Below are 57671 nucleotides of genomic sequence, written 5' to 3'. Positions count from 1 at the left end.
AAAAGCATCGCTCACGATATCGATCAGATGCAAAATCAACAGGAGATTATAGATTATCTTTTTCGCCAGGATTCTCTTACACTCAACCAGTTGAAGCACTATTATTCTGAACCTTACCTTCCGCTTCAATTTCTGGTGAAATTGGCGGTTTTATGTATGTTTATAGCTATGACATTAGCCTCTTTCTTTTTCGTCCAAGCAAAACAAGTTTTCACCAATCCTATTCTATCTGATATTTCACCAGCAGCATTTTCTATTTTTACAGTCATTTGTATCTTTATGGCTTATACTAAAGTCATAAAAAGAGAAAATAATAGCAAAGGGGAAACATCGCTAATTCAACAATCTGAATTTTATGAGAAAAACAAGTTAATTAATACAATACTTTATAAAAAATATAAAATTGATCAACAAAATATACAGTCCAATAAACCAAGTGCCTCTGATAATGAAGATTCAAATTAATACTTTTCATGCTGTATTGAATCATGTTCTTACAATTAGTAAAAATGATAAAGAGCTTTTGGACTACTTATATACAAAAGATAATGCTATGCTATACCAATTAAAAGCATATTTTTCTTCTCGTCCATTTGCTCTTTCACATTATGTGAGTTTGATGTTTTGCGGAAGTATAATTGTCATCTATGCAACTACTTTATTTTCAGGACAAATCAATTACATTGATATACCAAACACTTTTATCTTTCTTTTATTAATTATTTTCTTAAAAATCCTTATTGATTTGATAAAGCTTTTAAATATATCTAGAAAAGGACAATTACATACTGTTCTACACTTTGCACAGAGAGCCGAATATCTGCGAATGAAAGGAATTATAGATTTTATTCTAACTGAAAGATATAACAAAAAAATCATGTAGTTTTGTTTTACCCTGACTAAGAAAAGAAATACGAAATTGTTATACTTAGGAGATGTATGTATTGAATATAGACCTACAAACATATAAAGAAACTGAAACAGCCGTGAAGTTCATTTTAGAAGGTAAAAAAGATGATAAAGAAATCCTGGCTTTTCTAAACAAACAGGATTCTATCATGCTGAATCAGCTAAAAGTATTCTTTAGCGAGCCCCAGCTTACATTCAAACACACCGTCAAAATCGTTTGTTTCGTGACATTCGTAACTTTATATATTTATTTTTTCAGCACTCGTTTTAATGAATTAATAGAACTATCTGTACAAATGTTTTTTGCCTTGATCGGCCTTTTTTGGGTGTCTATTGTTTTTCCATTTTCAAGAAAAGTTCAAATTTCTGAGCGCTTCAAACAAAAATCCGAAAACACCCGCATTGTCGGTATGATCGACTTCGTATTAGAACAAAAATACAAAAAAAGCATCTCTGAATAATCCTCTCCAGAGATGCTTTTTCTCACTTACACCTTCTCCGTCACAGCCGCATTGTCACGATTCATCGCCGCAGGCTCCCTCAGCATCACGTTCATCACGCTCGCAAGCACAAGCATTCCAATCGATACATAAAAAGCCAGCGTATACTCACCTGTTACGGTATAAATGACGCCGGGCACATATGCTCCGAGGGCAGAGCCGATTTGATGGGCAAGCGACAGCCAGCCAATCATGAGGCCGATCGAGTAATTTTGAAAGTACTGGGTGGCAAGCATTTGCGTCGGCGCTACCGTTGCAAAGTCCACTAATCCAAACAGAACCGCAAAGCCTAAAAGCAGGTAGGGTTCGTGGCTATAAATCAGAATTACAATCGACAGCGCGCGCACCGCATATAAAAAACACAGGATTTTCCGGCTGCTCCACCGATCCGCTACGATTCCGGACAGTAAGATACCAGCGATATTAAAACCGGCCAGCAGGCTGACAGCGGCGCTCGTAACAGTCGTAGAAAAACCGTGATCATGAGAAAAGGGAATCAAATGGGTATCCATCAGCCCGACGGTCGTAAAGCCGCAGATTAAAAACGGAAGGATCAACAGCCAAAACTGCCTCATACGAAACATCGCAGTTACTGAGCCTGCTTTGGTTTTTGATCCTGTTTCTACCTCCTCCTCAGCAGCCCCGCCGATCGGCTCTTCATTTTTCTCTGAAGGATGATTTCGCAGCAATAAAAGGGCTGCCGGAAGGACAATGACCATTAACAGCAACCCCAATGCCACAACCGTGAGCTTCCAGCTAAACCAATGGATCAGCATAAGCGAGCCGGGAACCAGCAGCATTTGACCCGCTCCAAAGCCCGCCTCCATGATTCCAAAGGCAAGGCCGCGCTTTTTGCTGAACCAATTCACCACCAGCACACTTGTTGCTACATTCGACGCTCCGCCAACTCCGAGTGACACCCCCAACCCGTAAAGCAGAAAAAGCTGCCACGGTGAAGTGATAAAACATGTCGAGAAAATGCTGATCCCGGTCAGTAACGTGCTCCATGATAAAACCGCCCGCGCGCCCCATCTGTCCACAAGCCGCCCGATCACAGGCTGGGATATCCCGTAAACGACAAAGCTCAGCGTTGAAATCAGCGAGATGGTGCCCCTATCCAGCGAAAACTCCCGCTCCCAAGGCTCGACAAACGCACCAAACGACAGGCGCACACCTTGTACGGCCAGTAAAATCAAAAAGGTGATAAAAACAATGATCCAAGCATAGTGGAGTCTTTTCATGACAGTTCTAAATCCCACCGCTCTTCTGTCAGATGCTGTCCCCATAATGACGTTTCTTCTTTCACTTCACTCAGTCTGAATCCAAATTTCTCGTAAAGCGGACGGGCTTCAGCCATACTGCTCACTGTCCAAAGATAAATCCGTTCAAACTTCATCTCTCTGCTATATGTAACGAGATGCTCAAGCAGTTGTGTGCCCAGCCCTCTGCCTCGAAACGCGGCATCAACCAAGAACCATCTCAGCTGCACCGTCTTTTTATCTTGTTTGACCAATCCCACACAGCCTGCAAATTTTCCGCCGCTTTCCGCGATCCATATCTTCTCAATTTCCGCATCAAATGTCTCATGGAGATAAGCTAAAAATGTATCATCCCAGCCATGAGTCTCTGCATAAAATTGCCTTTGCTTTTCAATGAGAAGGTGAATATCATCCGAAAGATAATAATCTCTGATTGAAATGCCTGATGACCTGGATGAGAGCGACTGAGACAATATGGCTTCAATCTCCTCCATAGCCGTCGCAAGCTTGTGCTGCTCTTCATCATCGATTTCCTTCAGCATCAGCTCAACCTGTTCATTCGCTTTCTTCTCAAGCTTTTTATAAATGGCTTCCCCCGTTTCCGTCACATATATATAATGATGGCGGGCATCAGCTTTGCTCTTCTCTTTATAAATCAAATCTTCTTTTTCAAACTGTTTCAGTATTCTGCTGACATATCCCCGGTCAAGCCCCAGCTTATCCTGAAGATCTTTCGCCGTACAATTTGGCGTATTGTAAATCTCAAACAAAATCCGTGTCTCCGTTAAGGAAAACGGGCTGTCATAAATGTGTTCGTTAAGGAAGCCAAGAACATTCGTGTAAAAACGATTGAACTTTCTGAATTTTAATCCCACAGCTGATTCATTGATTTTCAAACTCATCCCCACTTTCTATATCGTTGATTAAAGCAATTATAATCACTTATAGTTGCCATAGTCAACGATATATCAAAAAGCGGGGCGAAATTTCATTTTCTAGATGTCTTCCTCTTCCTCACCACCATCAATGTAATATACGATAAAATCAGCGAAAACAAACTATAGACAACTACCCATCCCAAAAATGATTGATTGAAAATCGTAAACGTAAGCACGAGAGAAATGATCAGACTAATCAACGGCATCATATACACGTTTTTACAAACATAAGTCCCGGCGACCGATAACACAATAACCGCTAACGGTAAAATGCCGAATGCGATATCTAATTCATCCACCTGGCAACAGCCTCCTCCCAGATTTTTATGCTACTTGTAAAAAAACATAACCCCAATGACTAAAAGGATAATATTTGCTTTTTTCACTCCATTTAAAATTACCCGTTTACATTCACTCCAGACTATGATAATTTAAGAAAGCGCTATCATGATAAGTTAATAGCTTGGATGGAGATGAGGAGAGCCAGGAATCCCACCCCTTTTGACAAGGGGTGTTTTCTGGCTCTTTTTGTTTGTCAGAAAGGAGGCACGTCACACATCCAACACAAACAGCAAAGGGGATGATTTGATGTTTCACCTATTTAAACCGGCTCCTCACATTGAGAGACTGGATGATTCAAAGACGGATGCGGCTTATAAACGTCTAAGGCTGCAAGTATTCATAGGTATTTTTATCGGCTACGCAGGTTATTACCTGCTGCGGAAAAACTTTGCTTTTGCCATTCCTTATCTGCAGGAACAAGGTTTTTCAAAAACCGAGCTTGGATTGGTGCTGGCCGCCGTATCCATTGCGTACGGCTTTAGTAAATTTATTATGGGCATGGTGTCCGACCGTTGCAACCCGAGGTATTTTCTCGCGACAGGCTTATTTTTATCTGCAATTGTTAATATTCTTTTTGTTTCTATGCCCTGGGTAACTTCGAGCGTCACCATCATGTTCATTTTTATGTTTATCAATGGATGGTTCCAAGGAATGGGCTGGCCTCCATGCGGCAGAACGATGGCCCATTGGTTTTCTATTAGTGAACGCGGCACGAAGATGTCGATTTGGAATGTCGCTCACAACATTGGCGGCGGGATTCTGGCTCCGCTTGTCACTCTTGGGATTGCTATGTTTGTCACTTGGAAAAGTGTATTTTTCTTCCCTGCCATTATTGCGATTCTGATTTCATTTTTAATTGTCCTTTTGGTGCGGGATACCCCTCAATCTTGCGGGCTTCCGCCAATTGAAGAGTACCGGAACGACTATCCAAAACACGCTTTCAAAGATCAAGAAAAAGAATTAACGACAAAAGAAATCCTTTTTCAATATGTACTTAATAATAAGTTTCTTTGGTACATCGCATTTGCAAACGTATTTGTTTACTTTGTGCGGTATGGCGTTGTGGACTGGGCGCCTACTTACTTAACAGAAGCCAAAGGGTTCTCCCCTGAAGACTCCCGGTGGTCGTATTTCCTTTACGAATACGCCGGCATACCGGGAACGATCCTGTGCGGCTGGATCAGCGATCGCTTCTTTAAGAGCCGCCGCGCACCGGCAGGCGTTCTGTTTATGGCAGGTGTTTTCATTGCCGTATTGGTGTACTGGCTGAATCCGGCCGGCCATCCGCTGGTAGACAACATCGCTCTGATCAGCATCGGCTTCTTAATCTATGGACCTGTGATGCTCATCGGTCTGCAAGCCATTGATCTTGCTCCGAAAAAAGCAGCCGGAACTGCAGCTGGTTTGACCGGGTTTTTCGGATACATCGGCGGGTCTGCTTTCGCAAACGCGATTATGGGATTTGTCGTTGACCGATTTGATTGGAACGGCGGCTTCATCATGCTGATCTCATCTTGTATACTGGCCATCGTGTTCTTGGCTTTGACATGGAATACGGGAAAACGGGCGGAGCATGTTTAAGAAAAGATTATAAAAGATTAATATTTTTCCAACATGCCATTTACATCCGTTTTCTAACATAAAAGCTGTTACTGCTTGTTCATAAGGAGGAAGAAAAGATGAGAAAAAATAGATTACTAGCTTTGGTTCTGCTATCTTTTGGTTTGCTGTCGTTTATGGTTACACCAGTTTCAGCATCTTCAAAAGGAAACCTGCTGTCTCCTGACCGGATCCTGACAGTCGCGCACAGAGGGGCTTCCGGATATGTGCCTGAGCACACGATCCTATCTTACGAAACCGCTCAGAAAATGAAAGCCGATTATATTGAGTTGGATTTACAGATGACAAAAGACGGGCAACTCATTGTTATGCACGATGAAAAACTGGACCGCACCACAAACGGCACGGGCTGGGTGAAGGATCATACGCTCGCGGAGATTAAGAAACTTGATGCCGGCTCTTGGTTTAATGAAGCTTATCCGGCAAAAGCAAAGCCGCAGTACGCCGGTCTTAAAGTTCCTACATTAGAAGAGGTATTAAATCGTTTTGGCAAACATGCTAACTATTACATCGAAACAAAATCGCCTGACACCTATCCAGGCATGGAGGAAAAACTGATCGCTTCCTTACAGAAGCATAAACTGTTAAGCAAGCAGTCAAAGCGCGGCCAAGTCATCATCCAATCGTTCAGCAAAGAAAGCCTGTTAAAAATTCATCAATTACAGCCTAACCTGCCGACTGTTCAATTGTTGGAAGCAAAACAAATGGCTTCCATGACAGATGCTGATCTGGAGGAAATCAAAACCTACGCTGTCGGCGCGGGTCCGGATTATAAAGCATTGAATGCAGAAAATGTCCGCATGATTCGCAGCCACGGTCTGCTTTTGCATCCTTACACAGTCAATACAGAAGCAGATATGCGCCGCCTGCTCAACTGGGGAGTTACCGGCGTGTTTACCAACTATCCGGATGTATTTCATCATGTGAAAAAAGACTACAAAAAAAGCTTTGAATCCTAGGATTCAAAGCTTTTTCTCATCATTTTCCCTCAAGTACAGCCTGCGCAATATTCACCGCATGATCGCCGATACGCTCCAGGTTACTGATCATATCAACAAATACGATACCCGCTTGCCCTGTACACAGTCCTTCATTTAGACGGATAATATGCTTTTTGCGAAGCTTTCGTTCCATCTTGTCAATTTCATCTTCTTTTTCAATGACATGAGCAGCAGTTTGTTCATCATTGTGGTGCAGAGCCTCCATTGATGCCTTCACAGTGGAAATTGTTAAATCCATCATGTCCGTTAAATCCGTCATGGCTGATTCGGTAATAACGACACGGTGTGCCTGCTGATACTCAATCAATTCAATTACATTTTCAAAATGATCGCCGATTCTTTCAATATCTCTGACAGTATCCATCAGCATATGATGCTCCTCAGATTCATGATCTGAGAGGGAGCTCGATGAAAGCTCAATCAAATAATCGGTAATTTTCCGGTCGAGATTGTTGACCGCATCCTCTAACTGATAAGCATTTGCCGCGTATTTTGTCTGTTTTGTCACTAAGAATTGTTTTGTGACTTCCAGCCCCTGAACCGCAAAGTTCCCCATTTGCAGCACTTCTTCCTTCGCTTGTCCGAGAGCAATAGATGGAGACTGCTCAATAAAAATCGGATCAAGATGCGACTTGTATTCCATCATTGAATCCTTGCCCGGAATCAATTTTGTCACAATCAAAGCCAATAGCCCGACAAAAGGTAGCTGTATGATCGTATTTGACGTATTAAAGATTCCGTGAGCAAATGCAATCGTCATTTTAGGATCAAGTCCCATTGAAGCCTGGAGCCATAAGATCAAAGCTGTAAACGGCTTGAGCAAAATCAAGAAAATCGTTGTCCCGATTAGGTTGAACAGTACATGAGTAGCCGCAGCACGTCTCGCTGCAACAGAAGCTCCAAGAGACGCAAGCACCGCGGTGATCGTCGTCCCGATATTGTCCCCGAATAACACTGGCAGCGCGCCGTTAATATCAATCAGACCATCTGCGAATAAACCTTGCAGAATACCGATAGTGGCACTGGAGCTTTGCACGAGAACCGTAAACAAAGTGCCGATGACGACACCGAGAACCGGATTTGAACTCATATTGACTGTTAAATCATGAAAGGCCTCGAGGGAGCGAAGCGGTTTCATGCCGCCGCTCATTAACTCCAATCCATAAAACAAGGCCCCAAACCCAAACACAATCTGACCCACATTTTGCACATTTTTATGCTTAAAGAAAAACAATAAAAATCCGCCGACAGCAATAATCGGCAACGCATAGGCTCCTATATCGATTCCGATAATAAAAGCGGTAACCGTTGTACCAATATTGGCGCCCATAATGACCCCAATCGCCTGCCGCAGTGTCATAAAACCTGCGCTCACAAGTCCAACGGTAATAACCGTCGTTCCAGAGCTGCTTTGTATCAAAACCGTCACAATCAAACCCGCTAACACGCCCATTAGCGGATTGCTTGTAAAACGGTCTAAAATATTTCTTAGTCTATCTCCAACCGATTTCTGAAGTCCGTCTCCCATGAACTTGATCCCAATCAGGAAAATACCGAGGCCTCCCAGAAATTCGAACAGTAATGTTTGTACATCAATACCCAACGCTTTCACCCCTGTTTACGACATCTTTCAGCAAACTCTCTACGATTATGTTTCAAGTTCATATGATTGTAAATGAGTCACCTGTCAAATTTACAATAACTTAACAATGAGCAGAATAGACCTTGATCACATTTACATGGGTGTAATATTTCGCGTTCACCATAACAAGTTGACTATAAAAAACCTTGTGCTCTCAGCACAAGGTTTTTCTCCATTTATTCTTTTCCCGCAGCAGCTTCTGACTGTGCGCTTACCAGCTGGCTATTAATCTCCTTCGCATCTTTCAAATACTCTGTCTTGAATCCGCTCTTCAGCGCCCACACATAGAAACCGAGTGATACAAAGGCAATCAAGGCAATATCCCAGCCATACGTAATGACGTTTTGACCGCCGAATTTGTCACTTCCCAAATAGGAAATCATCATCATGACAAGCAGGTAAAACACCATCCATATGCCAGCTTTAACGTTTTGGCCAAATCCTTTCCATTTCGCCTTAGCCTGATAATAGAAATAAATCGGAAGTCCGATCAAAATAATAAACAGAACCTGCCCTGTTAACGGCCAGCGCGCCCAATACAGCACAAGCGACGCAAAGATAAATCCAAGCGGCGCAATTACGCTTAAGCCTTTTAAACGAAGAGGCCTGTACAAATCCTTCCCTGTCCGTCTCAATGTCATCACTGTAACCGGGCCTGTAATATAAGAAATTAACGTGGCTACAGAAATAATTTCCGCTAAAACACCCCACCCTCTGAACAAGAACAAAAAGATAAACGAAACAATCAAGTTAAAAAACATCGCTTGGCGCGGAACGCCGTAAATCGGATGAAGCTTGCCAAACACGCTCGGCATGTATTTGTTCTTCTCCATTCCGTAAATCATGCGGGAAGTCGTCGCCGTATACGTAATACCAGTTCCGGAAGGTGACACAAAAGCATCCGCATATAATACGATGACAAGCCAGTTAATATTTAATGCAATCGCCAAATCAGCAAAAGGAGAATTAAAATTAAGATGGCTCCAGCCGTGAGCGATATCAGACGGATTCACCGCTCCGATGAAAGCGATCTGCAACAGCACATAAATGACTGTCGCAACTAACAGAGAACCGACAACTGCAATTGGAATCGATTTCCCGGGATTTTTGGCTTCTCCCGCCATATTGATCGGGCTTTGAAATCCGTTAAACGCAAACACGATACCGGAAGTCGCAACCGCAGTCAGAACACTTGCCCAGCCATTCGGTGCAATGCTCTGGCCCGCTGTAAAGTTTTCTCCATGAAAACCGACAAACAGCAAAGCGCCAATTGTCAGGCCTGGAATAATGATTTTAAAAATTGTAATTAATGAATTCGCTTTCGAAAACAAATTGACTGTCCAGTAGTTCAGCAGAAAATAAATCAGAAGCAAAACAGAAGCAAACACCAATCCTTCTCCTGTCAGCGTTCCGTTTTTCACCAAACCGCTTGTCCATTTCGCCCATTCCCATGGCCATGAACTCATATATTGAACGGAGGCCACAGCTTCAACAGGAATAACGGATACAATCGCAATCCAGTTGGCCCAGCCTGCAATAAATCCGATAAACGAACCGTGTGAATATTGCGTATATTTTACCATTCCCCCTGCCTCAGGGAACATAGAACCTAATTCACTATAAGAAAGAGCAATAAATAAAATAACGATCATGCCGATAACCCATGAAATAATGGCAGCCGGCCCCGCAATTTGGGCAGCGCGCCACGCCCCAAATAACCAGCCTGACCCGATCATCGACCCGAGCCCGACCATCATAAGGGCAAACGTCCCCATTCTTCGATGTAACTGATTCATATCGTAAACACCTTTCATGTATGATGACATTCTGTTGCTAAGTTATATTATTATTCTGATTACTTCACTTTGTCAATATTTATCGAATTTTAACTAAAATAATATAAAATCAATGTATAGTGCCTTCCAATATAGGAATGAAGTAACTAGCTTCACCTAAAATAAAATGTACTGTTGATAACATACACAGAGGTTTAGCCTTAAGCAAAACGGGAATGATACAGGAAACATTACTTTTAAAATAGAAAGGAGTTATTACCATGAAACAAAAGCTGTTATTTTCCGGTCTCGCTGTTTCAACTGTCGGCATCACTTCTTATCTATTAAAAGACCCGTCAAACCGCCAAAAGGCAAGAGAATTCATTCACAGCATGAAAATGAAGTTAACAAAACAACCAGACATGGAAACGTTCCCAGTCGATAAGGCCGGTCACCCGCACCCGCATGACATTGAGGACAACAAAATGGTATCCGAAGGCTCCATGTACCCTGTTCAATACTACGATGAAAAAAAGAAGTAATCAAAAAAGCTCTCTTCCAAAAGGAAGAGAGCTTTTATATTTACCTTTTCCGTCTAATGCCGCTCATCACAAATCCGCTTTCAGGCAATGACGGCATTCTGGCAAGACTGTAATGCAGCGATTGTTTTGGCACGTCATATTCAACCTGATTCACGAGAAAATCCAGGCTCGCTTTCATCACTTCAATGGTAATCCCTTCCCCCGGACAGCGATGGCCCTTCTCCGCGTTGCCCCCGCCTTGAGGGATGAAATCAAACGGATTTTCCTCCCGCTCTTTAAAACGCTCAGGCCGGAATTCATCAGGATTGTCCCACATACGGGGATCATGATTCGTTCCATACACATCAAGCAGCACTGATGCCCCCTTCTTAAACTCACAGTCATTCCATGTAAAATCCTTTTTGACAACGGCTCCTAAAAACGGCCCAAAGGGATAAAATCTGCGCACCTCTTGCACAAACATTTCTCTTTCCTGACTGCCTCCAGAACGAAGCCATTCCTTATACTTCGGGTGTTCATGCAGCGCCAACGCTGAAAACGAGATAAAGTAAGCAATCGCTATAATCGGACGCAGCACATTAATGAGCTCGATGGCTGCCATGCGGGCATCAAGCCGGCTCCCATTCTCTTGCGTATAAAAAGCCATTTCATGCAGCGCTGATCCATGTTCTGTTTTCAGCCTGCCGCCGCGGACATCTTCTATCAATTTTTCAATCCACTCTTCCGTCCAAGGTCTTGCCCTTCTTCCCTTCCAATGCCGCGGCCCCACTGCACCAAACGCGTCTACCATATCAATGAAATCGTCCGCTCTCTCTTTCACTTCCGTTTCCTTCAGCGGAACACCCGCCCAATAGCAGGCCACCCGGCATAGGATTTCTTTTGCTTCATCAAACAACACCACCTGATCCGCCATTTCCCACCTTGTTACAGCCGCTTCCCACTGCTCTGTCATCAGATCAGCCAGCCGTTTTTGATGCGGAGGTGTCATCAATGACAGAAAAAGCAGCTTTCGATGGATATGAGTGTCGCCATCCATTGTCTGGATCGCATTGACGCCAAACAGCGATTTCTGCACTCGTTTCGGGAGAGCACCCTGCCGCTGAAACCGTTCAGTATCATAAAATACCTTCGCAGCCTCCGCCCCGCTCATACAAATAAATGTTTTTCCAAGCAAGCGTGCCTGAAACAAATCCGAATGGTAATGTTCTTTTCTATTCTTGATAAACAAATATCCTTCCCGCATCAAAGCCACACTGTTATCGAGGCTTTTGTCATGTGGAATCTGCTCATTCATCCCGCAACCCTGCCTTCCTTTTTTACTTCTGTTTTCACTTTATCTCACGAAGATAAACCCAATGACAGTATTTGCTTCCAAGCAATTTTTCATTACTTTTAAAGGTAGAAACACAGAAATGGAGAAAAGATAGATGATCAAAACAAAGGGGAGATCAAAATGAAGAAATGGATATATGCTTTTCTTGTGCTGGTCATTGCCGGTTCAGGAGGTTTGTCCCTCCATGCAAAAGCGCCCGCCAATGAAACAAAAAAGCACCTGAATGTCAGCCGAATGAATGTGGATAAAGAGTTCAAGGATACTGACGGAACCTTCATCCTTCATGATTTAGAAAAGGATCAGACATTTGTCTACAACAAAAAACGGGCCAACAAAAGACAAACTCCGCAATCTACCTTTAAAGTGACCAACGCCTTAATCGGCTTGCAAGTGAAAGCTGTCCGGGATGAATATGATGTCAAACGCTGGGATGGCGTCAAACGCGAATTCGAATCATGGAACCGCGACCATACGCTTGGCTCAGCCATGCGGGAATCTGCCATCTGGTATTACCAGGCATTAGCGAGGGACATCGGCGAGGAAAGAATGAAAACCTGGCTTCATACCCTGTCATACGGAAACGAAGATATCAGCGGCGGAATCGACCAGTTTTGGCTGCAAAGCTCTCTGACAATTTCTCCGTTGGAACAAGAAGCCTTTATGGAGAAGCTTTACAAAGAGAAGCTCCCGTTTGACAAAACAGTCATGAAAACCGTCAAACGCATGATGATTCAAGAAGAAGGAGATCATTATACGCTTTACGGCAAAACCGGAACTCGCCTGACAGACATGGGATTAGGGTGGTTTGTCGGATTCATCAAAACAGAGCACGGCTCCTATACGTTTGTCACCAATGTTGATGACTCCGGTACAACAGCCAAAAACATCACAATTGATCTTCTAAAAAAATATGGCCTGATCACTTCATAAATGAATGAGCCCTGCAAACGCACAGGGCTCTTAAATGTCATGCTCAAAGCAATAATGATTCACAAGCTCTTCAATTAAATCATGATCCGGGTAGTCACCGTTAAACTCGAATTCAATTTCTTCAACAAATTCTCCATGACGATACACGTGGATCGCCCCATTTTGCCGGACGACACTAAACTCCGGCTGAAACGTATATCCGCTTCGTTCAATCGCACCCAATTTCATTCCCGCCTTTCTCAAAGCAGTAATTCATACACCTCATTTAATTCCTTGGCCCGTTTTTGATCCTGTTCGTCTTGGGCATACTTAATCTCCTTTTCCAGCACCTGATTCAAATATGACATCTCATCGTCATCCAAATCCTTTACAAACTCCTCTTCATTGGCATACCGCTTCGCCAGCATCTTCTTGCAAATCCGCAGACAGACTTCATTTTCAAGATGATTTGAAAGTGACTCCCGCAAATAACCGAGTGTAACATCCATGATATAAGCACCTTTCCTTTGCGTTCTTTATCCTATAGGTTGCTGAAATGAGAAAAATCCATACGCAAAAAATGAAAAAAGAGACATCAGTCAATGTCTCTTTTTCCTGTATTATTCAGCTGCTTGATTTCTTTTTGTAACGTCCGCCTGCACGCGCTTGCCAATTCCAAAAGCATAATAACTGATGACCACTAGAGCTAAGAAAATAACCCCTACAATTAAAGATATCCGAGTATCATTATTAAACCACATGCCGACAAGAACCATCAGCAAGAAAGCAATCGTCAAATAATTTGTGAAAGGTGCAAACGGCATTTTGAACGGATGTTTGTCTAACGCAGCGCCCTTCGCTTTTCTGAACCCGAGGTGGCTGATCAAAATGATAAACCAAGGGATCATCCCCGGCAGCACGCTTGCGCTGTATACATATACGAAGATCTTCGGCGGCGCAACATAGTTCAGCACAACGCCGACAGCTAATCCGATCAGCACTGCGATTGTGCCATACAGCGGCACACCATTTCGAGAAATCTTCGCAAAGAATTTCGGTGCCTGTCCATTGACACCTAATGTATAAAGCATACGTCCCGCGCTGAAAATCCCGCTGTTGCAGCCTGACATCGCCGCCGTGATAACGACAAAGTTAATAATGCCGGCCGCTGCCGTAATTCCAACTTTAGAAAACGTAGACACAAACGGGCTTCCAAGTGCATTCAGCTCATCCCAAGGATATACCGTCACGATCACAAAAATAGCACCAATATAGAAAATCAAAATGCGCCAGATAATGCTTTGAATCGCGTTGCGCAGCGTGTTTTGCGGGTCCTTTGCTTCTCCGGCAGTAATCCCGATCAGCTCAACCCCTTGATAAGCCGCTATAACCAGAGACAGTGCAAAGAAAAATCCTGAGAAACCGCCCGCAAAGAAGCCGCCGTGAGACCATAGGTTAGACAAACCGATAGCATCTCCGCCATTGCCAAAGCCGAAGAAAATAATTCCTAATCCCGCAATAATCATTAAGATAATCGTCACAATTTTAATCATCGCAAACCAAAATTCAAACTCACCAAACGACTTAACAGAAATTAAGTTCGCCGCACCAAGAATTGCCATAGCTACGATACCAGGTATCCAAGCAGGCAAATCCGGGAACCAATATTTCATATAAGAACCGACTGCGATAATTTCTGACATGCCGACGATCACCCACTGGAACCAGTTGCTCCACGCCGTCATATAACCAGCAAGGGGATGAATGTATTGATGGCCAAATGTTGCAAAAGAACCGGTACTTGGTTCCACATACAGCATTTCACCCATTGCACGCATGATAAAAAAGATAAAAATTCCGCAAATCGCATAAGCCAGAAGGACAGACGGGCCAGTCCATGAAATCGTGCTGGCAGAACCCATAAATAAACCAACACCGATCGTACCGCCCAAGGCAATCATCTGAATATGACGGGCGCTCAAGCCCCTCTTCAATTCTTTATTTTCCACTCCGCTTCCTCCTCTTAAAAACGAATACAGCTCAACCGAAATAGCATAAAGGCCGATCAGCCTTCAAAACGTTCTTCATTTCGTATGAAGCTACAAATATCAGAAAATTCAATCATAAAATTGTTAGATAATCTCCAAAATTACTTATTTCATCATAATAAATTTCTCTGGAAAATACAATTGTTTTTTTCGGGTAAACACTTTCATTCACTGGGTTTGATCTATCACTTCAATTAAAATCTTTTATATGAATATAATGAAATCAGAACAATATTAAAAACGATATATGATACAGCTGCTTTCATGAGATGGGCATAAAAAAATAAGCTGTTCACGATGAACAGCTTACCTAATAATTTACGCCAGTTTGGCGTTTTAATGTTTCAAGCCACTCCGTATCACCTGTCCCATAGCCCTTGCTTTGCCCCAGATCTCTCAAAGACCCATTGCTGTAGCCAATTGACAGTATGAAATCAGGGATGGTATCATATCCGATTTCCGCCATTTTACTGAGCTGTGAACCATAGTGAGATATAGCATAGGAAGCAGTTTGTTTTTGCACAGGATCAGTCTCAAGTTTTTCTTTATTTATCAATACGATGTCACAAAGCAGTTTTAATCTACTGAGCTGGCAGGTTCCATGATCCGGCTCTTTTTTTATGCTAAGCTTCCATTAGAATAGACTTAGCCCAAGATGCAATTGTTTTGATAAACTATAATCAGTACAACTAAGGGAAGTGCAGCGCGAATGGCATTAAAACAGTTAAAAAAGCTATTATTTGACCGCCCTCTGAAGGACGGCGTCATACTGAACAACCAATACAAAATCGAAGAATGCCTCGGCATGGGCGGCTACGGCTTGGTTTATGTGTGCACCGATGTCCTTACGCAAACACCGTACGTTTTAAAACAGCTCCGTCCGACAAAAGCCAAAAAACAAAAGGAAAGAGTCCGATTTCAGCAGGAAATTGGTCTGCTCAAACGCATCAGCCACCCGCAAATCCCGGCCTATATAGAAGACTTCATCATAGACGGACAAGCCTACTATGTCATGCAGATGATCGAGGGCGATAATATAGAGGAATTGTTATTTTTTCAAAAACAGCCGTTTACAGAGCTGATGGCATTACAGCTGATGTCTCAGCTGCTGGACATTGTAGAATACCTGCATGAACGTCTTATTTTTCACAGTGACATCAGAACGCCAAACATTATGATGAATCACGGTAACGTATGTCTCATCGATTTCGGCCTTGCTAAACAGTTATCTCGTGAAGAAGATGAGGAATTAAAGCTCAGAAAACGGGATGACTTCTTCGACCTCGGTGAAACCCTGTTGTTCCTGCTGTACTCTCAATATAAAGGGAAAAAGAAGAAAAACGCCACTTGGCTGGAGGAATTAACGCTGACAAAAGAAGTAACTCTGCTGCTGAAAAAATTATTGGGCATTGAGGAAGAATATCAGCACACCGCTTCTATTCGCGAAGACCTGAACCGCGCGATTCAATCAGTGACATAAAAAAACCCTTGTCCCAATGCGGAACAAGAACTTTTTTGAATTAACTGCTGCTGTAGCTACGGCGTTTGTAGCGGTGACTGCCGCCATAACGATCGTAATGTCTTCTTCTGCCAGAGCTGCTGCTGTAGCTGCGGTAATGGCGGCGCCGGCTGCTGCTGTAGTGCCGGTGTCTGCGATGGCGATCACTCGAGCTGCTTGAGAGGTACTTGATTGTTTTGATGATTTTTTTAAACATATGCTGTTCACCCCTTATCTGCTTCCTATTATATATAATTCTCTGGAAGAAAGAAAAACATAGCAGGATCACTTTTTCGAAAACAAAAACGCAGTTCCATTTTCATTCGTCTGCAGTACATAGGTAATACGAAGCAGCCGGCATACATCCTCAATAATCTTCAGCCCAAGCCCGTCACTGTCTTGTTCTCTGTCAAATCCAATGCCATCATCGCGAATCGAAACAGCGCCGTTTTCTATCTTGACTTCCAGCTTTTCAGCTTTCGAATGCTTTAGCGTATTTTGAAAAATGTTATCGAACAGTCTTTGCATCCATAAACCGTTGCTTATCCATATCACATCTTGATCTGTTGGCTTATAGTGCAATTCAATCCCATTCAAACTGTATAAATAATCCCACTTTTTCACCGCTGTTTCTAATAGATCGTTTATTCGTACTTCTTCATTTATAATATATGAGCTCTCTAACGTTTCAGTGGAAAATAGATTCAAATCATTCGTTAATTCCGCAATATATTCAATTTGCTGGTACAAAGATTCAAATGCAGTTTGATCCTGGCACTGGCTCTCCAAATAAAATAACTGCAGCCTGAGAGCTGTTAAAGGTGTATTAATATCATGCCTTAGTTTTTGCATCAGCTCCTTTTTCATGTCCTCTCGCTGTCTTAGTTCCAGTTCCCGGTACGTTGTCCGTTCAATTAACAAGTTGACCGATTTGATCAATTCGCCAATTTCATCATCGTTTTTAACTTCCAGTTTATTGGGGATCTTTTTATCGCTCGCTAAATGCCGAATGGTTTGATTCAATAGATTGATTTTGCGCAGCAGAGAATGAATTGATTTTGAAAATAAAAAAGCTAACAAAAAAAGTGATAATAAAAATGCGGCCAGCATTGCCGGATATGCAAAAGACCTGTGAAAAGGCATGCCATGATTGATCGGTTTAAACATGCTGTCATAAATCACCGACATCAAAATGCTAACCGCCAGCAACAGTACCGGAACACTAATGACGGCCGTACATAATAATAACTGATATTTTGTCTTTAGCTTCATTTCTTCACAACGGTATTCAGCCGATACCCTTCTCCATAGATATTTTCAATGATCTCACCCGCTACATCATTAATTTTCGCTCTGATTTTTTTAATGTGCACATTCACAATATTCGGGTTTCTGTCTTCAAGTTGCCATAGATAATTAAAGAAATGTTCCTTCGTTAAGATACTGTTTTTGTTTTCGTACAGATAGAAGAATATTTTCCGCTCAATCGCGGTAAACAGCACTTCATGATGCAAATCTCCATTGAATACCTTTTTGGTGTCTGCATCAATATGCAAATGTTTAATTCTCGTAAAGGTGCCATAATGATGCTCAAGCATATTCTTCATTCTCAGCAGCAGCTCTCTCGGATCAAAAGGCTTTACCATATAATCCTCGCCGATTTTTAATCCTTGAAGCTTGCTGTCCATATCATTGCGGGCGGACAGAAAAATGATAGGAATATTTAACCCTACATCTTTTATTTTTTTAGACATTTGATACCCGTCCTCACCCGGCAGCATGATATCCATAATGACCAAATCAGCCTTCTGAATGACTGAAAGCACATCCGCTCCGTCCGTTTTCCAGCTGACATCGTATCCCTCACGCTGCAAAATCTTCTGCAGCAGATCACCAATCATGACATCGTCTTCCACGATTAAAATATGATAACCCTTCATCTTAGCGAACCTTTCATTTCAGTTTTTGTTTGAGAAACTTCATAGAAAGCTGATAGATCTGATCAGGCTGGTATAAATATATGCTGTGTGTGCCCCTTAACTCTCTCACTTCTGATACTTCTAATTGGTCTGCAAGTTCTTTATAATCTTTACGTTGCTGTTTTGTATATTTTGAGTCTTTATATTGATCAGCAATGGCATCTAAAAATAAAATTGGTGTTTCTTTTGGTACCGGCAGATTCACAGATTTCCTGCCGTTTTGGTAAGACTGTAACAGCTCATGCGCCATATCAGCATTGAAAAATTGCTTAAATGAAATGGCTTTATAGATTTCTTTTTCATGATCAGTTAAAAACGACTGCCGAATCACCTCCGGATTATAGGCAGCAGACGGCATAAACCGATGAAAACCAATCGCCGTTAACAGATGGAACCCCCTTACTTTCAGTCTGTCAATCCCGCTCAATTTATACGTGACATACTGCTGAGGCAATCCTATGTCCATCGCAATAATGCCCTTAATTTCCTTAGGATATTTCTGCGCCCAATATATCGCTTCAATTCCTGATATGGAATGAGGCATTAAAATATAAGGAGGCTTATTCCCGCTTTGCAGTAGCGCTTTTCTCGTCTGTTCCAATATTGTATCAATATCTCTGTCATCATCATACACATCGCTGTAACCATAGCCCGCACGATCCACTACAGCAATCTTGTTTTCTTTTGAAAACTTGCTGTACAACCCCTTCATCTCATAAGCAGGCGCAGCAACCCCCGAACCGGACATAAACACAAACGTATCCTTCCCGCTTCCCTCTTGATATACATTTATCTTTTTACCATCAACATTGACTAATATGCCTTTTTCTTTAAGGAGTGCTGCTTCCTTATTTAGTTGGTAATGGTGGTAGATAAAGACCGAGACGGCTGCAAGCACAATCAAAGCACCCAGAATGCCAAAAAATACTTTTACGACTTTCCATAACGTTTTCATATGATGCTCCTTTCACGTGATACTGAAAGGATACGGTATAAAAATAAATTTCTGATTAACTTTGGAAAATTTTATTTTCACATTTGACTTTGCCCTTACGGAAAGGTGTACATTTGGAGCATGGAGGTGATCGCTTGCTATCGATCGGTGAATTTTCGAAGATATGCAAAGTATCAACAAAAACATTGCGATACTATGATGAAATTGGATTAATCTACCCCGAAGACATTAACCCTGAAAATGGATATCGATATTATTCGATCAGACAGCTGAAAAAAATGCTCTTGATTAACCGTTTAAAGTCCTATCAATTTTCTCTGGAAGAAATCAAAAACATTCTCGATTTGGAAGAGGATCTTGCTGAAGAAAAGCTTGGTTCTGCCCTTCATCGAAAAAGAAAAGAAGTACAGGAAAAGATCAATGCTTATGAATATACCCTTACACAATTGAACCTCGATATTCGGCGTGCAGAGAAAGGCAAACCAATGATGTCATGGCTTGACGATATAGAAGTAGTGCTTGCCGAAACCCAGCCAATAACCATCCTGTATGTACGCAAAATGATGAGCAGTCATGACTATGCCCTAGGATACGAAAAGTATTTTAGCAGGCTATATGAAAAAATTGCTGTTGATAAACTTACCTTGCTTGGCACGCCCATGACAATTTATCACAGCCCTGAGTACAACCCCGCCGGCAATGATACAGAATTTGCGATTCCAATAGAGGAGTCTGTTAAGGGTACGCGGAATTTGCCCGGAGGCCTTTGCGCAAAGTCTGTTTTAAAAGGCCCATATGCAGAATTAACCTCGGTATACGCTAAGCTGAGGGAATGGGTCGAAGATAAAGGCTATGAATTAACGCAATCACCCTATGAAGTGTATGTAACTGATCATCTTCATGCCGCCATTCCAGAGGATATTGTGACCGAAGTGTATTTTCCAATAAAGAAAAAAGAGAGGTAACTGTCATGCAAAGAAACGACTGGCCAACTGAAGACCCGGCAGCCTTGGGGATGGATGCCGAAAAACTGTTTGAGCTTGATCCTAAGATAAAGTCCGAATACAGCAATATAAACGGTATTGTGGTTGTGAAAAATACATGCATCGTTTATGAGCGTTATTATCATGGCTATAGACCGGAAGATACGCATCATGTGGCATCTGTAACGAAAAGCATCATATCCGCCCTCATCGGGATCGCGATAAATGCAGGATACATTAAAAACATCGACCAAAACGTTCTCGACTTTTTCCCGGAATATATACCCCATCCTGCCGACAAACAGAAACGAGACATCACCCTACGCCATCTTCTCACAATGACAGCTCCCTATCCATTTGAAGACTGGAACGAACCTCTCGACAAGATGTGCATGCAGCAAGACTGGATCACGTATACGCTGGATATGCTGGGTCAAGGAGGCACCATCGGAACATTTAAATACTCCACCGCTGGCGCGCACCTGCTATCAGCCATCATCACTCGCAGTACGGGCAAAAGCGCCCGCGAGTTTGCCAACGAACACCTGTTTAAACCGATCGGCATGAAAGAGATCCCGCAATATGAAATGAAATCATATGGCTTTGATGACCTTTTCGGTAAACATGTGAGGGGTTGGGTGAACGACCCTGACGGCAACTCAACCGGAGGATGGGGACTTACGCTGCCCCCACGGGATATGGCACGGTTTGGTTATCTTTATTTGAATCATGGTACTTGGAACAATCAACAAGTCATTCCGAGATCATGGATTGACGAATCAATAGCAATGAACCCCAATAACTACGGTTATCTATGGTGGCTGCGTGAAGAGGAAGGTGTTTTCTCATACTCAGCACTTGGCGATGGCGGCAATGTGATTTGCTGTGTTCCAGAAAAAGACCTGGTCGTAGCGATCGCATCAGAATTCACCATGAATGCTCGAGATAGGTGGCAGTTAATTAAGGAGTGCATTGTCTTGCCTATGAAAGATTAAACTTAAAATGGAGAAGAAAAGCATCGAAATAAGCAGCAGCCTTCTCAATATCTTTCTTCTTGGAGAAGGCTGCCAATAACCGCCAATTAGAAAATCTCGTCCCGTCAATTTTCTAATTTCATCGTGAACTAAATAGAGAATGAGAGTTCCTAAAAATCCCTGAAGAATTGATTTTCAAAATTTTCCATACCTACTGCCCTACTTTCAATCCTCCTTATCCTTCAGCTGAAAAGCAATCAGCTTTCCTAATGCCTCTTCAGCCGCAAACGGAGCAACCATTCCTGAAGGATGTTCATGCTCATGTTTTAGGCATTCATACATCTTCGGTTCAATGTAAGAAGGATCGATCCATGCAATACACCAGGATGCCCAAAAACGAGATTGCCCTTCACTTTCTTGAGCGATTTTGATGACAAAGGGCAGACTGGCCTTTCCGATTCTCATAAGTGAAATGGCCGCAGCCATCCTTGTATCTTCGGCATGACTTTTTAATAAACATGACAGCTCCTCCGCCGCTTCACTCGCATCTTCCCCAAACTCACCTAAAACGGCAGCCGCGATATTACGCAAAGAGCCTTCCTCTTTTAAGGCCTCAACCAAAACAGGTATTGCATCTTGTCCTGATTTCTTTAACTCCCCTATCGCTTGAACAATTGTGATCTCATTTGTATTCGCTAAATTCTGAACAGACAACGACATTTCATCACCATTTGATTTCATAAAAGAGCCCCTCTCTCGTTTGATAACAGACACTCAGAATATTTTTCGATAAGCGCCTTACCTTCCAATTAACATATAAATACCATAAGCACTGTAAATACTCCTGTGAGGAGCTAATAAAACGACTAACAAACCATTTTGACTCATATACTGGTGTACCTTGTTCGATCAAGGCAATCGTGCCGTGCTTCAGCTGTCCGCCGGCAAAGCCTTAAGAAATCTCTTTCAGCTTCAGTGCGCCTTCGACACATACAGAACGATGTCTTCCCTTGGAAGGCATATGGACTGACTTTGAACAGCTTATAAAAAAACACCCGCTTGTATTGACGAGCGGATGTTAGATCTTTCGATATGAACCTATTGAATTTTAAGAAGTAAAACAAGCCAGTGTGTTAGTGATTGATATCCTTTAGCGCCTGTTTCGGTTGTGAATGAAAACTCATTAATGATGCAATAATTGCAATCATAACCCCTAATGCACCAATCCAGGTAATCGAGGCCAATGATACGTTTTCTACAAAAACCCCGCCTATTCCTGCGCCGACTGCCATGGCGAATTGCATCATTGACTGATTCATGCTAAGCAAAACACCTGACATTTCCGGTTCTATTGTAGCCAGGTGAAATTGCTGTGTCGGACCGGTAGACCATGCGGCAAACGACCATAATATCAGAATCACCAACACTCCGACATAGGAATGGGTGACAAGTGACAGCAGAATCAGTGTGACGATATGCAATGTCATCCCGCCAACGAGTGTAAAGGGCACTCCCCATTTATCGGTGCTATATCCCCCAAACTTTGATCCAACCAAACTGGCAATCCCGAATATAAGCAAAACACCGCTAAGCAGATTGCCGCTTATTCCTGAAATGTTCAAGAGAAAAGGTGACAAATAGGTATAAGCAACAGAATATCCCCCGAGCCAGAAGAAAGTGATTGATAATCCCATCGCCACTTTCCGTTTTTTGAAAAGGGCAAGCTGTTGAAGCAAAGGTACGGGCTTATCTCCTTCAGTATGCGGAAGCGTAAAGAATATAACGGCCATTGCGATCAATCCCAACAAAGCAATTGCACCAAATACAGACTTCCAGCCTAATGCTGTTGCTATCAATCTTCCAAGCGGAACACCAATGATTAAAGAAGCGGTAAATCCCATAACGACCGTAGCGATGGCACTGCCCTGCTTTCCTTCCGGCGCAATCTTAGCGGCAATCGTTAATGCGGTGACAACAACAACACCTGCTCCCATCGCCATAATGATCCGTGCTGCAATAAACCATCCATAACCAGGCAGGACAAAGGCCAAAATATTGCCGAACACAAACAAACCGAGAGCATACATCATCAACCTGCGTCTATCCATACTTGCTGTCAATGCCATAAGTACGGGTGTAGAAAGAGCATATACAAGTGAAAAGATTGTAATGAGCTGGCCCGCGGCAGCCAAGGTTATCCCGAGTGTATCAGCAATGTGATCCAAAATTCCGGAAATGATGTACTCTGAAGTTCCGACTAAAAAGCTGACAATGGCTAAAATGTAAATTTTCCAAGTGTTAGACATAAACGTTCACTCCTTAATCATTAATATAACAACATATCACGAATTAACGATATGTTAGATCAAAAAATAAACACATCGTAATATGTCGATATGTATGGCGTAAAAATAAACATCTATTGATGTTTATTTTTATATCTCTGTTTTAAGAAAGTCAGCAAGTTTCCCAATGGCTTCTTCATCTCTTTTGTAATACGTGTACTTTCCGATTCGTTCAGCCTTAATCAGGCCGGCTCTTAAAAGGATGGTGAGATATTGGGAAGCCGTTGATTGCGTCATTTTCAATTTGTCTGTTATTTGACTGACACATACCCCGATTGTATTCATATCAATCCCTTCATGGGGTGCAAAATGACGATCAGGTTCCTTCAGCCATTGCAAAATTTGCAGCCTTGATTCATTTGATAAGGCTTTGAATACTTCAATTGGTTCCATATTGATTATTATATCGTTATATTCCGATATGTCAATTCGTTTTTTAATTTTTGATGACTGACTTTTTTTAGAATTAAAAATCTGAAGACTTATTTCAGTTTTGTTGGAGGTATTACAGAACTTAACTTTCGCTATCTACTGCTAGATTGACCATTAGAAAGCGTTGCTTTTTATATACTTTGCTCTACTTCTGCTTTTTTATTTCTCCAACAAGGACCATATCTTAATGTATCCATAACACCATAAATTTTCGCTTCAAAGCCATTATGATGCATGTGTTTGCTCACGAACAGCAACTTCCTTGACGTTTCCACGAATGCTTGTGTTTGGATATGTAAGAATGTTTTTCATGACTTTCAGTTAAAATGAATGTAATACTGTTCAAGTGTAGACTGTAAAAAAACATCCGCTCGTAACAAAAGCGGATGTTAGATCTTTCCGAAATGAACCATTGAATCTTCAGGAATAACAAGACAGTGTTTAATAAAACATTTTAACTCTCTAGATTATAATTTTTTCTCCAGATCATTACTTAATTTAAATACCATTACTCGCTCACCTGTCCGAGAGCTTAAATCTGTATGAAAACTTTTCACTTCTTCTCCAGTTATCGTTAGGATGATATTCTTAAGACCTTCTATCCCTGATTCAACTAACTCCGAACGAGTTTGTTTGATAGATAACATACCCTCTTTTGTTCCACAAACTGTATATTCAGCAGGTGTTAAAATTCCCTTTAAATTAACAATGATCATATCCCGCAATATATCAGTCTTAACAGACACAGACCCGCGCCCAAGATAATCCTTTTCCCATTGCGTAATTGACTTACTGATCTCTGATTCATAAGAACCCTTCGATTTCTTCATATATAAAACATCTCCTGGCAAAATAATTAGCAGCATATTCTATTTGTTCGTTCGTCTCATTAATATTCTCTTACAACATGTCCTTCATATACACCTTCAATATCTAAATCAGTTTTACCGTTTCTTAAGACCACTATCATTTTGGATAACATATTTTCTTCCATCATAGAGTGTACATGCAAAATACGAATGCTCCCTAAATGGGTTTCCTCAACTTCTTCATAAGATTTTAAATGATAAATATGAATTGCTTTTCTTATTACTTTTTTCAAACATTCCATATTTTCACGATCAAACGAGCTTATTTCCTCTATTGTTTTCGTGACAAAATCAGTTATATTGGCGCCCATTACATTCTCCTTAGAACTGCTTTCTCCCCTATATGGGTGTAGAAGCTGACCACCTCACTCCATCATGACAAGCAATGATCAGGTAAGGCTTGACCTGTTTTACTAGAAGGAACCTCCTCAATTGAGGACTCCCCATCCTTATGATCAACGATTAAACCTCTAACTTTAACATATGACGGCACAAGTGGATGTTGGCGTATGATATCAACACTTTTTTCAATCGTGCCGCTGTTATTTTCATTTAGCCACTCATCGACCGTACCGCCTAAAAATTCAGGCTTGCAATGTTGAAAGAGATAATCCAATGTTTGTATTTTATCTTTCATTGTTTCAAGTTGAGTGAGTCCATAACCTGTTGAAGTCCGCTTATCTTTGGTTCCTACTACAAAAACCTCCTCAACATCTTCCTGGTAAATCGCAAAAATAACAGACCTCATGATTTCTCCATAAGGATGTGAGATAGCGGCACCATAGCTTTGTATAGTCAGCATATTTTCTGCTGGAGTGTTAGTCATTTCTTGTAAAATAGGCTCCAAACCGTTTTCCATGTCCGTCAAAAATAATACTTTTTTATTTTGATTTACATTCATATAGCACACCTCTTCTACATGTTTATCATTTTTATATTGAGTAACAAATCCATTTGATAACTGTTTAAAATTATAATTACCAGCTTTCCCAACATCCTTCTGGATCAATACTAGCCAGTCGAACCCATCCATTTTGAACTTTCTGCTGAAATACTGGGTCATTATCTAATAACCGTTCTACATGCTGTCTAGGTGCTTGAATGACAATCAACAAACGAAGAGGAGAATGATAAGCCTCATGATCTGATTGCATGACGGATTGCCAAGGCAGTCCGGCTAACAAGTCACTTGCATTCCCCTGCATAACTCCGAGACCTGCAGTAACGGTTTGAGTTGCTTTATTTCCGCTGCCATAATAATGAGGTGCTACTGTTGATGCGTAATATTGTAAATTAATCCATTGGGCCACAGTTCCAGGTCCTGCGATAATATTTGCTAGGAGTTCACCGTTTTCATCCTGCTTCCAATCATAATTATGAAGAAAGGCTCTTCCTTCCAAATCACAATCCTGAGTGAGTTCACGTTGCCCGATAATAAAAGCGGCATTACGAGCCAGTCCCCATTCCGGACGTATCTCACTCCAATCTTCCGCAAATCGGTGTGCCTCAGCCTTCGGGTTTTTAAGTTTCGATTGGACATTCGGTAATTGGGCCAGACGTTCTGCATTAACGTTATGTCTCACTTTCGGCATAATAGCTTCAATATGGTCAAATGCTTCCTGTGCAGCTTCGGAAAGCTCTGGTACATAAAGCCAGTGTAATTCATCCACCGTTGTATTATGTTCAGCAGCAGCAAAAACCGTATCCTCAGGGATTTTCATTCCTTCAGTTAATAGAGCTTCTCTTACCTCTGAAAGATTACATAAAGCAGCTAAAACTCTTGCATTGAATCCACCGGCCGCTCCACCGCAGGCACCACAATCAAGAGCAGCGGCATAAGGATTATTGGTGCTTTGGCTGCCATGTCCGCAAATCACGACCAATGGGGCGATATTCTCTGTTAACCCCATCATTTTTAATGCTTGGCGAGCATAGTTTACTTTTTCTTCATCAGTAAAACCCAAAGGTATTTCTGCCTCTGTAGCATCATGATGAAGCGAGAGTTTTGTATCAGGTTTGCGCAACCAAGCCTCACGGAGATGACGAATGAAACGACCCGCCTTTCTTGGCACAAAGCTACGGGCTGCCATTTGCAGAGTAAGCCAAGGTCCACTTAGCTCAGGCAGTAGTAAGCTCGAAAGCACATTCTGCTTCATCGTTTTAAATGTATGGCTTAAAGAATGAAACGCTTGCGTTCGTTGGTTGTATTTTTCGAGTACATCTTCATCTACAAACTCTTTAACTTTATGTTGTGGTTTTTGTATGATCGGCAAGGAGGCATGACTGTGTTTACTGCCAAGTTCACAAGTTGCAATTGGCACCCCAAAGAAACCAGCCATACCAATCGTTTCAAACGGCCCTTCTTTTTCCAGTTGACGACGAAAAGGTTCTGATCGCACATCGATGCAGAATGCTAATTGAGCTAATGCAGATTTTTTACCGTTGGTTTCACGTTGCTTCGAGATGATCTTCTGACTTAATCGATCAGTGTATGTTTGTTCCCAAGCTTCTAACCAAAGTTTCCTGCGAAGTTTCTCATCAAAGCTGTAGGCAAATGATAAATATTCGTTTTGTTCATCAGCCGACATCTGTGACCATTCCTCTAATGTAAGTCCCCCCCAGTGAATCCAAGCTGCTAAAAGGGGAGGAATCGAAACGTTTCTCTCAGATCGTTTATTAGTGAAAGGTAAATATGGCTTTATAAGGGCCCACTCCATAGATATTCGAACTGCTAAATATTCTGTTAGGAGTGCTTGTTCTTGGCTCGATTGTTGGGAGCGCCATAGCATCATCCCTGCCCATCCAGGTAAGGAAAGTAAATGACCTTCAAGATAACGCTGGATTTCTGATTCGGGGATTTCTAACGCGAATAACGCTTTTTGTAAAGCCAAATGTGCCTCTTGCGGCCAGCCTTTTAACCTTTCACGCTGCTTTTTACTAAGTGCTGGATCATATTGAATGAGATGCTGCCAGGCACGATAGAAACCTTCCTCACGATTTGGCATTGTCCAACCTGCTTGAGAGTCATCAAGATATAATTTAGACCACTTAATGACATGATGATCCAGTATATTGACTAACCTTTCACCATCCTGATTCTCGATATACGAACTGATTGGTTGCATAAAAACATTCTCGATATGATCCAGTCCACTGCATTCATTCACCAATTGCTCCAGCTTATGTGGTGATAAAAGGTTGGAAGGCAGTGGTTCTAATTTTAATCCAGCATGACAAAATCGCTCTGCCACGTCCCGTGGGATGTTAAAAGAATGTGAATCAAGCCAACCCTGTAGCCCCATTTCCAAAAAGTCTTCATCAATCTCGCCTTTATTCTTTGCTGAACGGATCATAGACACACTAGGGTATATATCAACATCACGAGTATTTTTCAGCCAGCTTGCAACCTGATCAAAAGGTTGGTTTTCAAGTCCCATCCACGGATTACGTGCAGCAAATGTAGAAATAGGCCAGAGTGGCGCAATGACTCGGCTGGCAGATGTAATGAAAACGTGAATATCACTTTCTTGAACATCAATATCTGTATCTTTGTTTTTTACATTTTCTTTCGTTAATACGGATGTAATGCCCATCTCTGATTAGCTCCTTATGATAAATATTGTTTAAGGTAGTCTGGGTGACTCTCTACTGACTTTGGTTTTGCTTCACCTAATCGCACTAACCAAAGATAGATTACCGCGGAGAAAACGGAAGAACGATGACGAGCAACCCAAGTACCTAAAGTACTGCCAAATAGTAAGAGACATACGACAATGATGACAGCTGACATTGGAGGTTGAATACTTTGAAAAACGCTTGTATGCAGCCACTTATAGAAGAGGTTATGAATGATAAAATAAACAAAGGCTGCTCCGCCTAAACATGTTAAGCCGGCAATTCGACCCAATCTTCCCTCTCCAAAAGCTACAAGCTGAGTCCAAGAAACGGACAATGACCACCCTAAAATCAGCGCACTAATGAATTGATACCCCTCTCCAGGAGCAGCGAGCCAAAAAGCAACGCCTATACCTAAGGATAAAACCCGACCAGCCATGATCCATAAATAGGATGTTCCTTTATTAGCGCGAGCTGATACTTCATGACTTCGTACTGCCGAACCAGCCTGTAAAAACAACGTAGCTTTGAATAAGCCATGTAAAATAAGATGAATAATGGCTGCGATATAGGCTCCTAATGCGCACTGAATGAGCATGAACCCCATTTGTGCAATCGTGGAGCCTACTAACTGGCGTTTATAATCAACCTGGACTAAACTAATGCCAGTTCCAATCAATACTGAGATGCTAGCAAGCATAAGTAAAATAATCGAAGCTATACCTCCATTAAATAAAGGAGAAAATCGAGCCAGTATGATCCCGCCTGCATTTACTAAACCTGCATGCATAATCGCAGAAACAGGAGTTGGAGCAACAATAGACTCAATTAACCATCTTTGGAATGGCCATTGAGCCGCAGGAATCATCACTGCTAATACAATCAATAGATTAATCCCTGTTCTCTCCCATGCCCCAAATTGAGATAAGCTTTCATTTGTTAAAACCAATGATAACTGCCATTGACCTGTAACTTGAAAAAGCCAAACCATCGCGAAACACAAAGAAAACCAACTTACCAAAAATAAGCGACCAGAAACCTTGGCTGCTTCACTAGCGACTTGCCAAGCACTGTTTAACCTAATAAGCAGGGTTAAACCGACAAGAGTTGCTCCCCAAGAAATAACCATCAAGCGGAGATCACCACTTAACCATGCAATTGAAGCAGCACCTGTAGTGAAAGTAAAAAGCGTAAAATATTTTCGATAAGATCGGTCTCCCATTAAGTAACGTACAGAAAAACGCTGAATGATTAAACCAATTGTCAAAACAAAGAAAGTCATTAACCAAGCTAAGGAATCGAAGTGCCAAGGGCCAACATTTCCTTCCACACTCTTTTTGGCAAGATTCACTAAGGAAACCAAAGGCGGAAAAGCCAAGATACCAATATGAATGCGGACATAACTCAAGGGTACGCGTGGATGTAAAAACAATAGTCCACTTATCCCAGAAGCAATAAGCGTAATAAAAAATAATGTTAATAATGATGATAAGCTCAGCGAAACTAACATTCTAACTTCTCCCTTTTTTAGATCTCGTTATTGTTCAAAAGACCTTTAAATCAGATCATTTTTTTCTATTATTTAATACAATTTTTATCTATCTCCATTTTTTCCCAACAAAAAAGCCGACAACTTCAAAATTTCAATGATTATGCTAGATCATTGAATCTTGAAAATTGTCGGCTTCACTTCAACTAACTTCTGCGAAGTTTTTTGAAGAGCTACCTTATTATGGGTCATTTTACTTTATGCTATGTTTTAACTTCCTCTAAAGAAGTCATCGTTAAAACCTTTATTTCGTCCTTTAATTATAAAATCAAACGATTTATGTTTCTCTTCTTTGTTTATTAGATACTTTTTCATCCAGTCAAGATTAAAAATAAATATTAAAAGGATGCTAAAGTCCTAATTATTTTAACAAACGAAAATCAACATCTGCGCCGATTATTAAGTTACATATAAGATATGCTAAATTTTAAAAGTTGTCAAGCTGTTGGAATACAGAGAATGACGTATCAAACCCTTCCTTCCCTCTGAAGATACATCCTGAACATTTAACCAAGGCTCATCATATCTACCATTCTATTAACCCATGAAATGATGGTAGCTTCTGCATCGCTGGTTTAAATGAACTAAGACATTTACATAACTCCTGGTTTTAAAAAGCATAGTAACTGTTCTTACATTAAAACTCATTTTATTACTCATTGCTAGATGAAGCTTGCTTTTCCAGATCGAGGAGCAGTGTCTTCATTTCAAATCCACCCCGATAGCCAGTTAATGAGCCATTCTTTCCTATTACACGATGGCACGGTACAGTAATTAATGCCGGATTAGCCCCAATAGCGGCGCCTACAGCTCGAACAGCTGCGGGTTTATTTATATGATTTGCAATGTCGGAATAGGATCTCGTTTGTCCATAAGGGATCTCACAAAGTGCATTCCAGACTGCTAGCTGAAATGTCGTACCCACGTACTCAATTGGAACAGTAAAGTTTTTCCGGTTTCCTTCTAGATACTGAGTAATTTCAACGACATAGGGATCAAGCTTTTCATCATCTTCAACAAGAGGACTTCCTGGAAAGCGTTTCTTAGCCCATTCGAACAATTCCTCGAATGGTTTGTTCTGTGAACCTACAAACACAAGCCCCTTTGACGTTGAAGCAATATACAAATTCCAATTCTTAAACATTAGTAAAGACCAATAAAGGGTTGGTTTACTCTTTGTTTCCATTGTATGCTTCCTCCACTTTACTCATTTGACGAAATTGTGCTGGTGTCTTTCCAGTTTTCTTTTTAAATAAGGTAATAAAATAAGACGCGTTGGCCATACCCACACATATGGCGATATCCCCAATCGCTTTATTTGTTTGAATCAAATACTTTTTGGCCGCGTGTACTCTAACTTGTTGTATATACTCAACCAGCGTTATGCCTTTAATCTTTTTAAATGTTCGATGCATATGATACGGACTCCCATGACAAATATTTGCTAACGATTCTAGAGTTAATTTTTCTGTGAAATTTTTATCAATGTATTCAGTAATGAAATCAATCCACTCGCTATCAGGCAGATTTTCATTAGTGGGCCTGCAACGTTTACAAGGGCGAAAATTTGCGCGGAGAGCTTGTTCTGCGTTTGGAAAGATGCACACATTCTCTTTTTTCGGAACGCGAGATTTACAGGATGGTTTACAGAATATCCCTGTCGACTTTACAGCATATAAAAATTGATTATTGTACGCTGCATCATTATTTATAATTGCTTGCCACTGTTCATCTGTTATTATTTCTACATCATTCGAAATTCTATGGTCATGGCTCTCTTTATGTCCGTTATTGATACTATCCGGCATTTATCTCACCTCTCCTTACAATATACTCCCTACTCATCTAATTCATTTTAAATTTAATCCCAATTTAAATATTCGACACGTGTTTTTTTTATCTTGGGCCATTTTTATCTACTCCCGTTTAGCATTCTTGATAACTACACTATAACCTCATAAATAGAAAAAAATAAGGTGGTTAGAATGTAATAGCAAGATAACAAAATGAGTAAAGCTTATTATGTGATAAAGTAAAATTTCAATCAGTTTGAGTTTTCTTATAATTATTTAAGATAAGGAGAATGAAAAAGTGATATGGCATGAAGTCAAAGACGTTATTGTCATTACATTACCTGAAGATTTCGACATGAATGTTAACCTAGGCTATCTAAATAGGGAAAAAAATGAATGCATGTATGAAATAGAGAACGATATCATTACAAAGGTTATTGCCATAGGGGAAATTCGCTCCTTAGTACAGGTAAGCGTAATCAATAATAAACAAATGGTTGTTCAATTCCTAAACGATTCTAGACCTATTGAAAAGTGGAAACGGGAAGAGATTGTAAAATATATTCATGAATGGTTTGATCTAGATAACGATTTAACACCATTTTATGAAATGGCAAAAGCAGATCCATTACTTAAAATGCCTGCCCGAAAATTTTATGGATTACGCGTTATCGGCATTCCCGATTTATTTGAGGCTTTATGTTGGGGCGTTTTAGGGCAACAAATTAACTTAGCCTTCGCGTACTCCTTAAAGAAGCAATTTGTAGAAGGATTTGGCGATTCTATCGAATGGAATGGTAAAAAGTATTGGGTGTTCCCACCGTACGAACGAATTGCACGGTTAACACCTACCGACTTAGCAGATATTAAAATGACGGTAAAAAAAAGTGAATATATCATTGGAATTGCCAGATTAATGGAAAGCAGAGAATTATCGAGGGAAAAATTCATGAAAATGAACGTTAAAGATGCTGAAAAAAACTTAACTAAAATACGAGGAATCGGCCCTTGGACAGCCAATTATGTTCTAATGCGCTGTCTTAGGTTCCCGACAGCTTTTCCAATCGATGATGTGGGACTTATGAATTCGATTAAATTATTACGTAATATGAACCGAAAACCTACGAAAGATGAAATCTTAGAAATATCGTTACCATGGAAAAAATGGGAATCATACGCTACCTTTTATTTGTGGCGTGTCCTTTACTGAATAATTACACCTTAAACCGGAATATACTCAATAATAAGAGAATGAACTTTAAATTCTCATTCAATAACTCCTCTTTCATTTTAATTGTACGTGCGACTTCATGAATTCCTTGCCCTTTATTAATTGTGAATAAATTCGTAATCTCTTTTAACCTTGCTGACCGAGCTAATGAGGAAACATATTGAATCTTGAGCCATGGCCGATAGTCTATTCCTGTTCCTGTACCACGACCTTCTTTAATCCATTTTTCCACTTTTCTTTTGGACATAAAAACACCCCTTTAGACAATCATATCCAAAGGGGTTAAACATTTATTATTCCACAGTAACACTCTTCGCAAGGTTACGCGGCTTATCAACATCACAGCCGCGATGCAGTGCAGCATAGTAAGCGATCAGCTGCAATGGAACAACAGATACCAACGGAGCAAGCGCTGGGTTTACTTCCGGCAGTACGAATCTGTCATCCGCATCGTCTAGGCCTTTCAGTGAGATGATGCATGTGTTGGCTCCGCGAGCGGCAACTTCTTTGACGTTTCCGCGGATGCTTAGATTTACGTGCTCTTGTGTTGCCAGTGCGAATACTGGTGTACCTTGTTCGATCAAGGCAATCGTGCCGTGCTTCAGTTCTCCGCCGGCAAAGCCTTCTGCCTGGATGTAAGAAATCTCTTTCAGCTTCAGTGCGCCTTCGACACATACGAAGTAGTCGAGTCCGCGTCCGATGAAGAAAGCGTTTCTGGATACAGTCAGGTATTCACGAGCGATCATTTCCATTTCGTCTTTCTGGTCGCAAAGGGCTTCCATTGCGTTTGCTGCGATACCGAGTTCTTTGACAAGATCAAATCCGATATCGATGCCGTTTTTGTCAGCAGCTACAGATGCAAGAACCGCAAGAACTGCGATTTGTGCTGTGTATGCTTTTGTTGACGCAACAGCGATTTCAGGGCCTGCATGAAGCAGCAATGTGTAGTCAGCTTCACGGGAAAGCGTGGATCCCGGTACGTTTGTGATCGTCAGCGCTTTGTGTCCGAGTGCTTTGACTTGAACAAGAACCGCGCGGCTGTCAGCTGTTTCTCCGCTTTGAGAAAGGAAAATAAAGAGCGGTTTCTTAGACAGAAGCGGCATGTTGTAAGAGAATTCACTCGCTACATGCACTTCAACCGGCACGTTTGCCCACATTTCAATATATTGTTTACCAACAAGTCCTGCATGGTAGCTCGTTCCGCAGCCAATGATATAGATGCGGTCCGCTTCCGCTACAGCCTCAGCGATATCGCCAGGTACAGACAGTTTGCCGTTTTCATCTTGATACGTTTGGATGATTTTGCGCATGACAACTGGCTGCTCATCCGTTTCTTTCAACATGTAGTGAGGGTACGTGCCTTTTTCGATATCACTGGCATCCAGCTCAGCGATATAAGACGCACGTGAAATAACGTCGCCATCAAGGTTTTTGATGACAACTTGATCATCAGTGACGATAACCATTTCTTTATCCATCAGCTCTACATATTCGTTTGTGACTTGAAGCATTGCCATCGCATCAGACGCCACGACGTTGAATGTATCTCCAAGTCCAACTAATAGAGGGCTTTTGTTTTTCGCTACAAAAATCGTTTCTCTGTTGTCGTTATCGAATAAAGCAATTGCATAAGAGCCTTTTAACAGTGTAAGTGTTTTGCGGAACGCTTCTTCTGTATCAAGTCCTCCGTTGACAAATTGCTCGATTACTTGAACGACTACCTCTGTATCGGTGTCACTTTTGAGCTCTACATCTTGTAAAAAGTCCTGTTTTAGCTGAACATAGTTTTCGATCACGCCGTTATGAACAAGTGTAAAGCGGCCCAGTGCGCTTTGATGCGGGTGAGCGTTTAGATAGCTTGGTTCGCCGTGTGTTGCCCAGCGAGTATGGCCAATTCCTGCTTTGGCTCCAACATTGGCATCCACAACCTCACGAAGATCGGCAATGCGTCCTTTTTCTTTAAACACATGGATCCCCTGTTCGTTGGCAACTGCGATACCCGCAGAGTCATAGCCGCGGTACTCAAGCTTCTCTAACCCTTTCAGCAAAATTTCCTTCGCATCAAGCTGACCGATATAACCTACGATTCCACACATAATTTCTTCCTCCTAAGATTGTAAAAGGAGACGAAGAAAGTCATTTTTCAAGGGGACTTTCAATCGTCCCCTCCTACATGTTTTATGGAAGATCATGTGATTTCCCTTTGTGCAAGGAGTCGCCTCCTTGGTTTGAAGAAATCCTTACGGCTGTGATCTGTATACTCAGCCGGGAGGCATCCGCCGAAAAATCGATAACCTCCATCCTCGTCAACTAAGCCTTTTTTCGGGCGCTTAGTTCGGGCGCTATAATTATAAGTGAAACAAAATCCCGTCTTTCCTGCCTCGAGAAAACAAGAACAAGACAAGCTTGATTTTACAGCATGTGCCAAGAATGGTCAATTGTTTTTTAAACAACTTTGCCGCCTGTCTCACAATTATCATATGTGAGTCGCACTTGTCTTGTTCGCTCTCTGTTTAAAGATTTCGTTACTCTAATCCCATTTCTGACCGGACGACTTCAACAATGCGATTAACATATTCATCACACAGTTCTTTCGTCTTCGCTTCAGCCATGACACGAACGAGCGGTTCAGTGCCAGATGGGCGCACCAAAATCCGGCCGTCGCCGTTCATTTCTTTTTCAACCTCAGAAATAACAGCTTTTACTCTTTCATTTTCTTCGACTTTATATTTATCAGTTACTCTCACATTGACTAATAACTGCGGGAACTTCTGCATTTCAGCCGCAAGCTCTGAAAGCGGCTTGCCTGTCGCTTTTAAAGTATTCATCAGCATAATGGCAGACAATAATCCGTCCCCTGTTGTGTTGTAATCAAGGAAAATTAAGTGGCCGGACTGTTCTCCGCCGACATTGTAGCCGTCTTTTTTCATCGCCTCAACCACGTAGCGGTCACCCACAGCCGTCTGAACGCTTTTTATCCCTTCTTTTTCAAGCGCTTTATAGAAACCGAGGTTGCTCATGACAGTGGAAACAACCGTATCGTCCTTTAAGCGGCCCTCTGATTTCAGGTATTTTGAGCATATGTACATGATTTGGTCGCCGTCAACGATATTTCCTTTTTCGTCGACTGCGATCAGGCGGTCGCCGTCGCCGTCGAACGCAAGGCCGATATCAGCATTTTTCTCTTTTACAAACGCACTGAGCGCTTCAGGATGGGTCGATCCGACTCCGTCATTGATATTTAATCCGTTCGGAGAAGTTCCCATTGTCGACACATCGGCGTCTAAATCGGCAAACAAGTGTGTCGCCAGCGATGACGTCGCTCCGTGTGCGCAATCCAGCGCAACATGAATGCCTGTAAAATCTTCGTCAGCAGTCTGTTTTAAGAATTGCAGGTATTTTTGGCCGCCTTCAAAATAGTCGTTTACAAGTCCCAAATCGGCGCCAACTGGTCTTGGCAGCTTATCCTCCGGTTCATCCATCAGACGCTCAATTTCAGCCTCCTGTTCATCAGAAAGCTTAAATCCGTCTCCTCCAAAGAACTTGATTCCGTTATCCTGCACTGGATTATGAGAAGCAGAAATCATGACGCCAGCCTCTGCATCCATCGCTTTCGTTAAATAGGAAACACCAGGGGTAGAAATGACTCCCAGACGCATCACTTCTGCGCCAATTGATAAAAGTCCGGCGACAAGGGCTCCCTCCAGCATATGGCCGGAGATGCGTGTATCGCGGCCTATCAGCACTTTTGGACGTTGTTTATCTTTTGTCAGCACATACCCGCCGAAACGTCCGACTTTAAAGGCCAGCTCAGGCGTAAGCTCGCTGTTGGCAACACCTCTTACACCATCTGTTCCAAAATACTTGCCCATTTTATAATCGCTCCTTTTTTATTCTGATGAAGATTGTGAACCTGTATTTGATTCATCTTCATTCTGATCCTGATTTTGATCTTGGTTTTCGTCTTGTTTTTGATCATCACTGTTTTTATCGCTGTTCGTTGTATCTTCTCGCTGATTATTCTCTTTGTCATTCGTCTTGTCATCAGTGTCATCCTGGTTCCCTGACGTCGTATTGCTGTTATCTTTTGTTGTCGTATTCGTTTTTTTCGACGTAAGCTTGATTTTTGCGTTTTTCTGTCCCAAGGACCAGGTTACATTTTGAGGCCCGTTTACTTCAAGCTTCACACTGTGCTCTCCGTCATCTAAATCAGATACATTCACATATAATTCTATGTCTGATTTCTGCAGTTTTTTTATGTTGCCGGGAGAGCCTTTGGCCGTCACGTCTATCGTTTGTGACTTTGGATCCAGAAATTCTATATTCTGTGAGCTGCTCAGCCCTACAGTCTTAATAGGGACATTCTCAAATGTGTGATCCGCTTCGCTATCTACTTCTATATGCAACGTCACCTTTGACGGCGAGATTTTTTTGACGCCGTCAGGAAGCGGAATATCAGCCTCGATATCGGTATCCTTTTTGATTTTGCTTAAATCTAAGCTGACGCCGTCTATAAATTCAAGAGAATCCAAGACATCCTGCGAGCCGTAAACCGTCACCTCACTGGGGCTTGATTCGATATTCGCTATGCTGACCCCGTCAGGAAGGCTTCCTGTCCGCTCGATTTTAAAGGGCACTTTTTTACTCGGACTTGTCACCGGAACGGTAATTTTGATGACCGAGGGCTCCACATCGACAGGAAGCGCGTTCCCGTCTTTATCATAGACAGTCACTTTCGCTTCCTTTTCAATCGTTTCATCTGCATTTTCCAGGTTTACCGAAGCTTTCACAAGAGAAATATTATCAATCACGGCTTTAGAACCGGTAATCTGTACATTTTTAGGACTGACAATCGGCTGCTCCGGAGAATAGCCTTTTTTCATCTTGCTTTTGTTGTAGTACTCCACTTCAACAGGAAAGCTTTCTGACGTGCGTTCTTGAATGGTGACGGTCGTTACGGATGGGTTAATGGATATCGTCAGCCCATCCGACACGTTTTTGGCCTTAAGCTCGACCTTATGTGTGCCGGTTTTCAGCTTCTCCATATCCGCGTATATTTCAAAATTCTTTGTCTGTCTCGCCTTCTTCACGGCGCTTGTCGAGCCTTTTATCGTGACATTCACCGTTTGCGGAACGCCCGTTACGACATAATTTTCATCATCGTAATACGCTTTAACCGGTATATCAGTCAGTGTTGCTTCATCAGTTGTAGATGTCGGAAAAAATGATTCACCGGGTTTTTTCGGAGTTGGTGCTTGGTTGCTATTAACCGCTACATAAAGCAAGAGCGCGAAAAGCAGCGCAATGACTTTCACAGCCCAGCGGTTGTTTAAGAATTTATCCATTTTTCTTGCCCCTCCAATACCAGCGGTTAGAAGAAGTCTCTCTGGTGTTCTTCTTAAACTCTGCTTCAAGCATTTCTTTCAGCGCTTCTTCCGTCAGCTCTCTGTGAAGGTCGCCATTCCTCGCCACACTGACGCCGCCGGTCTCTTCAGACACAATAATCGTCAAACTGTCTGTAACTTCACTGATTCCGACAGCAGCCCTGTGCCGCGTTCCCAGTTCTTTTGAAATGAACGGGCTTTCAGAAAGCGGCAGATAACAGGCCGCAGCGGCAATTTCATTATTTTTCATAATGACCGCTCCGTCATGAAGCGGTGTATTCGGGATAAAAATATTGATCAAGAGCTCAGAGCTGACCTTTGCATTTAAAGGAATGCCCGTTTCAATATAATCCCCCATACCCGTATCCCGCTCAATGGTTAAAAGGGCGCCGATCCGGCGTTTCGCCATATAATTGATGGCTTTCGTTATAGCCTCAATTGTTTTCTGCTGCGCTTCCTCAACAGGCGTGCCGCTCCTCGAGAAGAAACGGCCCCGTCCAAGCTGTTCAAGCGCTCTTCTCAGCTCAGGCTGAAAGATAATAATAATTGCTAAAAATCCCCATGTTATCGCTTGGTCCATCAGCCACTGAAGCGTGCCGAGGCCCAAATATTGACTGGCCATACGGACAAGCACGATTACAACGATTCCTTTTAAGAGCTGAACCGCCTTCGTGCCGCGTATCACCATAATCAGTTTATATATCACATACCAAACAAGGAGAATATCAACGGCATTGCCGAGGTACTGCAAAAAAGGGATATCCTCAAAAGCCATTTCCTCGTCCTCCAAGAATTCAGTCATTTCGTATTTTGAAGTTTCATGTGTTACGCATATGTACTTTACATAGCGAGCCCATTATACCACATTTCGTTTTGGCAAGTGAAATATGCCAGCCGTTTGAGAACCTAAAAAAGAGTAAAGCGCACTACACGCTTTACTCTTCTCCGTTCGGGTCTAATGCATTGAATACACTTTTCCCCGCAGACTTCATTTTATACCATGTCCAGTCGAATAATTGATTAATCTCCTCTATTTGACCGGTGACTTGTCCAGCAGAGGCCATATACTTTTCTCCGTTTACAACGGTTACATCCCCATCTATTTTCCCTTTAATAATTAGCTTGCCGTTTTTGACGGTAACATCACCTTTGATCGTCTCACCTTCAGGCACGATCACAGTGTTGTTGTGCACGACCAGATTCGGCTGCTTCGACACGCTGAAGTTATGGTCATTGTGCCAGCTGTTTAACAACCCTCCGCCCATCAAAATGATGAATACCGCAGCAGCCGCGATAACCGGATGGGATCTGAACCATCTTTTCACAGAAGCTCTTTTCTTCTCCTTAGGCAATTTCGCCATGACGTTAGCGGTAAAATCGGCGGGGGCTTCGACATGCGATGTGCTCCGGACGAGCGCGATGGATTTTTCCATCTCATAAAAATGCTTTCTGCATTCCTCGCATGCCTCCAGGTGTTCTTTTAATACTTGTTCATCTTTCGGAAGGATATCTCCATCAAGATGCATATGCATAAGCTGCACAATTTGTTCAGGACAGCTCATTTCATCACCCCACTTAAAGATCCCTTAATTGTTTTCTAAGAGCCTCTCTGCCTCTGTGAATCCGTGTTTTTACCGTTCCCACAGGAATGTTCAGAATCTCGCCGATTTCAATTAATGAGAGTTCATCAATATACTTCAACACGATGACAGTTCTATATTTGTCAGGAAGCTTTAAAATTTTCTGCTGAATCGTGTGTGAAAGCTCCAGCGATACGACTGCATCTTCGGGCAAAACTCCATCTGCGGCGATTTGGGAATACATCGTCAAGCCTTCTGTACCCGCCACTTCTGCATCGAGGTAATAATCCGGCTTCTTTTTGCGAATGCGGTCAATGGTCAAGTTGGTCGCAATTCGATAAAGCCAAGTTGAAAATTTCCGGTTGATATCAAAACTGTCGATATTGACATACGCTCTGATGAAAGCCTCTTGTGCGATATCTTCCGCCTCATGCACATTGCCAAGCATACGGTAGCAAAGCTGATAAATTTTATCCTTGTAAATATCTACGATGTCCGCAAATGCATTTTGATCGCCTTTTTTGACTTGCTTAATTCTCTTTTTAATCATCATTTCCATATTTATCTAACCTCTGCCTTCACCGGTCTGTATGTATACGAGCTTCGTTTCTAAAGGTTTCAATTTTTTTATAAAATAAGTTTAACAAATTTTTGGCAGGGTGTAGATGGCAATTCGTGAATAAACTACCTTAACATATTTTTAAAATTATTACACAGACTGAACAGTTAGAAGTTGGAAGGATTTTTCAAAAAGAAAAAAGACACCTTTTGGTCAAAGGTGTCTGTGACTGGGCTAGCTGGATTCGAACCAACGCATGACGGAGTCAAAGTCCGTTGCCTTACCGCTTGGCTATAGCCCAATAATGGTGGAGGGGGGCAGATTCGAACTGCCGAACCCTGAGGGAGCGGATTTACAGTCCGCCGCGTTTAGCCACTTCGCTACCCCTCCATATTTTTAGGAAAAACAGTGCCGGCAAGAGGACTTGAACCCCCAACCTACTGATTACAAGTCAGTTGCTCTACCAATTGAGCTACACCGGCAAGATGGTGGAGGATGACGGGCTCGAACCGCCGACCCTCTGCTTGTAAGGCAGATGCTCTCCCAGCTGAGCTAATCCTCCAAATGGTGACCCGTACGGGATTCGAACCCGTGTTACCGCCGTGAAAGGGCGGTGTCTTAACCGCTTGACCAACGGGCCGTTTGTGTTCTCGTCGAGCTGACAAAAGTTATTATATACAGGTTCCCCCCCTTTTGTAAAGAGGAAATTTAAATTTTTTATTTTCAAACTTTTTAACCCCTTTTTTAACTGAAAAAGCCTCCCAACATTTATCATTTATCTTAAGATAGATATAGATCGAATCAAGAGAGGAGAAACCAATATGATACTAGTCAGCTCTTGCCTCGGGGGCATGGAATGCAGATACAACGGTTCGCATGCCGCATCAGAGAAAATTCGAAAACTGATTGAAGAAAAACAAGCAGTGATGGCTTGCCCTGAACTTCTCGGCGGCTTCTCCACTCCCCGGGAACCAGCAGAAATCATCGGAGGCACTGGTGAGGATGTTCTTAATGGATGCGCGAAAATCATAACGTCTTCAGGAGAAGATGTAACAGATTTATATATGAAGGGCGCTGCCCAAACATTGGCCTATGCAAAAACAATCAACGCCTCTGCCGTCATATTGAAAGAAAACAGCCCATCATGCGGTAGCAATTTCATCTATAATGGCTCATTTTCAGGCAAAAAAATCGCTGGAAACGGAGTAACCGCCGCCCTATTAAAACAAGCGGGATACCGTGTAATTTCTGAAAACCAGCTAGACGATATATTGTAAGGAGGCTCATCATGACGCAAGATATCTCTTTATCCTTCTATAAGCCTGAGCATTTACCTGAGCTTTACGCATTTACTTTACATAATGATGACAAACGCTTTACCGCTCTCCCTAAAGAGGTGCTGACTCAGGCCCTAAGCATACAGGAGCGCTATCCTGTTGTCATCTTAAAAGGTGATCTGCCAATAGGCTTTTTCATTCTACATACGTCAAAAGAAATCATTGCTCCCTATTCCAACAATCCATTTGCTTTATTGCTCAGTTCCTTATCATTAAACTCCGCTCACCACGGACAAGGCTATGCGAAAAAAGCCATGCTTCAGCTACCCTCCTTTGTTAACGGGTATTTCCCATGGTGCGATGAAATCATTTTAGCCGTCAATCACCTGAACACCCGTGCAAAGCAGCTTTATATGAAAACTGGATTTCTTGATAAAGGACGCCGAAAAATCGGGCCGCTCGGCGAACAGCTGATACTTCATTATTTTTTATAACCTCTTTTGAAATAAAGTTTCAAAAATTAAAAATGATAGTTGAAATATCATAACAGAAATGAATATACTGAATATTGAGATATATTTATTTTTTATACAGGGGGCATCCTCATGTCAGAACAAATGAATCTTCACAGCCTTACAACGGAATCACGCAATAGCCAAACAATGGAAATACACAAAGCGAATACCCTCGATATCTTAAAAATGATTAACAATGAAGATATCAAAGTCGCTGCCGCTGTTCAGCATGTCCTCCCCGATATCGAAGCAGCGGTCGAATGCGCGTATGAATCCTTTCAAAATGGCGGACGGCTCATTTACGCAGGTGCAGGCACTAGCGGCCGACTCGGTGTGATGGACGCAGTTGAATGTCCTCCGACCTACAGCGTCAGTCCTGATCAGGTAATCGGATTAATGGCCGGCGGTCCCAACGCATTTTTGCAGGCGGCTGAGGGGATTGAAGATCATGAAGAAGCAGGGGCCGGGGATTTACGATCCATCCATCTCACCTCAGCCGATACAGTGATTGCGATTGCAGCAAGCGGCCGTACGCCTTATGCAGCGGGTGCGCTGAAATACGCCCGCAAAATCGGAGCAAACACCATCTCCCTTACCTGTAACAGACACTCCACCATCAGCAAACACGCTGATCACAGCATTGAGGTCGTGGTCGGACCAGAAGTCATTACAGGCTCGACACGTATGAAAGCCGCAACCGCTCATAAAATGATTCTAAACATGATATCCACCGCTGTAATGGTCAAAATCGGCAAGGTCTACGAAAACTTGATGGTGGATGTCAATGTCAGCAACAAAAAATTAAAAGAACGCGCCATCAGCATCATCCAAAGCCTCACAGACGTTTCTTATGAGAAAGCGCAATACACACTTGAACAGGCGAATCTTCATGTCAAAACAGCAATCGTTATGCTCAAAACCAGCACAGATCAAGACAAAGCGAAGACATTGCTTGATGAAGCGAACGGTTTTATAGACAAAGCAATTGAAAACTACCATTCATGATAAGGAGAGACAGTAATGGCGACAGGCGGTTTAGCTATTATTCAATCGATGAAACACAAGCTGCCACAATCAGAGCGTAAACTTGCAGACTACATATTAGCCCATCCCCACAAAGCGATAGAAAGCACAGTCAGCGAAATCAGCGCCTTAGCTAATTCAAGTGACGCTGCCGTCATCAGGCTTTGCAAGTCACTGGGACTAAAAGGATTTCAGGATTTAAAAATGAGGGTAGCGGGTGATCTGGCAAAACCTGCTGTTCAAGGCTACCGGGACATCGCCCCTCATGAATCACTGCCTTCCATCTCTGAAAAAGCAGCCGGCAATGCCATTCAAGCAATTCAAGACACCTCAGATCTCGTGGATTATCAAGAGCTTGAGCGCGCTGTTTCTCTACTGCTTCAAGCGAACACTGTACATTTCATCGGCCTGGGCGCCTCGGGCATTGTCGCCAAGGACGCCCAGCAAAAATGGCTTCGAATTCATAAACAGGCGACTGCTTTCACGGACACTCATCTCGTGGCATCTTTAATCGCAAATGCAGATAAAAAAGACATTGTATTTGCCATTTCGTTTTCAGGTGAAACACAGGAAATCATCGAGCTGCTTTCGATGGCAAAGAAAAAAGGCGTCACAATCATCAGCCTCACACAATATAGTCAAACTTCCGTCTCCGTATTAGCCGACGTTTCATTATATACAGCCCATTCCAACGAGGCCCTGATTCGAAGCGCAGCGACTTCCTCTCGTCTCGCCCAGCTCTTTATGATTGATGTTTTGTTTTTAAGCATGGCGGCCGAGCAGTATGAAGAAACGGTCAGCTACATTGATAAAACGAGAGAAGCAATCAAATCTATGAGAAAGACATAAGGCATCTTGAAAGGGAGGGGTTTGTATGAGCAAAGAAAAACAATACAATATTCTGGCGGAAAAAATCCTTGAGCTATGCGGGGGGAAATCCAATATTTCTTCCTATACGCATTGCATGACCCGCTTGCGCATTACGCCTTACGATGTCAGCAAAACGGATAGTAAGGCGTTAAGAGAGCTTGATGGCGTCCTTGGAGTCGTCGAAGCTGAAACCCTGCAAATTATCCTCGGCACTGGTGTCGTTAATCATGTCACCGCCGCTTTTTCGAAGCTGGTATCATCAGAAGAAGATTTCAATCTAAAAGAAACCGCCGCCAAAAAGAAAACCGAGATCAATCGCAAAAACGCGACCCCGTTTAAGCTTTTTTTACGAAAAATAGCCAGCATCTTCATACCTCTCATTCCCGCACTCGTCGCTTCAGGCTTAATTACCGGGATTACCAAAGCGGTAACCCAAGCCGGCTGGCTCTCTGCAGAATCACAAACAGCAATTGTATTGACAGTCATCGGATCAGGCCTGTTCACTTATCTCGGTATTCTCGTCGGCATTAATGCGTCAAAAGAATTTGGCGGAACGCCCGCTCTCGGCGCTCTGGCAGGGATTCTGATCATTAACCCGGAAATCGCAAAGATCAGTTTATTCGGAGAACAGCTTCTTCCCGGCAGGGGAGGCCTCATAGGCGTTCTATTCGCAGCTATATTCATTGCTTACACCGAACAATTCGTCCGCCGCTTTATTCCTCAATCAATCGATATTATCGTAACGCCAACAGTTTCACTTTTGATCACTGGGATATTGACGTATGTCGTTTTCATGCCTTTAGGCGGTTTCATTTCAGATGTCATCACATCCGGTCTTCTGTCCATCTTAGACATCGGCGGAATCGCTGCAGGCTTTATTCTGGGCGCGACCTTCCTGCCTCTCGTTGTAACGGGGCTCCATCAAGGCCTGACGCCGGTGCACATGGAACTCATCAATTCCATCGGTGATGACCCGCTTCTCCCTATCCTTGCCATGGGAGGCGCGGGACAAGTGGGCGCAGCCTTCGCCATCTTCGTTAAAACAAAGAAAAAAACGCTGAGAAAAGCGATAACAGGGGGTCTTCCTTCAGGACTGCTCGGCATCGGTGAACCGCTTATATTCGGTGTAACGCTGCCGCTTGGCCGTCCGTTTTTGACAGCATGTTTAGGGGCGGGGATCGGCGGAGCTTTTCAAGCTTATTTTCAGGTAGCCACAGTTGCAATCGGTGTCTCTGGACTGCCGCTCTCCTTTCTGGTCCTGCCTTCACAAATCATCTTATATATCATCGGTCTCTTTATTTCCTATGCGTTCGGCTTTTTATTGACCTACGCTTTCGGATATAAAGATGAAATGGCTGCCCAGTTCGATTAAATGATGACAATTTAGGAATAGTAACGGCATAGAAACACGGAAAGGAGCAAGCTTGTGAGAACGAAGACATTAGCATTACTCAGCGCTATTTTAACCGTGTCCATTCTGATGCCGAACGAAGCCTTCGCACACACCGCCCTTCATCAAGCAGACAACCAGGTTAAGCCGAAAACAATAAATCCAGAAACTGCACAGTTTTCGTCGAAGAAACTAAGGAAGGTTGATCAGATGATTGAACGGGACATTGCAGCAGGATTCCCCGGCGCCGTTCTAGTCGTCGTGAAGGACGGCCGTATGATCAAAAAAGAAGCGTACGGCTACAGTAAAAAATACGACGGGGCTGAACTCTTGCGCCGTCCGGCAAAAATGAAAACCCGCACGATGTTTGACTTGGCATCAAATACAAAAATGTATGCGACCAATTTTGCTTTACAGCGCTTAGTCAGCCAAGGCAAACTCGACGTTTATAAAAAGGTATCCGCTTATTTACCTGATTTCAAGGATCAGCCTACAGATCGCATCAAAGGAAAAGATAACACTCGTGTCATTGATGTCCTGCAGCACCAATCTGGGCTGCCATCTAGTTTCTACTTTTATAACCCAGAAAAAGCCGGCATGTATTATTCGCAGGAGCGGGAGAAAACCATTGAATACTTGATGAAAATCCCGCTGGATTATGAAACAGGAACAAAACACGTATACAGTGACATTGGATACATGCTTCTCGGCTGTATTGTCGAAAAACTCACCGGCAAACCGCTTGATGTCTATACGGAACAAGAGCTCTACAAACCGCTGGGGCTGAAGCATACGTTGTACAATCCGTTGCAAAAGGGCTTTACAGCAAAACAGTTTGCAGCCACTGAACGTATGGGCAATACACGAGACGGTGTTATCCATTTTCCTCATATCCGCACAGACACGCTGCAAGGAGAAGTACATGACGAAAAAGCATTCTATTCGATGGAAGGCGTTTCAGGCCACGCCGGACTGTTTTCAAACGCTGATGATATGGCGATTCTGCTTCAAGTCATGTTAAACAAAGGAACGTACCGTAACGTTTCATTATTCAATCAGAAAACAGCTGACCTATTTACGGCGCCATCACCAACAGATCCGACATTCGGCCTTGGATGGCGGCGAAACGGAAGTAAAAGCATGGAATGGATGTTTGGCCCTTATGCAAGCAAAAATGCGTACGGACATACTGGCTGGACAGGAACGGTTACCATCATTGATCCGGCATACAATTTAGGCATTGCTTTGTTAACAAATAAAAAGCATTCACCAGTCGCTGATCCAGCGGAAAATCCTAACGTGTTTGAGGGTGATCAATTTTCAACAGGCAGGTACGGAAGCGTCATCACCGCGATTTATGAAGCAATGAAATAATTGACGATAGGAGGAAGTTGTTATGAAACCTGTCATTTCGCTGATCCTTTCCACCGTCCTTTTTCTTTCATGTGTTCTCGGCGTCAATCAGACAGCTAAAGCGAAACCCCGCGGCTCAGCTGACGCCAAACAGATCGTTGATCATATGACGTTAGATGAAAAACTTGGCCAGATGCTGATGCCGGATTTCAGAAACTGGCAAAAGGAAGGTGAGACTTCTCCGAAAGCCTTCACAGAAATGAATGAGGAAGTCGCTGGCCTCATCAAGAAATATCAATTCGGCGGCGTCATACTATTTGCAGAAAATGTAAAAACAACTGAGCAAACGGTACGGCTGACAGACGCATATCAAAAGGCCGGCCCTAAGATTCCGCTCTTACTCAGCATTGATCAAGAAGGCGGGATCGTGACGAGATTAGGGGAGGGCACTCATTTCCCAGGCAATATGGCGCTTGGCGCAACAAGAAGCAGAATCAATGCATATCAGACCGGCAGCATGATTGGAAAAGAGCTTTCTGTCTTAGGCATCAATACAGATTTCAGCCCAGTCTTAGATATTAATAATAACCCTGATAATCCTGTGATCGGTGTAAGATCATTCAGTTCTGATCGTGAACTGACAGCACGACTCGGTCTATATTCTATGAAAGGGTTGCAACGGCAACATATCGCCTCTGCTCTTAAGCATTTCCCGGGACATGGCGACACTGACGTTGACAGCCATTATGGACTGCCGCTCGTTTCTCATAGCCAGGAACGGCTTCGTGAGGTTGAACTCTATCCTTTTCAAAAAGCGATTGATGCAGGAGCAGACATGGTGATGACAGCTCATGTTCAATTTCCAGCCTTTGACGATACCACATATAAAAGCAAGCTTGACGAATCAGATATTATGGTTCCCGCTACACTTTCAAAGAAAGTAATGACCGGGCTGCTTCGGGAGGAAATGGGGTTTGGCGGTGTAATCGTCACTGATGCTCTCAATATGAAAGCCATAGCAGATCATTTCGGCCAGGAAGAGGCGGTCGTCATGGCCATAAAGGCCGGTGTTGATATTGCGTTAATGCCTGCCTCAGTTACATCTCTGAAAAATGAACATAAATTTGCAAGCATAATTGGCTCCTTAAAAGAAGCTGTCGAGAAAGGAGACATTCCCTTACAGCAAATCAACAAATCGGTGGAAAGAATCATTTCCCTGAAAATAAAACGCGGTATTTACCCCGCTCAAAATGACAGCAGTATAGATAAAAAGGTGAAGAAAGCGCTCAAAACAGTGGGAAGCAAACACCATACGAAGACAGAGCAAAAAATCGCTGAAAAGGCAGTGACAGTATTAAAAAATGATCAGCATACCTTGCCGTTCAAACCCAAAAAAGGCAGCCGAATCTTAATTGCCGCACCTTACGAGGAACAATCAGCATCCATTGAAAAAACCATTCACGATTTAATGCAGCGAAAAAAAATCAATTCTGTTTCTCTTACCAAAATCAACTTTGCAGAAAAGGTATTTAATGCTGAGTATGAAAAACAAGTAAAAGAAGCTGATTATATCATTACAGGCTCTTACGTTGTAAAAAATGACCCTGTCGTCAACGACGGTGTCATCGACGACACGGTAACAGATTCAAGCAAATGGGCCACCGCTTTTCCGAGAGCTGTCATGAATGCTGCACTGCAGCACAAAAAGCAATTTGTCTTAATGAGTCTGCGGAATCCATATGATGCCGCCAATTTCGAAGAAGCCAGAGCCTTGATTGCCGTCTATGGTTTTAAAGGATATGCAAACGGCCGTTATCTTCAGCCGAATATTCCGGCCGGGGTTAAAGCGATCTTCGGACAATCAAAGCCAAAGGGTACGCTGCCAGTCGACATTCCATCCGTCACAAAACCAGGAGACATCCTTTATCCATATGGCTATGGAGTAAACATCAAAACGGGAAAACCGCTTTAATAAGGAGGAACATATGAAAAAAACGGTATTGGTTCTTCTCGTAGGGCTTATGATGTTCGGAACAATGACGGCTGCCACTGCTACACCTGAATCGGCAAAACAAACAGCAAAAAAACCTAAAGTCCAGACCGGCATTGATATCCTCTTATCCCAACACAAAAAGCAGCTAAAGGGAAAAAGAGTCGGACTGATTACCAACCCAACAGGTGTGAGTGCTTCCCTTAAAAGCAGCGTAGATATTCTTTACGAAGACCCCGATATTCAGCTGACAGCTTTATTCGGGCCTGAGCACGGCGTTCGCGGCGACGCTCAGGCAGGAGACGAAGTAGGCTCTTACATTGACGAAAAAACCGGGGTTCCCGTATACAGCCTTTACGGAAAAACGAAAAAACCCACTCCTGATATGCTGAAACATGTCGATGTTCTTATATTTGACATCCAGGACGTCGGGACTCGTTACTATACGTACATTTATACAATGGCCTATGCAATGGAAGCCGCGAAAGAAAACGGAATTCCTTTTATCGTGCTGGACCGTCCGAACCCCCAAGGCGGAAAAAAGGTTGAAGGACCAGTGCTGGAGCCCGAGTACGCATCCTTTGTCGGACTCTATCCCATTCCATTAAAGCACGGGATGACCATTGGAGAATTGGCTTTACTATTCAACAAGGAATTTAATATTGGTGCTGATGTGTCAGTCGTGAAAATGAAGCACTGGAAACGCTCTATGGACTTTGATGAAACCAGGCTACCATTCGTTCTCCCTTCACCTAACATGCCAACCGCAGAAAGCACATTTGTGTACCCTGCAACAGGGTTAATTGAAGGAACAAATGTATCTGAAGGGCGGGGAACGACTAAACCATTCGAGTTGATCGGAGCTCCCTTTATCAAAAGCACTGAGCTTGCAGAAAAAATGAACAGTCTTGATCTGCCTGGCGTTACATTCAGAGCTGCCTCCTTTACTCCGACGTTCTCTAAACATCAAGGAACACTTTGCCACGGCGTACAGCTCTTTATTACGGACAGAGAGAAATTTGAAGCTGTTAAAACAGGACTGTCGCTTATTAAAATGATACATGACCTCTATCCTGATGAGTTTAAGTTCCTAGCGTCTGGCTCATTTGATAAATTGGTTGGCAACGGCTGGGTTCGAACGAAAATCGTGAACGGTGCTTCAATTGATGAAATCATTGACACCTATCAAAAACAGCTGAAGCAATTCAATAAAACAAGAAAACAATATCTCATTTATTAAGACGTAAGAAGGGTATGTTACACGTGTAACATTCTCTTACCCAACAAAAGCTTGATCATTTTCCCTTGCCCGCTCTTGCGGCAAGGGTTTTTATATACAAAAACAACACGCTTTATATAGGAAAACTTTCATTTATTTGGTACAATCTTATTGAAAATGATTATCAATTAAGTGAGCGTTTCTGAAAAGGTGGTCTTCTCCTTGCAAAACTCAATGATGATTTATCATCCTGTACAAATTGAATATATGAAGAAAACGAGTGATCTCTTCTCAGAACAGCAGTTGGTTGACTCATTCGTGCTGATCTTTCATTTAAAAGGAGATGGACATATTTCTATCGGAACGAGAACCGTGCCTCTCCAAAAAAAGACACTGTATGTTTGTCCGCCTCATGAAACATTCGGTATTACACCAGCAGAAGAGAGAAATATAGATGTTTGTCTGATCAGGCTTCACTGCTATACAGCGGAAACCCAGCAAGATCTCTTAAAACCATGCACTGAAACTGATTTATCCACTCTAAACCTTGTGAATGTTTCACATATCGAAAACCTTTCAGCCCGGCTTCAAGAACTTGCTGAAATATGGACAGATTCATCACAGCTTTCTCAATTGAAATGTGTGATTGAGGTTCAGAGCCTGATTTATGACCTCTTCACAGCCAATGTCTCTGATCAAAGCGATACACAGACAGCGCTCGAAAAAACAAAACAATACATCGAAACTCATGCCGATAGAAAAATTACACTAGGCCAGCTCTCACAAATGGCGGGAATCAGCCCCAAGCATTACAGTGAAACCTTTAAAAAGTGGACAGGTCAGAGCGTAACAGAATTTATCACAAAAACGCGAATCACTCGAGCGAAGCGCCTCATGGCAAGATCCAACTGTAAACTGAAGGAAATCGCCCATCAAACCGGCTATCAAGATGAATTTTACTTCAGCAGAATCTTTAAAAAACACACAGGCTGTTCTCCAACAAGCTATATGAAAAAACGCCGGAAAAAAATAGCAGCCTATGGAAAGGGAACAATGGGGCAGCTCATTCCTCTCCATCATATACCGTTTGCAGCCGCACTCCATCCAAAGTGGACGGCTTACTATTATCAGCATTACTCAGCAGATATTCCAGTTCAGCTCAACGCATACCGGTTTAATGAAAAATGGGAGGAAAACCTGCGTACCTTGTCCCAAGCTAAACCCGATATCATTTTCAGCATGGATTCTGTCTCTTCAGAAGAACAAAAGCGCCTGAACAGCATTGCAGAAGTATGTTACCTTCCTTCAGAAGAAAACTGGAGAGCTCACTTTCTGCAAACCGCCTCGTTTTTAAATGAAGAATCGGAAGCTGAAAAGTGGCTCGCAGCCTATGACAAGCAGACAGCTACCGCTAAAAAGACATTGCTGCACGCTCAAGAGTTTCGCTTTCTCTTCCTTCGTCTGCACAAGCAGAGCTTTTATATGGCACATAATCGCAGCGTCCGCGAAGTCTTCTTTGAAGATTTAGGGTTCCAATCGGCTGAATCGGCTGACACGCCTTCAGAACAAGCGATTTCATTAGAAGACATCACAAATTGCCAAGCTGACTGTATCATGCTCTTTCTTTTTAAAGAGCCGGAAACCATTGCCTATTATCAGCAATTAAAACAGTCAGAAATATGGCAAAACCTAAGCGCAGTGCGGAACGGACGTGTGTATCACCTCTCTTCAGACCCATGGAATGAATACTCGGCTTGCGGGCACGAGCGGATTGTGCAGCAAACCATATCTATGCTATCCGGCGATAGTCCATGATAAATATGGAATTTGTCCATGGTGTTATGTCTGTTCATTCTCTATAATTCCAATTGATAATAGTTATCAATTGAACAGGAGGCACTATAGATGAAAAAGCTATCTCTTACCTTATTAATCTTGCTGCTCGCCCTGACGGCGGCAGCTTGCGGCAGCAAGGAAGAATCCTCTGCCAGCAAAGCGAGCGGCACAAAGTCCGAGAAAAAGAAAATTGAGTATTTGGATAAAACGTACGAAGTAAACGTACCAACAGATAAGATTGCCATTACGGGTAGCGTTGAATCCATGGAAGACGCTAAACTGCTTGACGTTCATCCGCAGGGTGCAATCTCATTTTCAGGAAAATTCCCTGAAATGTTTAAGGACATCGCTGATAAAGCAACACCGACAGGGGAAAAAATGGAACCAAACATTGAAAAAATTCTTGAGATGAAGCCAGATGTGATCTTGGCATCTACAAAGTTCCCTGAAAAAACCCTGCAAAAAATAAGCACGGCCGGCACGACCATTCCGGTTTCTCACATCTCATCAAACTGGAAGGAAAACATGATGCTGCTTGCCCAGCTGACCGGAAAAGAGAAAAAAGCCAAAAAAATCATTGCCGACTATGAACAGGATCTAAAAGAAACAAAAACGAAAATCGATAAACAAGCAAAGGATTCAAAAGCGCTTGTCATCAGAATCAGACAAGGAAATATTTACATTTATCCTGAACAAGTGTACTTCAACTCAACTCTTTATGGTGACTTAGGCCTTAAAGCGCCGAATGAAGTCAAAGCCGCAAAAGCGCAAGAGCTGATTTCGTTAGAAAAACTCAGTGAAATGAACCCTGACCACATTTTCGTCCAATTTTCTGATGATGAAAATGCGGATAAACCTGATGCATTAAAAGATTTAGAAAAAAATCCAATCTGGAAAAGCCTCACAGCAGTCAAAGAAGATCATGTGTACGTCAATTCAGTTGATCCTCTCGCACAAGGCGGTACGGCTTGGAGCAAAGTCCGCTTCCTGAAAGCGGCATCTGAAAAATTAACACAAGACTAAATTAGAGTAGGTTTTTGTATGTATTCAAAACAGTGGACACGTATCATTTTGATTACTTCTCCATTTGCTATTGCATTATCATTGCTGCTTTCCGTCCTCTATGGCGCAAAGCAGCTTAATGCTGATATTGTCTTTGCATCACTTTTTCATTTTGATCCGGGAAACACAGACCATCAAATCATATGGCACTCCCGGATTCCAAGGGCTGCCGGCGCTCTGCTCATTGGGGCAGCCCTTGCTGTATCTGGAGCGCTCATGCAAGGCATCACACGCAATTATTTGGCATCGCCCTCAATTATGGGTGTTTCAGATGGTTCCGCCTTTATCATCACGCTTTGTATGGTTCTGCTTCCGCAATCATCTTCGCTTGAAATGATCATTTACTCTTTTATCGGCTCCGCATTTGGAGCTGCATTGGTATTCGGTCTGGCAACAATGCTGCCTAACGGGTTTACGCCTGTACAGCTAGCCATCATTGGCACTGTCACAAGCATGCTGCTAAATAGTTTAGCAGCTGCCATATCGATCTATTTTCAAATTTCACAGGATTTGAGTTTCTGGTACAGCGCCAGACTTCATCAAATGAGCCCCGACTTTCTGAAGCTTGCCGTTCCATTTTTTCTTGCTGGTATCGTCATAGCTGTCTCTCTCAGCAAAAAGGTGACCGCTGTTTCACTAGGCGACGATATTTCTAAGAGTTTGGGCCAAAAGAAAAAAACGATCAAAATCATGGCAATGCTCTCTGTCATCATTTTAACCGGAAGTGCCGTAGCGCTTGCCGGAAAAATTGCGTTTGTCGGTTTAGTCGTTCCGCATATCACAAGATTTCTCGTCGGCTCGGATTATAACAGACTGATTCCTTGTTCCTGCATCTTGGGCGGAATCTTTTTAACGCTGTGCGATCTCGCCAGCAGATTTATCAATTACCCATTTGAAACACCGATTGAGGTTGTGACTTCTATTATCGGCGTTCCTTTCTTCCTTTATTTGATCAAACGAAAAGGAGGAGAGCAAAATGGCTAAAAAATATGCAGTGTTAATCATATTGATTCTCCTTGTCAGCTATTTCAGCATGACCAGCGGATCATTTTCTGTTCGTCCGACAGAGCTGCTCTCCACTCTCTTTCAGATCAATCCCAATCCGCAGTATGAAGTTTTGCTGTTTGACTTAAGACTTCCGCGGATTGTCATGGCAGCCATTATCGGACTCGGACTTGGCATAGCAGGAGCTGTCATTCAGGCCATCACACGAAACGGCCTTGCAGACCCGGGAATATTGGGAATTAATGCCGGAGCAGGGGCAGGCATTGTGGCGTTTATGCTGTTGTTCCAAGGCCAGAAGGAAGTAACCTCAATCGTCGCGGCGATGGGAATGCCGTTTTTCGGCCTGATCGGCGGACTGGCTGCTGCAGTCATGATTTACATATTCGCTTGGAACAGAGGCAATTTAGATTCAGGCAGAATTATTCTGGTAGGAATCGCGATTAATTCGGGCTTCAGCGCCTTGTCTTTGTTTTTATCCTTAAAAATGGACCCGCAAGATTATGAAATGGCCATGGTATGGAAAAACGGAAGCATCTGGTCGGCAAACTGGACATATATCACAGCTGTTCTTCCGTGGATGCTGCTGTTTATTCCTATTCTTTTGGCCAAGTCTCGTTTGCTTGATACCATCCGCTTTGACGAAGACACGGTCAGAAGCCTTGGCATATCATCAAATAAAGAAAAAACCATTCTGCTCGTCGCCTGTGTCGCCATCATCAGCGCCTGTGTCTCTGTGGCGGGAAGCATGGCATTTGTCGGCTTAATCGCGCCCCATATTTCCCGGAGATTGGCCGGTATCGAACACCGCTATATTTTGCCTTTGAGCGGCTTGATCGGCATGCTGCTTGTATTGAGCGCGGATTTTGCCGGGAAACTGTTTTTCCAGCCCGCAGAAGTGCCAGCCGGCATTATTTTGGCGATACTCGGTGTTCCGTATTTCTTATACCTGCTTTTCAAGCAAAAAAAGGGGGAGAACGTTTGAACGGATCTTTATCAGAGCATAAGGCGGGCGACAGGATGTTCAAGCTGTATCTCCCTCCTTCCTACAGTACGGACAGCAGGGCATTTCCTTCTGTTTATGTACAGGATGGCGGTTCTTTGTTTCAAGATCAACTAGAACTGATAGAAAGCAGGTTCCATCAAAACAGGGTGCCTGAGCTCGTGCTGATCGGTATAGAGCCTAAAAACCGAATTGACGAGTACACTCCTTGGCCCGCCGCATTACTCAGTGATCAGTTTCCAGACTTCGGCGGTAAGGGGACTGACTATCTTTCTGAAATAACAAACCGGCTCATTCCGTTTGTGGAAGAAAAATGGAATGTCTCCAAAAGAGCACAATCCAGAGGTATGATCGGCGCCTCATTAGGCGGCCTCATCTCGATGTTCGCCTTTCTGAGACATCCATCATTATTTGGAAATATAGGATCTCTTTCAAGTTCATACTGGTACGAGAACGCAGCAGAAACCATAGATACTGCCGCTGTAAGGCCCGGTTCAACGCGTATTTATATGTCTATCGGCAGTGAAGAAGGCGCTGGAAAACAATCGATTCAGCAGACGATGCTGCAAAAAACAAAATATGTATACGAGAGCCTAAAAGAAAAAGGCTTCACTCAAGATCAGCTGTGTCTCGTCATTGAGAAAGGGGCGGTGCACCACCGCAAGTATTTCTGTAAACAATTTATCAATGCCCTTGAATGGCTATACGGAAAAAACCGCTCTATCATATGAGCGGTTTTTTTCATGCCTTCTGCAAGACGGGTTTTAATTCAAAACGGTTCAGCATATAGCCGAACAAAGCAGCCAGGATTTGCTGAAACAGCATGCCAATCACAACCGGAACGGCTACCTGAGACGGAAAGAAGGTGACGGCAAGAACAGCGCCGGCACTGATATTCCTCATACCTCCCGTAAAAATAAGAGAGACAATTTCCTCCTGTTGCCTTTTCATCATTTTACCGATAAGCCACGCAGCAGCATACCCGGTCAACGCGATACAAAAAACGGTGACAGCAATCCCTAAAAATCTTAAGTCAATCGCTTTGAAATAAGGTGCTATCGCAGAGCTGTTAATCGCAATCACCGCCATCAGGCACAGCTTTGAAAAGGGTGACAGTGTGCTGCTCAACGCCGCGGTTCTATCTGGAGATGACATCTGATTAAACAGCATGCCCAGGAATGAAGGAATCACCACCATCACAATCAGACCCTTCATCATTCCCCAGACATCCATGTGAACCTGGGCACCGGCCAGCACAGAAAGACTCAGCGGAACGATTAACGGCGACAGCACGGTATCAATCAATATGATAGAAAGCGTCAAACCAACATTCCCTTTGTACATTGCAGCCCAAATCAAGCTCGTAATCCCTGTAGGAATGACAACAGCTAATGTCAAACCGGTGATCGTTAATGGATCGCCTTGAAATATGAGATGTCCGCTGCCCCAGGCGAAAAGCGGCATAAAAATATGAAGAACAAATAATGCAAGAATCATAGGAAGAGGGTGCGCCAAGGCGTGTCTCAAAGATTGAAAGTTCGCGCTCAAGCTGCCCGCAAACGTAATAAACGCAAATATCCAAGGCACCGCGCTTTCATATCCATTTAAAAACTGAGACAGCAGGACGCCAAGCACAACACTAGTCGGTGTCAAAAGCGGCATGACTTTCCCCAATACACGGTTCAGCTTCTGAAGCATCATATACAAGTCCCCTATTAAAAATTTCTTTCTCTCTATTATATCAATGCAGTTCAACCATATGTTATATAAAAAAGCCCAGATCTCATCAATCTGGACTTTCACACTTTTATGCCATCTGTTTCATAAGGGCTTTACTTGCATTGTTCAGCCCTTTTAACTCAGCTTCAATTCCTTGCTCTTTAAACTTTGCGACAATCTTATCAAGCGCAGCCGCTCCTGAATCATCCCATACGTGAGCATCGGTCAAGTCAATGACAACTCGTTCGATATCCTCATCAAAGATAAACGCATTTGTAAGATCAGTCACTGACGCAAAAAAGATCTGTCCCTTGACTTGATACGTTCTCAGCTTTTGATCCTCTGCATGAGAAACGATTTTCAGCTTCGAGATTTTGGCTACAAAGAAAACGGCACTTAACAGAACACCGACGAATACGCCTTTCGATAAGTCATCCGTCACGACAACCGTAATCACCGTCACAACCATTACAATTGAATCTGTGATCGGCGCTTTTTTCAAGCCTTTTAAAGAAGACCAATCAAATGTGCCGACAGACACCATAACCATAACAGCCACTAACGCAGCCATCGGAATTTTTACAACAACTTGACTCAAAACGGCAATTAAAAACATAAGAAAAGCACCGGCAATAAAGGCTGATAACCGCCCACGGCCGCCCGCTTTTGTATTAATAACAGATTGTCCGATCATAGCGCAGCCCGCCATACCGCCAAAAAATCCAGTGACGATATTTGCGATTCCCTGTCCGCGGCTCTCTTTATTTTTATCACTGTCTGTATCCGTCATTTCATCAATAATCTGTGCAGTCAGCAAAGACTCAAGCAAACCGACAAACGCCAAAGCA

General features: G+C 42.7%; 54 protein-coding genes, 5 tRNA genes and 2 pseudogenes (2 of these 61 cut by a window edge). 23 read left to right on the top strand and 38 right to left on the bottom strand.

Annotated elements, in window-relative coordinates:
• A pseudogene (locus NST56_RS01320) lies at positions 1-883 on the top strand (hypothetical protein); it begins 33 nt to the left of the window's first position.
• Between the two features lie 61 nt (positions 884-944).
• Positions 945-1370 (top strand): hypothetical protein, encoded by a 426-nt coding sequence (locus tag NST56_RS01315; protein ID WP_339179425.1) that lies wholly within the window; start codon positions 945-947, stop codon positions 1368-1370.
• 26 nt (positions 1371-1396) lie between these two features.
• On the opposite strand, the gene NST56_RS01310 is transcribed toward NST56_RS01315, so the two are convergent.
• The 3 genes from NST56_RS01310 to NST56_RS01300 all read right to left on the bottom strand — a co-directional run bounded on the left by NST56_RS01310 (position 1397) and on the right by NST56_RS01300 (position 3905).
• Positions 1397-2650, bottom strand: a complete 1254-nt coding sequence (locus NST56_RS01310) for an MFS transporter (RefSeq protein ID WP_268506304.1) — start codon at positions 2648-2650, stop codon at positions 1397-1399.
• Positions 2647-3564: a helix-turn-helix domain-containing GNAT family N-acetyltransferase gene (locus NST56_RS01305; protein ID WP_268506182.1), complete on the bottom strand. Its 918-nt coding sequence runs from the start codon at positions 3562-3564 to the stop codon at positions 2647-2649. Before NST56_RS01305 ends, NST56_RS01310 begins: the two co-directional genes overlap by 4 nt.
• Positions 3565-3656: 92 nt before the next feature.
• Positions 3657-3905 (bottom strand): YbeF family protein, encoded by a 249-nt coding sequence (locus tag NST56_RS01300; RefSeq protein ID WP_268506180.1) that lies wholly within the window; start codon positions 3903-3905, stop codon positions 3657-3659.
• A gap of 289 nt (positions 3906-4194) precedes the next feature.
• On the opposite strand from NST56_RS01300, the gene glpT reads away from it, so the two are divergent.
• Entirely contained in the window at positions 4195-5529 is a 1335-nt protein-coding gene (glpT, locus tag NST56_RS01295) for a glycerol-3-phosphate transporter (protein WP_339179421.1), read from the top strand.
• A 98-nt stretch (positions 5530-5627) separates the two neighbouring features.
• A complete protein-coding gene (locus NST56_RS01290; protein WP_339179419.1) occupies positions 5628-6527 on the top strand; it encodes a glycerophosphodiester phosphodiesterase in 900 nt (299 codons plus the stop codon).
• A gap of 19 nt (positions 6528-6546) precedes the next feature.
• On the opposite strand, the gene NST56_RS01285 is transcribed toward NST56_RS01290, so the two are convergent.
• On the bottom strand, positions 6547-8172 hold the full coding sequence (locus tag NST56_RS01285; protein ID WP_339179417.1) for a Na/Pi cotransporter family protein: 1626 nt from the start codon (positions 8170-8172) through the stop codon (positions 6547-6549).
• 215 nt (positions 8173-8387) lie between these two features.
• Positions 8388-10007: an APC family permease gene (locus NST56_RS01280; RefSeq protein WP_339179415.1), complete on the bottom strand. Its 1620-nt coding sequence runs from the start codon at positions 10005-10007 to the stop codon at positions 8388-8390.
• A gap of 260 nt (positions 10008-10267) precedes the next feature.
• Here NST56_RS01280 and NST56_RS01275 point away from each other — a divergent pair, with 260 nt between their 5' ends.
• Entirely contained in the window at positions 10268-10528 is a 261-nt protein-coding gene (locus NST56_RS01275; protein ID WP_010332845.1) for a hypothetical protein, read from the top strand.
• Between the two features lie 40 nt (positions 10529-10568).
• Here NST56_RS01275 and NST56_RS01270 read toward each other — a convergent pair whose 3' ends face one another.
• Entirely contained in the window at positions 10569-11822 is a 1254-nt protein-coding gene (locus tag NST56_RS01270) for a cytochrome P450 (RefSeq protein WP_339179411.1), read from the bottom strand.
• A gap of 159 nt (positions 11823-11981) precedes the next feature.
• Between NST56_RS01270 and blaOXA the strand changes: the two genes are divergently transcribed.
• The gene (gene blaOXA / locus NST56_RS01265; RefSeq protein WP_339179408.1) at positions 11982-12791 is read left to right on the top strand and encodes a class D beta-lactamase; all 810 of its coding nucleotides are present in this window, start codon (positions 11982-11984) and stop codon (positions 12789-12791) included.
• Between the two features lie 30 nt (positions 12792-12821).
• Here blaOXA and NST56_RS01260 read toward each other — a convergent pair whose 3' ends face one another.
• The 4 genes and pseudogenes from NST56_RS01260 to NST56_RS01245 form a co-directional block, all read right to left on the bottom strand.
• A complete protein-coding gene (locus NST56_RS01260) occupies positions 12822-13013 on the bottom strand; it encodes a YbxH family protein (protein WP_168746818.1) in 192 nt (63 codons plus the stop codon).
• Between the two features lie 17 nt (positions 13014-13030).
• Complete coding sequence (locus NST56_RS01255; protein ID WP_010332841.1) at positions 13031-13279, bottom strand: sigma-G-dependent sporulation-specific acid-soluble spore protein CsgA; 249 nt, start codon at positions 13277-13279, stop codon at positions 13031-13033.
• A gap of 111 nt (positions 13280-13390) precedes the next feature.
• Positions 13391-14779, bottom strand: coding sequence for an amino acid permease (locus tag NST56_RS01250; protein ID WP_010332840.1), 1389 nt, complete (start codon positions 14777-14779; stop codon positions 13391-13393).
• 349 nt (positions 14780-15128) lie between these two features.
• A pseudogene (locus tag NST56_RS01245) lies at positions 15129-15383 on the bottom strand (DUF4885 family protein); the annotation flags it as partial.
• A gap of 144 nt (positions 15384-15527) precedes the next feature.
• Here NST56_RS01245 and NST56_RS01240 point away from each other — a divergent pair.
• Positions 15528-16298 carry a protein kinase gene (locus tag NST56_RS01240; RefSeq protein WP_229149559.1) on the top strand — a complete coding sequence of 257 codons (771 nt, stop codon included), beginning with the start codon at positions 15528-15530 and terminating at the stop codon, positions 16296-16298.
• Here the strand turns inward: NST56_RS01240 and NST56_RS01235 are convergent.
• From NST56_RS01235 to NST56_RS01220, 4 genes are read right to left on the bottom strand one after another with little or no spacing between them, the layout of a single operon-like run.
• The gene (locus tag NST56_RS01235; protein WP_010332836.1) at positions 16287-16544 is read right to left on the bottom strand and encodes a hypothetical protein; all 258 of its coding nucleotides are present in this window, start codon (positions 16542-16544) and stop codon (positions 16287-16289) included. The two genes, NST56_RS01240 and NST56_RS01235, sit on opposite strands and share 12 nt — an antisense overlap.
• Positions 16545-16601: 57 nt before the next feature.
• A complete protein-coding gene (locus NST56_RS01230) occupies positions 16602-17588 on the bottom strand; it encodes a HAMP domain-containing sensor histidine kinase (protein WP_339179402.1) in 987 nt (328 codons plus the stop codon).
• Positions 17585-18256 carry a response regulator transcription factor gene (locus NST56_RS01225; protein ID WP_010332834.1) on the bottom strand — a complete coding sequence of 224 codons (672 nt, stop codon included), beginning with the start codon at positions 18254-18256 and terminating at the stop codon, positions 17585-17587. Before NST56_RS01225 ends, NST56_RS01230 begins: the two co-directional genes overlap by 4 nt.
• Positions 18257-18269: 13 nt before the next feature.
• Positions 18270-19250 (bottom strand): alpha/beta hydrolase, encoded by a 981-nt coding sequence (locus NST56_RS01220; protein WP_339179398.1) that lies wholly within the window; start codon positions 19248-19250, stop codon positions 18270-18272.
• Positions 19251-19384: 134 nt separating this feature from the next.
• On the opposite strand from NST56_RS01220, the gene NST56_RS01215 reads away from it, so the two are divergent.
• Both NST56_RS01215 and NST56_RS01210 read left to right on the top strand, forming a co-directional pair.
• A complete protein-coding gene (locus NST56_RS01215) occupies positions 19385-20215 on the top strand; it encodes a MerR family transcriptional regulator (protein WP_339179395.1) in 831 nt (276 codons plus the stop codon).
• 5 nt (positions 20216-20220) lie between these two features.
• Positions 20221-21228 carry a serine hydrolase gene (locus tag NST56_RS01210; protein ID WP_339179393.1) on the top strand — a complete coding sequence of 336 codons (1008 nt, stop codon included), beginning with the start codon at positions 20221-20223 and terminating at the stop codon, positions 21226-21228.
• Positions 21229-21432: 204 nt separating this feature from the next.
• Here the strand turns inward: NST56_RS01210 and NST56_RS01205 are convergent, their stop codons facing one another.
• The 10 genes from NST56_RS01205 to NST56_RS01160 form a co-directional block, all read right to left on the bottom strand.
• Positions 21433-21948: a HEAT repeat domain-containing protein gene (locus tag NST56_RS01205; RefSeq protein ID WP_339179390.1), complete on the bottom strand. Its 516-nt coding sequence runs from the start codon at positions 21946-21948 to the stop codon at positions 21433-21435.
• A gap of 392 nt (positions 21949-22340) precedes the next feature.
• On the bottom strand, positions 22341-23513 hold the full coding sequence (locus NST56_RS01200) for an MFS transporter (protein ID WP_339179389.1): 1173 nt from the start codon (positions 23511-23513) through the stop codon (positions 22341-22343).
• 129 nt (positions 23514-23642) lie between these two features.
• Positions 23643-23945: a metalloregulator ArsR/SmtB family transcription factor gene (locus tag NST56_RS01195; RefSeq protein WP_003234907.1), complete on the bottom strand. Its 303-nt coding sequence runs from the start codon at positions 23943-23945 to the stop codon at positions 23643-23645.
• Positions 23946-24451: 506 nt separating this feature from the next.
• Positions 24452-24814, bottom strand: coding sequence for a DUF2294 domain-containing protein (locus tag NST56_RS01190; protein ID WP_010332827.1), 363 nt, complete (start codon positions 24812-24814; stop codon positions 24452-24454).
• Between the two features lie 59 nt (positions 24815-24873).
• Positions 24874-25164, bottom strand: coding sequence for a DUF6407 family protein (locus NST56_RS01185; protein WP_339179386.1), 291 nt, complete (start codon positions 25162-25164; stop codon positions 24874-24876).
• A 62-nt stretch (positions 25165-25226) separates the two neighbouring features.
• Positions 25227-25754, bottom strand: coding sequence for a carbonic anhydrase (locus NST56_RS01180; protein ID WP_339179384.1), 528 nt, complete (start codon positions 25752-25754; stop codon positions 25227-25229).
• A gap of 76 nt (positions 25755-25830) precedes the next feature.
• A complete protein-coding gene (locus tag NST56_RS01175; protein WP_339179382.1) occupies positions 25831-28446 on the bottom strand; it encodes a YbcC family protein in 2616 nt (871 codons plus the stop codon).
• Between the two features lie 14 nt (positions 28447-28460).
• Complete coding sequence (locus NST56_RS01170; protein ID WP_339179379.1) at positions 28461-29978, bottom strand: NADH dehydrogenase subunit 5; 1518 nt, start codon at positions 29976-29978, stop codon at positions 28461-28463.
• Between the two features lie 691 nt (positions 29979-30669).
• Entirely contained in the window at positions 30670-31203 is a 534-nt protein-coding gene (adaB, locus tag NST56_RS01165; protein ID WP_339179377.1) for a methylated-DNA--[protein]-cysteine S-methyltransferase, read from the bottom strand.
• Positions 31187-31825 (bottom strand): bifunctional transcriptional activator/DNA repair enzyme AdaA, encoded by a 639-nt coding sequence (locus NST56_RS01160; protein ID WP_339179374.1) that lies wholly within the window; start codon positions 31823-31825, stop codon positions 31187-31189. The genes adaB and NST56_RS01160 overlap by 17 nt, the downstream gene beginning before the upstream one ends.
• Positions 31826-32108: 283 nt before the next feature.
• Here NST56_RS01160 and NST56_RS01155 point away from each other — a divergent pair, with 283 nt between their 5' ends.
• Positions 32109-33020, top strand: coding sequence for a DNA-3-methyladenine glycosylase (locus tag NST56_RS01155; protein ID WP_339179372.1), 912 nt, complete (start codon positions 32109-32111; stop codon positions 33018-33020).
• A gap of 4 nt (positions 33021-33024) precedes the next feature.
• Here NST56_RS01155 and NST56_RS01150 read toward each other — a convergent pair whose 3' ends face one another.
• The 12 genes from NST56_RS01150 to NST56_RS01095 form a co-directional block, all read right to left on the bottom strand.
• Entirely contained in the window at positions 33025-33288 is a 264-nt protein-coding gene (locus NST56_RS01150; protein WP_339179370.1) for a transposase, read from the bottom strand.
• 46 nt (positions 33289-33334) lie between these two features.
• On the bottom strand, positions 33335-35137 hold the full coding sequence (gene glmS / locus NST56_RS01145; RefSeq protein ID WP_010332818.1) for a glutamine--fructose-6-phosphate transaminase (isomerizing): 1803 nt from the start codon (positions 35135-35137) through the stop codon (positions 33335-33337).
• A gap of 429 nt (positions 35138-35566) precedes the next feature.
• Positions 35567-36913 (bottom strand): phosphoglucosamine mutase, encoded by a 1347-nt coding sequence (gene glmM / locus NST56_RS01140; protein ID WP_268444118.1) that lies wholly within the window; start codon positions 36911-36913, stop codon positions 35567-35569.
• An 18-nt stretch (positions 36914-36931) separates the two neighbouring features.
• Complete coding sequence (locus NST56_RS01135) at positions 36932-38386, bottom strand: YbbR-like domain-containing protein (protein ID WP_339179363.1); 1455 nt, start codon at positions 38384-38386, stop codon at positions 36932-36934.
• Positions 38379-39200 (bottom strand): diadenylate cyclase CdaA, encoded by an 822-nt coding sequence (gene cdaA, locus NST56_RS01130; RefSeq protein WP_010332815.1) that lies wholly within the window; start codon positions 39198-39200, stop codon positions 38379-38381. Before cdaA ends, NST56_RS01135 begins: the two co-directional genes overlap by 8 nt.
• Before the next feature lie 160 nt (positions 39201-39360).
• Positions 39361-39987, bottom strand: coding sequence for an anti-sigma-W factor RsiW (gene rsiW, locus NST56_RS01125; protein WP_010332814.1), 627 nt, complete (start codon positions 39985-39987; stop codon positions 39361-39363).
• Between the two features lie 13 nt (positions 39988-40000).
• The gene (gene sigW, locus NST56_RS01120; protein WP_010332813.1) at positions 40001-40564 is read right to left on the bottom strand and encodes an RNA polymerase sigma factor SigW; all 564 of its coding nucleotides are present in this window, start codon (positions 40562-40564) and stop codon (positions 40001-40003) included.
• Between the two features lie 229 nt (positions 40565-40793).
• A tRNA-Gln gene (locus tag NST56_RS01115) sits at positions 40794-40865 on the bottom strand.
• A gap of 4 nt (positions 40866-40869) precedes the next feature.
• Positions 40870-40954, bottom strand: a tRNA-Tyr gene (locus NST56_RS01110).
• A gap of 19 nt (positions 40955-40973) precedes the next feature.
• Positions 40974-41046: transfer RNA gene (locus tag NST56_RS01105), tRNA-Thr, on the bottom strand.
• 4 nt (positions 41047-41050) lie between these two features.
• Positions 41051-41126 (bottom strand) — tRNA-Val (locus NST56_RS01100).
• Between the two features lie 3 nt (positions 41127-41129).
• Positions 41130-41204 (bottom strand) — tRNA-Glu (locus NST56_RS01095).
• A 181-nt stretch (positions 41205-41385) separates the two neighbouring features.
• Here NST56_RS01095 and NST56_RS01090 point away from each other — a divergent pair.
• The 13 genes from NST56_RS01090 to NST56_RS01030 all read left to right on the top strand — a co-directional run bounded on the left by NST56_RS01090 (position 41386) and on the right by NST56_RS01030 (position 55835).
• Positions 41386-41841: a DUF523 domain-containing protein gene (locus NST56_RS01090; RefSeq protein WP_339179360.1), complete on the top strand. Its 456-nt coding sequence runs from the start codon at positions 41386-41388 to the stop codon at positions 41839-41841.
• Between the two features lie 11 nt (positions 41842-41852).
• On the top strand, positions 41853-42335 hold the full coding sequence (locus NST56_RS01085) for a GNAT family N-acetyltransferase (protein ID WP_010332811.1): 483 nt from the start codon (positions 41853-41855) through the stop codon (positions 42333-42335).
• A gap of 111 nt (positions 42336-42446) precedes the next feature.
• Entirely contained in the window at positions 42447-43361 is a 915-nt protein-coding gene (murQ, locus tag NST56_RS01080; protein WP_339179357.1) for an N-acetylmuramic acid 6-phosphate etherase, read from the top strand.
• A gap of 15 nt (positions 43362-43376) precedes the next feature.
• On the top strand, positions 43377-44228 hold the full coding sequence (locus NST56_RS01075; RefSeq protein ID WP_168746798.1) for a MurR/RpiR family transcriptional regulator: 852 nt from the start codon (positions 43377-43379) through the stop codon (positions 44226-44228).
• Between the two features lie 25 nt (positions 44229-44253).
• Positions 44254-45621 (top strand): PTS transporter subunit EIIC, encoded by a 1368-nt coding sequence (locus NST56_RS01070; RefSeq protein WP_339179354.1) that lies wholly within the window; start codon positions 44254-44256, stop codon positions 45619-45621.
• 54 nt (positions 45622-45675) lie between these two features.
• Positions 45676-47013, top strand: coding sequence for a penicillin binding protein PBP4B (gene pbp4b / locus NST56_RS01065; RefSeq protein ID WP_339179352.1), 1338 nt, complete (start codon positions 45676-45678; stop codon positions 47011-47013).
• 22 nt (positions 47014-47035) lie between these two features.
• Positions 47036-48964 (top strand): glycoside hydrolase family 3 N-terminal domain-containing protein, encoded by a 1929-nt coding sequence (locus NST56_RS01060; RefSeq protein ID WP_339179351.1) that lies wholly within the window; start codon positions 47036-47038, stop codon positions 48962-48964.
• Between the two features lie 13 nt (positions 48965-48977).
• Positions 48978-50222: an exo-beta-N-acetylmuramidase NamZ domain-containing protein gene (locus NST56_RS01055; protein WP_339179350.1), complete on the top strand. Its 1245-nt coding sequence runs from the start codon at positions 48978-48980 to the stop codon at positions 50220-50222.
• Between the two features lie 201 nt (positions 50223-50423).
• Complete coding sequence (locus NST56_RS01050; protein WP_339179347.1) at positions 50424-52016, top strand: AraC family transcriptional regulator; 1593 nt, start codon at positions 50424-50426, stop codon at positions 52014-52016.
• Between the two features lie 90 nt (positions 52017-52106).
• Positions 52107-53060 (top strand): iron ABC transporter substrate-binding protein FeuA, encoded by a 954-nt coding sequence (gene feuA, locus NST56_RS01045; RefSeq protein ID WP_339179345.1) that lies wholly within the window; start codon positions 52107-52109, stop codon positions 53058-53060.
• Between the two features lie 18 nt (positions 53061-53078).
• Complete coding sequence (locus NST56_RS01040; RefSeq protein ID WP_268451064.1) at positions 53079-54083, top strand: iron ABC transporter permease; 1005 nt, start codon at positions 53079-53081, stop codon at positions 54081-54083.
• Positions 54076-55086, top strand: a complete 1011-nt coding sequence (gene feuC, locus NST56_RS01035) for an iron ABC transporter permease FeuC (protein ID WP_168746791.1) — start codon at positions 54076-54078, stop codon at positions 55084-55086. Before NST56_RS01040 ends, feuC begins: the two co-directional genes overlap by 8 nt.
• Positions 55083-55835, top strand: coding sequence for an alpha/beta hydrolase-fold protein (locus NST56_RS01030; protein WP_339179341.1), 753 nt, complete (start codon positions 55083-55085; stop codon positions 55833-55835). The genes feuC and NST56_RS01030 overlap by 4 nt, the downstream gene beginning before the upstream one ends.
• 10 nt (positions 55836-55845) lie before the next feature.
• Here the strand turns inward: NST56_RS01030 and NST56_RS01025 are convergent, their stop codons facing one another.
• Both NST56_RS01025 and NST56_RS01020 read right to left on the bottom strand, forming a co-directional pair.
• Positions 55846-56766 (bottom strand): bile acid:sodium symporter family protein, encoded by a 921-nt coding sequence (locus NST56_RS01025; RefSeq protein WP_229149725.1) that lies wholly within the window; start codon positions 56764-56766, stop codon positions 55846-55848.
• A gap of 145 nt (positions 56767-56911) precedes the next feature.
• Positions 56912-57671: the 3' portion of a SulP family inorganic anion transporter gene (locus tag NST56_RS01020; RefSeq protein ID WP_339179339.1), read on the bottom strand. It continues 674 nt past the right edge of the window; the window shows 760 of its 1434 coding nt (coding positions 675-1434); its start codon lies off the right edge, out of view; the stop codon is at positions 56912-56914.

The sequence above is a fragment of the Bacillus sp. FSL R5-0560 genome, assembly GCF_037966305.1.
Classification (GTDB): Bacteria; Bacillota; Bacilli; order Bacillales; family Bacillaceae; genus Bacillus; species Bacillus mojavensis.
Note: the sequence above shows the minus strand (reverse complement) of the source record. Positions and strands in the feature narration are given on the sequence as shown.

Coding starts and splice junctions, on each gene's coding strand:
- glmS (WP_010332818.1), bottom strand. CDS start 35,137: ATGTGTGGAATCGTAGGTTATATCGGTCAGCTTGATGCGAAGGAAATT.
- NST56_RS01040 (WP_268451064.1), top strand. CDS start 53,079: ATGTATTCAAAACAGTGGACACGTATCATTTTGATTACTTCTCCATTT.
- NST56_RS01210 (WP_339179393.1), top strand. CDS start 20,221: ATGCAAAGAAACGACTGGCCAACTGAAGACCCGGCAGCCTTGGGGATG.
- NST56_RS01200 (WP_339179389.1), bottom strand. CDS start 23,513: ATGTCTAACACTTGGAAAATTTACATTTTAGCCATTGTCAGCTTTTTA.
- NST56_RS01025 (WP_229149725.1), bottom strand. CDS start 56,766: ATGCCGCTTTTGACACCGACTAGTGTTGTGCTTGGCGTCCTGCTGTCT.
- NST56_RS01075 (WP_168746798.1), top strand. CDS start 43,377: ATGGCGACAGGCGGTTTAGCTATTATTCAATCGATGAAACACAAGCTG.
- NST56_RS01205 (WP_339179390.1), bottom strand. CDS start 21,948: ATGAAATCAAATGGTGATGAAATGTCGTTGTCTGTTCAGAATTTAGCG.
- feuA (WP_339179345.1), top strand. CDS start 52,107: ATGAAAAAGCTATCTCTTACCTTATTAATCTTGCTGCTCGCCCTGACG.
- NST56_RS01225 (WP_010332834.1), bottom strand. CDS start 18,256: ATGAAGGGTTATCATATTTTAATCGTGGAAGACGATGTCATGATTGGT.
- NST56_RS01150 (WP_339179370.1), bottom strand. CDS start 33,288: ATGTCCAAAAGAAAAGTGGAAAAATGGATTAAAGAAGGTCGTGGTACA.
- NST56_RS01060 (WP_339179351.1), top strand. CDS start 47,036: ATGAAACCTGTCATTTCGCTGATCCTTTCCACCGTCCTTTTTCTTTCA.
- NST56_RS01270 (WP_339179411.1), bottom strand. CDS start 11,822: ATGAATGAGCAGATTCCACATGACAAAAGCCTCGATAACAGTGTGGCT.
- murQ (WP_339179357.1), top strand. CDS start 42,447: ATGTCAGAACAAATGAATCTTCACAGCCTTACAACGGAATCACGCAAT.
- glmM (WP_268444118.1), bottom strand. CDS start 36,913: ATGGGCAAGTATTTTGGAACAGATGGTGTAAGAGGTGTTGCCAACAGC.
- NST56_RS01290 (WP_339179419.1), top strand. CDS start 5,628: ATGAGAAAAAATAGATTACTAGCTTTGGTTCTGCTATCTTTTGGTTTG.
- NST56_RS01175 (WP_339179382.1), bottom strand. CDS start 28,446: ATGGGCATTACATCCGTATTAACGAAAGAAAATGTAAAAAACAAAGAT.
- rsiW (WP_010332814.1), bottom strand. CDS start 39,987: ATGAGCTGTCCTGAACAAATTGTGCAGCTTATGCATATGCATCTTGAT.
- NST56_RS01195 (WP_003234907.1), bottom strand. CDS start 23,945: ATGGAACCAATTGAAGTATTCAAAGCCTTATCAAATGAATCAAGGCTG.
- NST56_RS01255 (WP_010332841.1), bottom strand. CDS start 13,279: ATGGATGTTACACTCGGTTATTTGCGGGAGTCACTTTCAAATCATCTT.
- NST56_RS01190 (WP_010332827.1), bottom strand. CDS start 24,814: ATGAAGAAATCGAAGGGTTCTTATGAATCAGAGATCAGTAAGTCAATT.
- NST56_RS01085 (WP_010332811.1), top strand. CDS start 41,853: ATGACGCAAGATATCTCTTTATCCTTCTATAAGCCTGAGCATTTACCT.
- NST56_RS01185 (WP_339179386.1), bottom strand. CDS start 25,164: ATGGGCGCCAATATAACTGATTTTGTCACGAAAACAATAGAGGAAATA.
- cdaA (WP_010332815.1), bottom strand. CDS start 39,200: ATGGCTTTTGAGGATATCCCTTTTTTGCAGTACCTCGGCAATGCCGTT.
- adaB (WP_339179377.1), bottom strand. CDS start 31,203: ATGGAAACAAAGAGTAAACCAACCCTTTATTGGTCTTTACTAATGTTT.
- NST56_RS01240 (WP_229149559.1), top strand. CDS start 15,528: ATGGCATTAAAACAGTTAAAAAAGCTATTATTTGACCGCCCTCTGAAG.
- NST56_RS01230 (WP_339179402.1), bottom strand. CDS start 17,588: ATGAAGCTAAAGACAAAATATCAGTTATTATTATGTACGGCCGTCATT.
- sigW (WP_010332813.1), bottom strand. CDS start 40,564: ATGGAAATGATGATTAAAAAGAGAATTAAGCAAGTCAAAAAAGGCGAT.
- NST56_RS01220 (WP_339179398.1), bottom strand. CDS start 19,250: ATGAAAACGTTATGGAAAGTCGTAAAAGTATTTTTTGGCATTCTGGGT.
- NST56_RS01070 (WP_339179354.1), top strand. CDS start 44,254: ATGAGCAAAGAAAAACAATACAATATTCTGGCGGAAAAAATCCTTGAG.
- NST56_RS01090 (WP_339179360.1), top strand. CDS start 41,386: ATGATACTAGTCAGCTCTTGCCTCGGGGGCATGGAATGCAGATACAAC.
- NST56_RS01280 (WP_339179415.1), bottom strand. CDS start 10,007: ATGAATCAGTTACATCGAAGAATGGGGACGTTTGCCCTTATGATGGTC.
- NST56_RS01135 (WP_339179363.1), bottom strand. CDS start 38,386: ATGGATAAATTCTTAAACAACCGCTGGGCTGTGAAAGTCATTGCGCTG.
- NST56_RS01055 (WP_339179350.1), top strand. CDS start 48,978: ATGAAAAAAACGGTATTGGTTCTTCTCGTAGGGCTTATGATGTTCGGA.
- blaOXA (WP_339179408.1), top strand. CDS start 11,982: ATGAAGAAATGGATATATGCTTTTCTTGTGCTGGTCATTGCCGGTTCA.
- NST56_RS01275 (WP_010332845.1), top strand. CDS start 10,268: ATGAAACAAAAGCTGTTATTTTCCGGTCTCGCTGTTTCAACTGTCGGC.
- NST56_RS01180 (WP_339179384.1), bottom strand. CDS start 25,754: ATGAATGTAAATCAAAATAAAAAAGTATTATTTTTGACGGACATGGAA.
- NST56_RS01170 (WP_339179379.1), bottom strand. CDS start 29,978: ATGTTAGTTTCGCTGAGCTTATCATCATTATTAACATTATTTTTTATT.
- feuC (WP_168746791.1), top strand. CDS start 54,076: ATGGCTAAAAAATATGCAGTGTTAATCATATTGATTCTCCTTGTCAGC.
- NST56_RS01310 (WP_268506304.1), bottom strand. CDS start 2,650: ATGAAAAGACTCCACTATGCTTGGATCATTGTTTTTATCACCTTTTTG.
- glpT (WP_339179421.1), top strand. CDS start 4,195: ATGTTTCACCTATTTAAACCGGCTCCTCACATTGAGAGACTGGATGAT.
- NST56_RS01160 (WP_339179374.1), bottom strand. CDS start 31,825: ATGCCGGATAGTATCAATAACGGACATAAAGAGAGCCATGACCATAGA.